At 68.1% G+C, this 43581-nt stretch carries 40 protein-coding genes and 1 pseudogene; 16 read left to right on the top strand and 25 right to left on the bottom strand.

What is annotated here, in order from left to right:
• Positions 1–599 precede the first annotated feature (599 nt).
• The 3 genes from ACWDUA_RS23915 to ACWDUA_RS23905 form a co-directional block, all read right to left on the bottom strand.
• Positions 600–2216 carry a serine/threonine-protein kinase gene (locus ACWDUA_RS23915; protein WP_449753515.1) on the bottom strand — a complete coding sequence of 539 codons (1617 nt, stop codon included), beginning with the start codon at positions 2214–2216 and terminating at the stop codon, positions 600–602.
• 76 nt (positions 2217–2292) lie between these two features.
• The gene (locus tag ACWDUA_RS23910; RefSeq protein ID WP_449753514.1) at positions 2293–2628 is read right to left on the bottom strand and encodes an antibiotic biosynthesis monooxygenase family protein; all 336 of its coding nucleotides are present in this window, start codon (positions 2626–2628) and stop codon (positions 2293–2295) included.
• 107 nt (positions 2629–2735) lie between these two features.
• On the bottom strand, positions 2736–3260 hold the full coding sequence (locus tag ACWDUA_RS23905; protein ID WP_449753513.1) for an Hsp20/alpha crystallin family protein: 525 nt from the start codon (positions 3258–3260) through the stop codon (positions 2736–2738).
• Between the two features lie 170 nt (positions 3261–3430).
• On the opposite strand from ACWDUA_RS23905, the gene ACWDUA_RS23900 reads away from it, so the two are divergent.
• A complete protein-coding gene (locus tag ACWDUA_RS23900; protein WP_449753512.1) occupies positions 3431–3862 on the top strand; it encodes a MarR family winged helix-turn-helix transcriptional regulator in 432 nt (143 codons plus the stop codon).
• 144 nt (positions 3863–4006) lie between these two features.
• Entirely contained in the window at positions 4007–5302 is a 1296-nt protein-coding gene (locus tag ACWDUA_RS23895) for an MFS transporter (protein WP_449753511.1), read from the top strand.
• A 100-nt stretch (positions 5303–5402) separates the two neighbouring features.
• Here ACWDUA_RS23895 and ACWDUA_RS23890 read toward each other — a convergent pair whose 3' ends face one another.
• From ACWDUA_RS23890 to ACWDUA_RS23860, 7 genes and pseudogenes are all read right to left on the bottom strand, one after another.
• Complete coding sequence (locus tag ACWDUA_RS23890) at positions 5403–6575, bottom strand: LLM class flavin-dependent oxidoreductase (RefSeq protein ID WP_449753510.1); 1173 nt, start codon at positions 6573–6575, stop codon at positions 5403–5405.
• A 40-nt stretch (positions 6576–6615) separates the two neighbouring features.
• Positions 6616–7749, bottom strand: a complete 1134-nt coding sequence (locus ACWDUA_RS23885) for an ABC transporter substrate-binding protein (protein ID WP_449753509.1) — start codon at positions 7747–7749, stop codon at positions 6616–6618.
• A gap of 12 nt (positions 7750–7761) precedes the next feature.
• A complete protein-coding gene (locus ACWDUA_RS23880; protein WP_449753508.1) occupies positions 7762–8652 on the bottom strand; it encodes an ABC transporter ATP-binding protein in 891 nt (296 codons plus the stop codon).
• Positions 8653–8674: 22 nt separating this feature from the next.
• Positions 8675–8875: pseudogene (locus ACWDUA_RS23875) on the bottom strand (ATP-binding cassette domain-containing protein); the annotation flags it as partial.
• A complete protein-coding gene (locus tag ACWDUA_RS23870; protein WP_449753507.1) occupies positions 8872–10710 on the bottom strand; it encodes an ABC transporter permease in 1839 nt (612 codons plus the stop codon). The pseudogene ACWDUA_RS23875 and the gene ACWDUA_RS23870, both read right to left, overlap by 4 nt.
• 1 nt (position 10711) lies before the next feature.
• Positions 10712–11416 carry a Clp protease N-terminal domain-containing protein gene (locus tag ACWDUA_RS23865; RefSeq protein ID WP_449753506.1) on the bottom strand — a complete coding sequence of 235 codons (705 nt, stop codon included), beginning with the start codon at positions 11414–11416 and terminating at the stop codon, positions 10712–10714.
• On the bottom strand, positions 11417–12349 hold the full coding sequence (locus ACWDUA_RS23860) for an ABC transporter substrate-binding protein (RefSeq protein ID WP_449753505.1): 933 nt from the start codon (positions 12347–12349) through the stop codon (positions 11417–11419).
• Between the two features lie 287 nt (positions 12350–12636).
• Between ACWDUA_RS23860 and ACWDUA_RS23855 the strand changes: the two genes are divergently transcribed.
• Entirely contained in the window at positions 12637–12852 is a 216-nt protein-coding gene (locus tag ACWDUA_RS23855) for a TOBE domain-containing protein (RefSeq protein WP_449753504.1), read from the top strand.
• Between the two features lie 24 nt (positions 12853–12876).
• Here the strand turns inward: ACWDUA_RS23855 and ACWDUA_RS23850 are convergent, their stop codons facing one another.
• Genes ACWDUA_RS23850 through ACWDUA_RS23835 form a run of 4 tightly spaced genes read right to left on the bottom strand, consistent with a single transcriptional unit; the run spans position 12877 to position 19460 of the window.
• A complete protein-coding gene (locus ACWDUA_RS23850) occupies positions 12877–13656 on the bottom strand; it encodes an SDR family oxidoreductase (RefSeq protein ID WP_449753503.1) in 780 nt (259 codons plus the stop codon).
• On the bottom strand, positions 13646–14566 hold the full coding sequence (locus ACWDUA_RS23845; protein WP_449753502.1) for a 2-keto-4-pentenoate hydratase: 921 nt from the start codon (positions 14564–14566) through the stop codon (positions 13646–13648). Before ACWDUA_RS23845 ends, ACWDUA_RS23850 begins: the two co-directional genes overlap by 11 nt.
• Positions 14560–18060, bottom strand: coding sequence for an indolepyruvate ferredoxin oxidoreductase family protein (locus tag ACWDUA_RS23840; RefSeq protein WP_449753501.1), 3501 nt, complete (start codon positions 18058–18060; stop codon positions 14560–14562). Before ACWDUA_RS23840 ends, ACWDUA_RS23845 begins: the two co-directional genes overlap by 7 nt.
• A gap of 29 nt (positions 18061–18089) precedes the next feature.
• Complete coding sequence (locus tag ACWDUA_RS23835; RefSeq protein WP_449753500.1) at positions 18090–19460, bottom strand: MFS transporter; 1371 nt, start codon at positions 19458–19460, stop codon at positions 18090–18092.
• Between the two features lie 132 nt (positions 19461–19592).
• Between ACWDUA_RS23835 and ACWDUA_RS23830 the strand changes: the two genes are divergently transcribed.
• A complete protein-coding gene (locus tag ACWDUA_RS23830; protein ID WP_449753499.1) occupies positions 19593–20771 on the top strand; it encodes a helix-turn-helix domain-containing protein in 1179 nt (392 codons plus the stop codon).
• A 511-nt stretch (positions 20772–21282) separates the two neighbouring features.
• Here ACWDUA_RS23830 and ACWDUA_RS23825 read toward each other — a convergent pair.
• Genes ACWDUA_RS23825 through ACWDUA_RS23810 form a run of 4 tightly spaced genes read right to left on the bottom strand, consistent with a single transcriptional unit; the run spans position 21283 to position 24909 of the window.
• Positions 21283–21921, bottom strand: a complete 639-nt coding sequence (locus ACWDUA_RS23825) for a GntR family transcriptional regulator (RefSeq protein ID WP_449753498.1) — start codon at positions 21919–21921, stop codon at positions 21283–21285.
• Positions 21918–22760, bottom strand: coding sequence for a sulfurtransferase (locus tag ACWDUA_RS23820; protein WP_449753497.1), 843 nt, complete (start codon positions 22758–22760; stop codon positions 21918–21920). Before ACWDUA_RS23820 ends, ACWDUA_RS23825 begins: the two co-directional genes overlap by 4 nt.
• Complete coding sequence (locus ACWDUA_RS23815) at positions 22757–24109, bottom strand: LLM class flavin-dependent oxidoreductase (RefSeq protein WP_449753496.1); 1353 nt, start codon at positions 24107–24109, stop codon at positions 22757–22759. Before ACWDUA_RS23815 ends, ACWDUA_RS23820 begins: the two co-directional genes overlap by 4 nt.
• An 11-nt stretch (positions 24110–24120) precedes the next feature.
• A complete protein-coding gene (locus ACWDUA_RS23810; RefSeq protein ID WP_449753495.1) occupies positions 24121–24909 on the bottom strand; it encodes a hydroxyethylthiazole kinase in 789 nt (262 codons plus the stop codon).
• Positions 24910–25069: 160 nt separating this feature from the next.
• Between ACWDUA_RS23810 and ACWDUA_RS23805 the strand changes: the two genes are divergently transcribed.
• The 3 genes from ACWDUA_RS23805 (at position 25070) to ACWDUA_RS23795 (ending at position 29222) form a co-directional block, all read left to right on the top strand.
• Complete coding sequence (locus ACWDUA_RS23805; protein ID WP_449753494.1) at positions 25070–26269, top strand: alkaline phosphatase family protein; 1200 nt, start codon at positions 25070–25072, stop codon at positions 26267–26269.
• 214 nt (positions 26270–26483) lie between these two features.
• Entirely contained in the window at positions 26484–28109 is a 1626-nt protein-coding gene (gene groL, locus ACWDUA_RS23800) for a chaperonin GroEL (RefSeq protein WP_449753493.1), read from the top strand.
• A 459-nt stretch (positions 28110–28568) separates the two neighbouring features.
• Complete coding sequence (locus ACWDUA_RS23795; RefSeq protein WP_449753492.1) at positions 28569–29222, top strand: DsbA family oxidoreductase; 654 nt, start codon at positions 28569–28571, stop codon at positions 29220–29222.
• A gap of 79 nt (positions 29223–29301) precedes the next feature.
• On the opposite strand, the gene ACWDUA_RS23790 is transcribed toward ACWDUA_RS23795, so the two are convergent.
• Together ACWDUA_RS23790 and ACWDUA_RS23785 are read right to left on the bottom strand one after the other, a co-directional pair.
• On the bottom strand, positions 29302–30156 hold the full coding sequence (locus ACWDUA_RS23790) for an SDR family oxidoreductase (protein WP_449753491.1): 855 nt from the start codon (positions 30154–30156) through the stop codon (positions 29302–29304).
• 151 nt (positions 30157–30307) lie between these two features.
• Positions 30308–31201 (bottom strand): TetR family transcriptional regulator, encoded by an 894-nt coding sequence (locus ACWDUA_RS23785; RefSeq protein WP_449753490.1) that lies wholly within the window; start codon positions 31199–31201, stop codon positions 30308–30310.
• A 122-nt stretch (positions 31202–31323) separates the two neighbouring features.
• Here ACWDUA_RS23785 and ACWDUA_RS23780 point away from each other — a divergent pair, with 122 nt between their 5' ends.
• Positions 31324–32130 carry a tyrosine-protein phosphatase gene (locus tag ACWDUA_RS23780; protein ID WP_449753489.1) on the top strand — a complete coding sequence of 269 codons (807 nt, stop codon included), beginning with the start codon at positions 31324–31326 and terminating at the stop codon, positions 32128–32130.
• Between the two features lie 18 nt (positions 32131–32148).
• On the opposite strand, the gene ACWDUA_RS23775 is transcribed toward ACWDUA_RS23780, so the two are convergent.
• A complete protein-coding gene (locus tag ACWDUA_RS23775) occupies positions 32149–32628 on the bottom strand; it encodes a PaaI family thioesterase (RefSeq protein ID WP_449753488.1) in 480 nt (159 codons plus the stop codon).
• A gap of 42 nt (positions 32629–32670) precedes the next feature.
• On the opposite strand from ACWDUA_RS23775, the gene ACWDUA_RS23770 reads away from it, so the two are divergent.
• The 7 genes from ACWDUA_RS23770 to ACWDUA_RS23740 all read left to right on the top strand — a co-directional run bounded on the left by ACWDUA_RS23770 (position 32671) and on the right by ACWDUA_RS23740 (position 37975).
• On the top strand, positions 32671–33279 hold the full coding sequence (locus ACWDUA_RS23770) for a TetR/AcrR family transcriptional regulator (RefSeq protein WP_449753487.1): 609 nt from the start codon (positions 32671–32673) through the stop codon (positions 33277–33279).
• Positions 33280–33386: 107 nt separating this feature from the next.
• Positions 33387–34064 carry a DUF4166 domain-containing protein gene (locus tag ACWDUA_RS23765; RefSeq protein ID WP_449753486.1) on the top strand — a complete coding sequence of 226 codons (678 nt, stop codon included), beginning with the start codon at positions 33387–33389 and terminating at the stop codon, positions 34062–34064.
• A gap of 63 nt (positions 34065–34127) precedes the next feature.
• On the top strand, positions 34128–34568 hold the full coding sequence (locus ACWDUA_RS23760; RefSeq protein WP_449753485.1) for an SRPBCC family protein: 441 nt from the start codon (positions 34128–34130) through the stop codon (positions 34566–34568).
• A gap of 201 nt (positions 34569–34769) precedes the next feature.
• The gene (locus ACWDUA_RS23755) at positions 34770–35282 is read left to right on the top strand and encodes a DUF6764 family protein (RefSeq protein ID WP_449753484.1); all 513 of its coding nucleotides are present in this window, start codon (positions 34770–34772) and stop codon (positions 35280–35282) included.
• 117 nt (positions 35283–35399) lie between these two features.
• Positions 35400–36347 carry a polyphosphate kinase 2 gene (gene ppk2, locus ACWDUA_RS23750; protein WP_449753483.1) on the top strand — a complete coding sequence of 316 codons (948 nt, stop codon included), beginning with the start codon at positions 35400–35402 and terminating at the stop codon, positions 36345–36347.
• Positions 36348–36366: 19 nt separating this feature from the next.
• Positions 36367–37185, top strand: a complete 819-nt coding sequence (locus ACWDUA_RS23745) for a hypothetical protein (RefSeq protein ID WP_449753482.1) — start codon at positions 36367–36369, stop codon at positions 37183–37185.
• A gap of 94 nt (positions 37186–37279) precedes the next feature.
• Positions 37280–37975: a rhomboid-like protein gene (locus ACWDUA_RS23740; RefSeq protein WP_449753516.1), complete on the top strand. Its 696-nt coding sequence runs from the start codon at positions 37280–37282 to the stop codon at positions 37973–37975.
• Positions 37976–38102: 127 nt separating this feature from the next.
• On the opposite strand, the gene ACWDUA_RS23735 is transcribed toward ACWDUA_RS23740, so the two are convergent.
• The 4 genes from ACWDUA_RS23735 to ACWDUA_RS23720 form a co-directional block, all read right to left on the bottom strand.
• Entirely contained in the window at positions 38103–38363 is a 261-nt protein-coding gene (locus tag ACWDUA_RS23735) for a hypothetical protein (protein WP_449753481.1), read from the bottom strand.
• Between the two features lie 63 nt (positions 38364–38426).
• Positions 38427–39182, bottom strand: coding sequence for a TerD family protein (locus ACWDUA_RS23730; RefSeq protein ID WP_449753480.1), 756 nt, complete (start codon positions 39180–39182; stop codon positions 38427–38429).
• Between the two features lie 129 nt (positions 39183–39311).
• Positions 39312–40967 carry a hypothetical protein gene (locus ACWDUA_RS23725; RefSeq protein ID WP_449753479.1) on the bottom strand — a complete coding sequence of 552 codons (1656 nt, stop codon included), beginning with the start codon at positions 40965–40967 and terminating at the stop codon, positions 39312–39314.
• 3 nt (positions 40968–40970) lie between these two features.
• Complete coding sequence (locus ACWDUA_RS23720; protein ID WP_449753478.1) at positions 40971–42647, bottom strand: Hsp70 family protein; 1677 nt, start codon at positions 42645–42647, stop codon at positions 40971–40973.
• Positions 42648–42723: 76 nt separating this feature from the next.
• Between ACWDUA_RS23720 and grpE the strand changes: the two genes are divergently transcribed.
• Positions 42724–43203 (top strand): nucleotide exchange factor GrpE, encoded by a 480-nt coding sequence (gene grpE, locus ACWDUA_RS23715; RefSeq protein ID WP_449753477.1) that lies wholly within the window; start codon positions 42724–42726, stop codon positions 43201–43203.
• The last annotated feature ends 378 nt before the right edge of the window (positions 43204–43581 follow it).

Below are 43581 nucleotides of genomic sequence, written 5' to 3'. Positions count from 1 at the left end.
ACCCGTGTCGAAACCTCGGTAGGTCACCGCGGACGGTGACCACCTCTAACATGGGCTGCGTTCCGAGCTCGGCCGGCAGAGGTTTCGACTCGACTCGTCGCTACGCTCCTCGTCGGCTCAACCACCAATGGGTACAACCCCATTCGCTGGTCCACTCGGGTCAACGGTGATGCTCGCGCCGGCGAGTTCGGCCGGCGGGGGGTTTCGACTCGACTTGTCGCTGCGCTCCTCGTCGGCTCAACTATCAACGGGTGCACCCATATTGGGTGGTTGAGTCGGGGTCAACGGTGATGCTCGCGCCGGCGAATTCGGCCGGCGGGGGTTTCGACTTGACTTGTCGCTGCGCTCCTCGTCGGCTCAACCACCAATGGGTACAACCACATTCGGTGGTTGAGCCGGGACCGAGCATCGCGAGGACCCGTGTCGAAGCCCGGTGACCCGACGGTGTCGGCGACCATCGTCAGGGGTGGCTGCGTTCGGAGCCAGGCCGGCGGGGGTTTCGACTCGTCTCGTCGCTGCGCTCCTCGTCGGCTCAACCACCAAGTGGCACATCTTGACTCGAGTTCCTGCGCTCCTCGGGGAATCAACCGTCAACTCGACTAGCCGACCACTTGTTCGTCGGCGACGGTGACGGAGCCGCCGATTTCGGCGGTTCCGAGTACACGGGCTCGTTCTTCGACCCGTGCCCGACCGCTCACCGAGGCCGAACCGGAGACGCGGGCATGTCCGGAGACGTGGGCGTCGTCGGTGATCGTCGCGTGCTCGGACACGATGGCGTAGTCGGTGATCTGTGCGCGTCCGGCCACCCGGGACCCGCCGCAGATCCGGGCGTTGTCGGTGGCTCTCGCCGAGTCGGCGAGGACGGCCTCCTCGTACACCCAGGCGCTACCGGAGACTGTTGCAGAGTCCTTGATCTCGGCCATGCCGGACACTCGGGTGTTGCCGGCGACGTGTGCGTCGCCGAAGACCGACGAATCGCCGTCGACGCGGGCGGTACCGGCCACCCCGGCGCGATCGCCCACGAAGGCGTTCTCCCGGACGGACGCGTTCTCCCTGACCCGCGCATCCCCGACAACCCACGCCTCTTCGCCCACCCACGCCTGATCGGCGAGGTTGGCCTGCGATTCGAGCCATCCGCCGACGTCGCCGGCCTGCACCCGATGCTGTGGGAGATCGCGCCGTGCGCGGATGCGCCGCAGGCGGACGGTGTGTGACCGGCCGTCGACACTGTAGGTGAATTCCTGTGCCTCCCCGACGAAGTCGAAGTGGTCGGGTGCGGGGGTAGGCGGCTGCAGGGTGGCGGGTGCGTGGTGGGCGACGACGGTATCGGCGTTCTGGGCCGAGATGTCCTGCTGTGCAGTCGGTTCGATGATGGTTCCGGTGGCCTGGCCCAGCGTCGCCGACAGCGCGGCCACGAACTCGGTGCATGTGCGGTACCTGTCGTCGCGACGTTTGGCCATGCCGCGGGCGATCACGGCGTCGACGGCCACGGGCAGTCCGGGGCGCATTGCGGAGATGGAGGGTGGGGGATCGGCGAGATGCTGCTTCATCACGGTGGCGGCGGTGGGACCGCGGAACGGTTTGCAGCCGGTGAGCAGGTGTGCGGCCATGCACGCGAGGCTGTACTGGTCGGCGCGACCGTCGAGGTCGTCGTCGGAGAGCTGCTCGGGGGAGCAGTAGTCGAACGTTCCGATGAACGTCCCGGCGGCGGTGAGTCCGTCGTCGGCGCCGATCTGGCGGGCGATCCCGAAGTCGCCGAGCAGGATCTGGTCGACCTCGGTGTCGATCAGGATGTTCGCGGGCTTCACATCACGATGGACGACGCCGCGGCGGTGACCGAAGTCGAGGGCGCGGGCGATGTCGGTGAGGATCTCCATCGCGACCCCGATGTCCATGCCCTGCGGGGCGCGGGCGATGAGTGCCCCGGCCGTGGTACCACGCACTAGTCGCATGCTCAGCCAGAGGTGGCCGTCGTCGTCACCGCAGTCGTAGATGGGGACGATGTGCGGGTGTTCGAGCCCGGCGGCGAGCTGACCTTCACGCTGGAATCGCAGCCGGAACGTCGGGTCGGTGGAGACCGATGCGTTGAGGACCTTGAGTGCCACCATGCGCGGCAGACGGGGATGATGCGCCGCGTAGACGGTGCCCATGCCGCCCTGACCGAGGATCTCGGCGAGCCGGTGTCCGGCGATCTGTCCTCCGCCGAACGATTGCATGTGGCGAACCTAGCACTTCGACGCCGCGTCGGCCTCGTGGCTCCATCGCTGGAATGACACACCGGGACTCCGGATCTCAGCGCGGTCCGGCGGGCCCATACGAGCGGGTCACCGTCGCCACACGGACCTGGTAGTCGGCGTACCAGGTGCTCCGTCCTCGTTGCTGGGCGATCTCGTGCTCGGCGACGTGCTTCCACGCCTGCGCGGCGGCCTCGTCGATCCAGTACGAGACGGTGATGCCGAGCTCCTCGCGGGCCGATTCGATCCCGAGACAGCCGGGCCGCGTACGTGCCAACTCGTCCATCCGGGCCGACATCACGGCGTATCCGTTGTCGCCGGGCGTGCGGATCGACGTGAAGATCACCGCGACGTAGGGCGGAGTCGGGGTGTTCGCGAACGGGTCGTCGACCATGAGCACAGGGTATCGCCGCACGGACCGGGAGAATCCGGTGCCGACACGGCGACGCCGCCCGCGCACGGATGCGGGGCGGCGTCGGCTGGATGGGGCGGTTGTGTCGATCAGCTCTCGGCTGCGCCGTCGGCAGGGGTCTCGGTGGTGTCGGTCGACGCGGCGGTCTCCGTCGAGATCGTGATCTGACGTGCCTGGGCGGGTCCGGCCTTGGGCAGGCCGAGCTTGAGGACACCGTCGGTGAGGGTGGCCTCGACCTTGTCCGCGTCCACCTCGCCCGGGAGCGCGAGACGGTAGTCGAACTTGCCGGTACGGCGCGTCTGGTGTCGTACCTCGCCGGTGCGCTCGACCGCGGTGGTCTCGCCGTGGACGTGCAGGACGTTGTCGTCGAGTTCGACGCTGATGTCCTCGCGCTTGATGCCGGGCAGTTCGGCCTCGACGAGGTAGCTCTGCTCGGTCTCCTCGACGGTGACCGCCGGGGTCCAGGCCGCGGTCGCGATGCGGGCAGGCTCGAGCCCGGCGAACGCGGCGTCGAACAGGTCGAGCAGATGGCGGTTGTCGTCGAACACCCGGAACGGTGCGAAGAAGGGGGCGCCGACGCGGCGGGCGGGAACGAGGCGTCCGGTGGTTGCCATGGTGCGTGTCCTTTCTCAGCGAACGCTTGCTCTGTCGAAGCATTCTTATGTCAAGTTGAGCGCTGGGCAGTCAACTTTTATTCCGGGGTGATCGGTCTCCGGTTCCGTCTCGCGGGCCAGGGCACGGGAAAGTATATGCATAAGGTATATAAATGAGGTATGTTATTTGAGTGTCCTCGTACAGCGATCTCCTCTGCAGCCTCGTCCTCGCAGGCCAACGCCTGACGCGGGTGGCTGTCCGGGAGACCGCCGAGAAGGTCTCGCCGAACGTCTACCTGACGTTGGCGACGCTGACCGATCACGGTCCGCTGCGCACCGGCGAGCTCGCCGTCCACGTTCGGCTCACCCAGCCGGCGATGACGCGGCTACTCGCCACCATGGCCGACGACGGCTGGGTGCGGCGCGTGGCCGATTCGGACGCCCGGGCCGCGCGCTTCGCCATCACCGACGAAGGGACCGCGCTCCAGGCCGACTGGCATCGCCGCATCGGTGAGGCACTGGAACCGTACTTCCGTGATCTGCCCGACGACGATGTCGCGGCGATCGCACGCACGGTGACACTCCTCGACGCCGCACCGCTCGACGGTCCGCCGCCGCGCTGACCCGAGGATCTCATTCACACCAAGCACCGCCACGGTTGACGCCGGCGGTCGCGGGCTGCTGCCTGCGCCGACGCCACCGCGGGGTCGCCTCGTGCTGCCCGGCGCCGGCCGGTAGTACCCGCACGGAAAGGAATTCATCCGCTCATGACCCGAACCCGAGACGCACAGTCCCCGTCGGTCGGCGCCGTCGATCCCGGTGATCACGTCAGCCAGAAGCCGTCACTGCTGAGGCAACCTCCCGCCGTCTGGGCCGTCGCCTTCGCCTCGATGGTCGCCTTCATGGGCATCGGTCTCGTCGGGCCGATCCTCCCCACGATCTCCGAAGACCTCGGCGCCACACCGACACAGACCTCGTTGCTGTTCACCAGCTACCTCGTGATCACCGCGGTGGTCATGTTCTTCACCAGTTGGATCTCGTCGCGCATCGGCACCCGCACCACCATGCTGCTCGGCCTCGCCGTCATCGTCGTCGCCGCCATCGGATGTGCGCTGTCCACCGACATCAACGGCATCATCGCCTTCCGCGCTCTGTGGGGTCTGGGCAATGCGCTGTTCCTGTCCACCGCGCTGGCATCGATCATCTCCGCCTCGGGGGGACCTGCCGGTCACGCGGTGATCCTGTACGAGGCCGCGCTCGGTATCGGGCTCGCCGTCGGGCCGCTGGTCGGTGGCATGCTCGGCGAGTTCTCCTGGTCGGTGCCGTTCTGGGGGACCGCCACCCTGATGGCCGTCGGCTTCGTCGCGATCGTCACCATCGTGCGCACCCCCAAGCCCACCGCGACCCAGAAGGCGTCGACGGTGCACACGCCGATCTCCGCTCCGTTCACGGCACTTCGGATCCGCCCCGTCCTGATCCTGAGCATCGTGGCCTTCTTCTACAACGCCTCGTTCTTCGTCACGCTCGCCTATGCGCCGTACCCGTTGGGTCTGTCGGCCATCGGGATCGGCATGGTCATGACCGGCTTCGGCATCGGCATCGCCTTCATGAGTGTGGTCGTGGCTCCCCGTCTGACACACCGCTTCTCGCCGCTGCGCACGTTGTGGGCGGCACTGATCGTGTTCGCGTTGACGATGGTCGCGACCGCCCTGTCGACGAGCAGTCTTCCCGTCCTGATCGTCTGCACCATCCTGCTCGGCTTCGAGATCGGTCTGCTCAACACCGTTCTGACCGAAGCGGTGATGGAGTCCAGCGTTCTCCCGCGGCCGGTGGCCTCCTCGGCCTACTCCGGTGTGCGGTTCCTCGGTGGTGCCATCGGCGCCCCGGTCGGCACCTCCCTGGCCGGCTACACCGACGGATCTCCCTTCCTGTTCGCAGGAGCAACGGCCTTGGTGGGCGCACTGATCGTGATCGTCTGCCAACGCGTGATCGCCCGCGCCGATCAACCGGTCCACGAGACCCTGATCGACGAGGCCGAGGCGATCACGGTCGCCGACGACTGACGTCCGGCGCGCACAAGGCCCCGGCTCGACGTGAGCGAGTCGGGGCCTTTGTCGTCCTTCGGGGATGGGACGGTGCGAGAGCGTGATCAGATGAGCGGACTCATCCCACCCCGACCGGTGTCGTCTTCTCCCGATCATGTGCATCGGTCAACGACTTGACCTCGCCGATCAACGCCCGCAACAGTTCTCGGTGCTCCGCGTCGACCAGCTCCGGCTCACCCGTGCGCGGCTGCAACTCGCCGGCCCCGCCGATGGTGAGGACCTCGATGCCCAGCTTGTAGTACTCGAGGTAGGCCCGGGCCACCGATTCCGGTGAACCCACCAGTGACGGACCATGATTGGTCAGTGCGCCCAGCCTGCCGTAGAACGCGTCCTCGGGGGAGTCGGTGCGGCTGCGCAGATCCAGCTCGCGATCGGCGTCGTCGACGAGGCCGGTCATCCTCGTCTGGTCCGGTCGGTATCCGGTGCGTTCCTGGTAGTCGAGCACCTCGCGGGTGATGCCCTCGGCCTTCGCCCATGCCTGCTCGACGGTCGGCGCGAGGATCACGTTGAATCCACCCAGCCAGAAGCCGATCTCGCGACCCTTCGCAGCGGCGGCGTCGACGACCCGGCGGATCAGCGCCGGGGTGTCCGACAGCGGGACCGTGGGTAGGGCGTAGATGTCGGAATGCGTCGCCGCGAGCTCGATCCCGGCATCGGATGCCCCGGCCGACGAGATCAGCGGACGCGGTGTGCGGATCGGCAGCGTGGCCGAGCGGGCGCCGGCGATCCGGTAGAACTCGCCCGAGTAGTCGAACGGCTCGGTGGCGGTCAGTTCCTGCTTGAAGACATCGAGGTACTCATGGGACCGGCGGTACCGCTCCTCCTTCGGCAGCCAGTCGCCCTCGCGTTGCATGTCCTCGTCACTGGAACCCTGGATGATGTGGATGGTCGTGCGGCCACCGGACAGCCGGTCGAGCGTGGCGAGCGTACGGGCCGCCACCGTCGGTGACTGCAGTCCCACCCGATGTGCTGCGGCCACGGTGATCGTGTCGGTATGTGCCAGAATCCATCCGGCGGTGGCCCACACATCCGGTCGGTCGGAGAACTGGTTCACCAGGATGCTGGTGAACCCGTCCCGCTCGGCCTCGCGGCCACCACGTTCGACGATGGAGGCATCGGTCTCGGGCGGGGCCGATTCGGCGATGAAGAACGATGCGGGGCCACCGTACGGGGAGTCGGAGGTCTTGCGTTTCCCGTGGAACGAATTGCGGGTTCGGAGGTCGACGGGCATGGACTTCTCCTTCTGGTCGGCAGGGAGGTGCGGGTGGGCGTCAGGACTTGGGCGGGCCGAAGATCGCCTGCCACCGAGCAGCATCCTGGTTCAGCAGCGGGGCGAATTCAGTCGCCGGAACGGTGCGCAGCGTGTAGTCGGCGATGCTCGGGAATCCCTTCGGCGCAGGTGATCCCGGAACCGTTCCGTAGTTGTAGGCGTAGGCGGCGATGGCCTGCTGACCGGGTGCGGTGAACAGCCAGGCCTCGAGCAGTTTGGTGGCATCGAGGGCGTCGGTGTTCTTGACGATCCCGAAACCCGGGCCGTTGAGCACCCGCGCATCGGTCAGGTTGCCCACCGCGATCGGTGCGCCCTTCTCCCGCTGGATCGCGGCCACCTGGCTCGGACCCCAGAAGGCGATCGAATATCGGCCTTGCGCAACGTCGTTGACGGCGTCGACGACACTTGCGTTGCGATCCGACAGCGGGATCTGGGCGTTGATGCGTTGCAGGGTCGCATCCGAGATCGCGTTGTTGTAGGCGAGGGTGCTCAACGCGAAACTCGTCGGTGACGTCCCGACCGGCTGGCCGAAGGTGACCTGGCCCTTGTACTTGTCCGACAACACCTCGTCGAGCGTGGTCGGTGCCTCGCCCTCCTTGATCTTGGTGGTGTTGTAGACCAGGCCGAAGAGACTCTGGAACGGCACCACGTAGCGGTTGTCGGGGTCGCGGAGGTCGGCGGGGACGTCGGCCGCGGTCGGGGGTGCGTAGGGTTCGAGGGCGTTTTTCTCGATGAAGTACCCGACGTCGCTCGGGCCGCTCAGCACGGCGTCGACATCCTGCTTGCCGCTGGCGATCTCGCCGTCGACCCGGGTGAACAGCTGCGCCCCCGAGTACAGCGATTCCTTCACCGTGATCCCGGGGTAGGCCGCCTCGAACTCGCGCAGGACCTTGCCGAACCCTTCGGTGGGGCTCGACGACGCGTACGCGGTGTAGAGCGTGACGGTGGTGTCGCCGGATTTCTTCGCGGCCTGGTACAACTCGTCGAGACTCGCCGTGGCGGCAGGGTCGAGGGCGACCGACGAGGTGGGCGTCCCGTCCGCGCTGTTCGCATCCGAGCTGCATCCGGTGGCCGCGGCCAGGACGGCGGCGCTGAGCAGGGCCAGGCCCAGGGGGCGCCACTTGATGATCTTCACTTGTTCTCCTGTTCAGGGGGTGGTTGCGACGAGTACTGCTGCGTCGGGATCGACTTCGAGCCAGATGTGCTGGCCGACTTCGGGAACGGACTGGTGGCGGGTGGCGGAGACGTCGGCGCGCAGGGTGCGTCCGTTGACCGACACGAGACACTCCAACCGGTCGGCGAGCCGTACGGCGTCGACGACGACGCCGGGCAGCGTCGGACCGTGGGCCAGGTCGGGGCGTGCATGCAATGTCACACTGCTGCTGCGGAATGCGACTGCCGCGACGTCCCCACCCGCGATATCCGAGGTGCCGGAGAGGGCCCGGAACTCGACGGGGTCGGTCGCGGTGTCGTTCAGACGCACGGTGGCGTGACCGTCGTGCACTCGGGACACCGAAGCGGGGACGATGTTGTCGTAGCCGACGAACCCGGCGATCTGCTCGTCCTTGGGTGAGCCGAAGACCTCGGTGGGCGAACCGGTTTGGATCACCGCACCGTCGACCATCACGACGACCCGGTCGGCGAGGGTCTGGGCTTCGATCCGGTCGTGCGTGACGTAGACGGTGGTGCGCGGCACCTCCCGCTGGATCCGACGGAACTCGCTGCGCAGCGTGGTGCGCAGTTCGGCGTCGAGATTGGACAGCGGCTCGTCCAGCAGCAGCGCCGTCGGATTGCTGACCAGGGCGCGGGCCAGGGCGACTCGCTGTTGCTGCCCACCCGAGAGCGACGACACCGAGCGACTCTCGAAGCCACCCAGGCCGACCAGTTCCAGTGCGGCGGAAACCGATGCGCGGATCGTCCGGCGTGGGGCCCGTTGTGAGCGCAGGGGGTAGCCCACGTTGCCGCCCACGCTCATGTGTGGCCACAGCGCGTAACTCTGGAAGACCATGCCGATGTCGCGCCGATGTGCCTGGGACATGAAGCCTGCGGGCCGGGTCGTCGACGGACCGGCCGTCGATGACGACCGTTCCGCTGTCGGGGCTCTCGAGGCCGGCGATCGTCCGCAAGGTGGTGGTCTTGCCACATCCGGACGGTCCCAGCAACGCCACGAACTCGCCCTCGGCGATGGAGATCGTGACCTCGTCGAGCACGGTCTTGCCGTTGAACGCCTTGGTGACGTCGATGATGTCGATGCCGCTCATTCGATGCCGAGACTTTCTGCGGGTGGGGTTGCAGGTGAGGAGAGGGACCGGTCTGCCGACACGATGGCCGGCCGCCGTAACTGCGCGACGGTGATCCGGTGCAGCGCACCGATGACCAGACCGGCAACCAGCAGTCCGGCGATCAGCAGGGTGAGCAACGCCGCCGCCTGACCCTGGTTCTGGTTGCTGAACATCTGATAGGTGAGGGTCGAGAGGGTCTGGGTGTCCTGGTCGGACAGGATCAGCGGTGCATCGAGGTTGCCCGAGATCAGGACCGCCGAGATCAGCCACGAGCCGATCAAGCTGGGCAGGATGAGCGGAAGGGTCACGGTGAGCAGGGTCCGCAGTGGGCCCGCCCCCGACATCCGGGCAGCCTCCTCGAGGTCACCACCGAGCTGGGCGGTGGCCCCCGCGGCGATCTGTACGGTGACCGGTAGCACCGCCACGGTGACGGCGATGACCATCAGCCAGATGGTTCCGTAGAGGGCGCGCAGACCGGGGACCGCGGCATAGGCCCAGCTCACGGCGATCGCGGCGACGATGCCGGGCATGGCGAGCGGGATGATGGTGACTGCACGGAGCCCGTCCGCCGCCCACCGGGAGATCCGGGGGACGAGCGTCGCGATCGTCACCGCGAGAACGGTCGCGACCGCACCACCCACAGCGGAGATGACGATCGTGTTGGTCACCGCGGGCCCGACGTTGGGGTTGTCCCCGAGCAGTTCGTAGTTGCGTAGCGAGAGTCCCTGCCACACACCGGGAAAGGGCTGGAACGAGGTGAGGACGAGGGCCAGGAAGGGCAGCGCCACCGCGAGGATCGCGTAGAGGCCGATCGCGACCCCACCGACACCGCGTGCACCACGCAGGTCCCAGTGTGCGCCCTGGAAGTTCTTTCCGGTCACCGAGACAAAGGTGCGGTGTCGCAGGATCCGGGTCTGGACGGCGGTGAGGGCCAGCAGGGCGACCAGCACGACCACGGCGATCGCCCCGGCCTGCGCGTAGAGCGGCGGGTTGTGGTCGTTGATCAACGACCACATGCGGGTGCCGAGGAAACTCAGGTCGGCGGGTCCGCCCAGGATCAGCGGCCCGTCGAACGACTGCAGGCCCGAGACCAACCCGACGAGTGTGGCCGACAACAGGATCGGGGTGAGCAGCGGGGCGGTGATCGTGCGCAGCGTCCGCCACTGCCCGGCGCCGCTCATCGCGGCCGCCTCCTCGTAGGTGGCGTTGAGTTTGGCGACCGGACCGACGAGAAACAGGTAGACGAACGCCGATGCGTGGAGCGAGTCGACGAGGATGAGTCCGTACCAGGATTCGATGTCGATCACGGGCCCGTGCCCGGTGAGGTCCCTGATCCACACGTTGAGCAGGCCCGTGTAGCCGTTCGCGAGCTGGGAGTAGCCCATCGCGTAGAACATCGCCGAGGTGCTCACCGAGATGAGGACCAGCGGACGGATGAGGACGCGACCCCGGGAGTTGGTGCGTTCGAGCAGCGCCAGACCCAGTGCGAGCCCCACGCCGAGAATCGTGGTGGCGACGGCCAGCGCGATCGAGTTCAGCAGGGCGCCACCGCGTCCGAGGTTCTCGCCGAGGGCGGAGAACCCGCTGAGGGTCCAGCTCGCGGCCTCCAGCGGGGTGCCCGACCGGAATGCGCTGACGAGGAGCATGACCAGCGGCCAGAGGATGCCCAGGAACAGCACGACCCCGAGAATGCCTGCGAGCAGCGGGGTCCCACTTCGGGGCCGGCGGAACCGGCGGACGGTGGACGGCGGGGGTGGGGGCGTGTGTGCGGCGTCGGGGTCGCGCCGGGTGTCGTCGGTGATCAGGGTGGTCATGTCACTGCTCGCTGCGGCTTTCGCGTTCGGGGCTCTCGAGCTTCTTCTCGATGTCGTCGAGGCGCGCACTGATCCGGGCCAGTTCGCGGCTCACGGTGGCGGGGTTCTGTCGGGTGTGGCGGCCGTAGGAATAGCCGATCTCGATCAGTCCGAGGACACGGTGGTCGACGGCGGCGTTGAGTCCCACCGCCTCCAGCACCTCGCGGCTGTCACCGTGTTCGGTGGTCATCAACGCCCACAGGAGGTTTCCGCCGTTGACGATGCCGGTGCGCATGGCCTCGGCATCGGCGCGTGCGATGGCCAGGACGTCGAGTGCCGACGGTCCCAGCGTCGTGGTGTCGGACCCGGGTGGTGTGCCGGTCACAACGATCTTGTCGAGCTGTTCCTGGATGAGTGCGCGGGAGAACCCGAGATGCTCGATTCCCTTGAGCACCAGGCTCTCCTCCTCGTCGAGGAGACCTTGCAGGAGATCCTCGGACGCGACCGCATCCGATCCCCGCCGGGTGGCTGCCGCGTACGACAGGCTGAGCGTGGATGCCACGTGCGGGCTCAGCGGGATCTCTTCTGCGGTGCGGTCCGTCGGTTCCGCGTTGACCTCGTCGAGTGCGGCCCGCAGCGCCCGCTGGCACAGCGCCGAGACGGGCAGTGACGCCTGCTTGATCTCGAGGGCGAGGTCGTCGGGCAGGTACACGTTGATCTTGGGCATTCAGGCCACCACCGGACGCTGGGCGGTGTCGACGCAATCCCGGACGACCTCGGCGAGCAACGGTATGAAATGGTCTCGTGCCGAGGCCTTTCCGCTGAGCAGACCGGCGTCGGCGAACAGCTGGGTGTGCCGGTCCTGCTGGCAGATGAAGGCGTCGTCGATCGGTGCGACCGCCCACGGCATCCGCCGGAAGATCTGCAGCCAGGTGCGGGTGTCGCCTCCCCAGGTCGCGGCGTCGTAGCGGGTTTCGGCGGCGCGCCGACTCGCGGCCTCCTCGGGATGGTCCAGCACCCAGCGGCAGGCCAGTTCCATCGACGTGAGGATCTCGCGCAGCACGGTCTCCCGCTCGGTGGCGAAGCCGCGGGTGGTGGTGAACAGATGACGGTTGCAGACGGCGCTGTCCGTGGGCACCAGTCGGCGGACCAGACCGGTCTCCTCTGCCTGGATCAGGCGCGGGCCGATGATCGTCGCGGCAGAGATATTGCCGGACAACAGATCTACGAGATCCTGGTCCCCACCGGGTTCGACCGCGATCACGTCGTCGAGTCGCAGGCCGCCCTGCGCCAGGGCGCCGGCGACCAGCTGCGCGGTCCATGCCGAGGCGTGGTAGACCACCTTCTCGCCGGCGAGATCGGCCGGTGTGTGGATCGGTCCGTCGGCGCGGACGAGCAAAGCGCCCTGGCGCGGACGATTCGGCGACGACGCGACGTACACCGCATCCACGCCGTCGTCGTGGGCGAACAGCATCGGGGTCTGACCGCATCCGACGAAGTCGAGAGAATCGCCCAGCAGCCACGGTGCCCGCGGTCCCGGTGAGTAGGCGACCCAGTCGACCTCTTCGCCGATCGCGGCGAGACGATCCTCGAGGATGCCCAGTGTCGAGAGCAGGTAGAGCACCGGATCGTGGCCGTTGAGCCCGACGCGGATGGCCATGGAGTGTCCCTTCGGAGTCCGTGAATACAGACGCCACCGCGGTGCACGCGAGGGGTGCACGGTGAAGCGGTGATCGGATAACCCCATGTAACCCCATCGCTCGGTGGAGGTCGACATGTGAAGGATGCGCCGCCGACAACGGTGCAGGTCACGGGTTTAACCCGGGTGCGCCATTAAAGCGCGACGGGTTTCGGCGATGTCGGGCGCCCAGATCGGGCGCCGGCCCCGCACCGGGATCGACGACCTGGTAGGTCTGGAACCGATCACATCCGAATGAAGGAGCCGGCATGAAACTGTCCATCCGCAACCAACTCGCGGGCGAGGTCGTCTCGGTGACCCTCGGCGCCGTCAACGCGACGGTGAAGATCCGCATCGACGGCGGCGAGCAGATCATCACCTCGTCGATCACCAAGGAGGCCGCCGAAGAACTCGGTCTCGCCGAGGGCACGCGCGTCGTCGCACTGGTCAAGGCATCGGAAGTGAGTGTCGGCGTGCCGGAGTAGCGGTCGACCGGCACGCCTGCCCACTCAGATCACCGGCGACAACCCGCCGTCGACATTCACCGCGGTACCCGTCAGATACGACGACCGCGGCGACAGGAAGTACCCGATCGCCTCCGCGACCTCCGACGATGTGCCCGATCGCCCCATCGGGATACCGAGTTCGGCGACCATCCGGCGCTCGTGCTCGGCGACGCTGATGCCCTGCGACTGCGCGGATCGGACCCACTGATCGCTGTCGGCGAATCCGATCAGGACCCCGTTGACCCGCACCGACGTCGACGCGAGTTCCTTCGCCGCACCGTTGGTCATCGCCAGCCCGGCCGCGCGGAAGACCGAGCTCGGCATCGAACCCTCCGGCTGGAAACGGGCGAAGATGCTCAGCACGTTGACGATCGACCCCCCGCCGGCGCGCCCGATCAACGGCGCGGCCAGTCGGATGGCCCGGATCGCTGCCAGCAGCTTCAGCTCGAAATCGGCCTGCCACTGCTCATCGGTGGTCGTCATGAACCGTCCACCGGTGTGCACTCCGGCATTGTTGACCAGGCCGGTGATGCCACCCCAGGCCTCGTCGACGCCACGAATCCAGCCGGACAGCGCCTCGGGATCGGTGACGTCGACCGCGTGTCCGAGCACGGTGGTGCCGTGGGTGCCGAGCTGTCTCACCGCGTCGTCGAGGCGGTCGGGGTCGCGCCCGCAGATCGCCACGGCCGCGCCTCGCGATGCGAGGAGGTCCGCGGTGGCCAGCCCCACCCCGGCCGATCCGCCGGTGATCAGTACCCGCATCCCGTCGTATTCATCGGTCATGATGTGCAGATCCCGTCTCGTCGTGGGTGGCGGTGAAGGTCACCTCGACCTCAGCGAGGCCGGTGAAGGTCGCGCGGTGCGTGCCCGGTCGGGCGCGCAGGGGTGTGGTGAAGGTGCCGGTCGAGATGACCGTACCCACCGCCAGGTCCCGGCCGTGTGCTCGGACCTTGCCGAGCAGCCAGACCACCGCCCGTAGCGGTGAGCCACACACTGCCGTCGCCGATCCGGTGTGCGCGTCCCCGCTCGGTGTGTGGACCGTGACCGTCATCGAGTCGATCTCGGCGGCGGTGCACCGTCGCCAGGTGGTCCCACAGACCACGAACCCGGCGACCGCGTTGTCGGCGATCAGCGAACCGAGCGTGTGCGCGGGAGGTCTCCCTTCCGGCCACCAGCCGCCGAACCGGGACATCGGGATCTCCCATCCGCCTGCGACCTCGACATGATCGGCCAACGCCGACACCGAGATCCCGTCCGGGATGGCGCGTACGACCCTCATCAGCAGTTCTGGTTCGGCGAGGGGGTCGTTGGCGCCGGAGAGGCCGACACGTGCGCCGGAATCGAGCAGGTGCGCCCCGGTGAGGGTGCCGTACACCGGTTCTTGCGCGTGGATCAGGGCCCGGTCGGCCGCTCCGGTACAGCTGATCTTGTATCCGCACACCGAAGTGCCCCAACCGCTGACCATCCGATCGATCACCGCATGCTGCACGCGGTAGGCACGCGCGGGGTCCAGAGCGGTCAGCGCCGGTGGAAGCGGTTGGAGGCCGGTCGCATTCGGCGACCGTCGTCCGGGGCCGGCGGGGACACCCTGGTATGCGTCGACGATCCGCGCGGTGTGGATCTCGTCGGGATGGATCTCGTCGGGATGGATCTCGTCGGTGGGGGTGTCGGGGGTGAGCTCGGTGGTCAGCATCGGTGCACTGCCTTCGCGACGAGGGATACGAGATCCGAATCGGGCAGTGTCGCACCGACTTCGGTCACCAGCAGGGTGCGGTCCTCGAGATACCGGACCAGACCGGCGAGTTTGACCTCCTCGTAGCCACGGACCTGCGACGGCGAGGCGAGGGCCCGGCACACCACATCGTAGCGGTCCGGCGACATCCGTACGACGAGTGCATCGATCAGTGCGAGGTAGTCGGTGACCAGTTCCCGCTCGATCCGACGCATCAGGGTGTAGCCGAACGGATCCAGCTTGGTACCCCGGAGCGACCGGGCCGATGCCAGGCCGGCGAATGCCACCGAGAACCATGGTCCCACTGTGATCTTCCGATTCATACCCAGCGACTTCAGTACCGGCGGGTGCAGCGACCACGACACCTTCGCGCCCTTGCCGAACTCCCGCTCGACGGCCTCCCGCGCCGAGGACAACCGGTGCAGGCGCGCGACCTCGTACTCGTCCTTGTAGGCCATCAACCGGTGCAGCTGTTCGGCGACGGTCGTCGTCAGTTCCCATGAGGTGTTCGGGATCTGCCGATCCCGCTCGGCGATCCGGCCGATCACGCCCAGGTATTCGGTGGCGTACACCCGGCTCTGGTAGTCCGCCAGATCCGTGTACCGGGTGGCCACCGTCGCGGTGAGCGCGGAGGGCAGTCCGAGCCGAGCCACCTCGGGGTGGATCGGTGTGGTCGGCGTCTGCGAACCCGGGGTGGAGTCGACCAGGGAACGGTCGTGCGCGATCGCCCGACCCCACGCGAACGCATCCAGGGTCTGACGTACCGCCACACCCTGGTGTTCGATTGCACTGCACACCGATTCGGGACGCAGTGGCAGCGCGCCGGTCTGGACGGCCACACCGAGGAGAAGGGCATTGCCCGCCATGTGATTTCCGGTCAGTTCCTCGGCAAGTCGCTGCGCATCGAGATAACGGTTGTCGGCCGCCCGGCTGGTGGCGTCCAGGGCCGAGCACAGCGTATCCGACGACGGGTAGCCCACCGCCGGATCGATCGCCATCTGTGCGGTCGGGACGACGCTGGTACTACCCACCACGATGGTCCGATCGGGTGCCATGGTCGCGAGGTTCTCCGGCGTCACCGTGGTCAGGAGGTCGAAGGCCAACACCAGATCGGCGCAGCCGGCATCGATGGCCGCGGTCGGTTCGGGTGTCCCCGCCGGATAGATCTGCACCTGGGTGGTGACCGGTCCGGCCTTGATCGTCGACCCGGTGAGATCCAATGTCCGGGAACGTTTTCCCTCGTGGGTGGCGGCCTGTGCGACGATCGCGCCCACCGAGACCACGCCGGTCCCGCCGATCCCGGTCATGTGCACGGCGAACCTGTCGACGTCGGCCGTCGCGGGTGCCGGGACGGTCGGTGGCCGCCGGCTCTCGAGAGGGGGACGTTCGGCCTTGCTGGTGTCGACCACCAGGAACGACGGACAGTTGCCGTCCAGACAGGAATAGTCGACGTTGCAGGAGGACTGGTGGATCGTCGTCTTGCGTCCGAACTCGGTGTCCTTCGGCTGCACGCTCAGACATTGCGACGTGGCATTACAGTCGCCGCATCCCTCGCAGACCCGGTCGTTGATGGCGACCCGCTTGGTGGTCTGCGCACCCGACTCCTTGAGTCGGCGGCGCTTGTCGGCGGCGCACTGCTGATCGTGGATGAGGACGCTCACCCCGTCGACGGTGGCGAGATGGCGCTGTATCTCGACGATCTCGCGTCGGGGTCGTACCTGCACGCCGCGGGCGAGCCGGATCTTCCGGTACCGGCTCGGATCGTCGGTCGTGATCACGATCGTCTCGACCCCCTCGGACCGCAGGTTCCGCACCAGATCGGGAACACCCATCCCGCCGGACACATCCTGACCCCCGGTCATCCCGACGGTGCCGTTGTAGAGGATCTTGAACGTCATGTGGGCGCCGGATGCCACGGCCCACCGGATCGACAGGCTCGCCGAATGGTGGAAGGTGCCGTCGCCCACGTTCTGGATGAGATGGCCGGTGGACACGAACGGTTCCATCCCGATCCATTGCGCCCCTTCACCTCCCATCTGGGTGTAGCCGTCGATGTCACCGTACTCGTCGCGGTCGACGAGCAGGCCGAGCAGGTGACAGCCGATGCCGGCGCCCACCTTCGCCTCTTCCGGGGCCTTGAGTCCGGTGCTGTGTGGGCATCCGCTGCAGAAGAAGCCCGTACGAGAGGTGCTCAGCGGCAACAGGGTCGGGGTGTGGCTGCGGGGCATGGGGGTGCGCTCGGGGCAGACCACGCCGAGATCGGCGAACACCTGCCGCAGTCCCGAGGCGATCGTCCGGGCGGTCAGTTCGCCGTGTCCGGGGACCACCGCGGCCGCGGTGCCGGACTTCCCGATGATCCGGGGTGCATCGGGCCGACCGTAGAGGGCGTCCTTGAGCGCGGCCTCGAGGAACGGTCGCTTCTCCTCGATGACGATGATCGACTCGAGACCGTCGGCGAACTCGATCCACTCGGCCGGCGAGATCGGATACAGCATGGCGACCTTCTTGACCCGGATGCCCTCGGCACCCAACGCCGCGTCGTCGAGACCCAGCCGGCCGAATGCGCTCCGGAGATCGTGAAATGTCTTGCCGGGAGCCACGATCCCGATCCGGTCTGCTGGCGAGCCGACGACAATCGGGTTCAGCCCGTTGACTCGCGCGTACTCGGCGGCCACGGCATGGCGTGCCGCCATGTCGCGTTCTGCCTCGACCAGGCCGATCCCCGCCTCGTTGCGCCGCAACGTGGGAACGAAGGGGGCGCCGTCGAACTCGACGGTCGGGACCACGGCGTCGTCGGTATCGGAGTCGACGACCACACCGGAACCGTCGGCGACCGCTGTCACCATCTTGAGGCAGGTCCACAGCCCGCTGGCGCGGGAGATCGCATAGGCGTGCAGACCGAGGTCGACGACCTCCTGGGCGGTGCCGGGGAACAGGATGGGCACACCCCAACTCGCCAGCGTCGGGATCGAGTCGCTGGGATACACGGTCGCATTGGGTTTGGGATCGTCACCGGCGACGAGAACCACACCGCCGTGGCGGGACGATCCCCGGATGTTGCCATGGTGCAGGGCATCCGCTGCCCGGTCGACGCCGGGAGCCTTGCCGTACCACAGCGCGAAGACGCCGTCGACCAGTGCGTCGTCGGCCCCGCCCACGGTCTGACTTCCCCATACGGCGGTGGCGGCGAGCTCTTCGTTCAGGCCGGGGCGGTGGTGGATGCCGAGGTCGGCGAGGGTGTCCTTCTTCTTCTCCAGGAGATCGTGCAGTTTGGCGACCGGGGAACCGGGATAGCCGGATGCGAAGCCCCCGGTGCGCAATCCCCGGCGGCGGTCGGCCCGGGACTGCTCGACGAGCACCTGTACGAGGGCTTCCATGCCGGTCAGACGGCGTGGCTCGGCGGAGATGTCGGGGATGGTCGGTGCGGTGGTGGCCCGGTCATCGATCTGGGTCATCGCATGCCTTTCGAAACGTGTGTGGCGGGTCAGCGGGTGACCGAATGGATGTGCGGCGCGGCCGAGCTCGGGTCGGCGGGAACCGGCTCGGCCGGCTCCGGACCGAGATCGTCGTCGCGCACGGTCTCTCGTGCGGTGAGGGTGCACAGCAGGGAGATCACACCGAGGACGACCAGGGTCGCGGCGATCGGCCATGAGCCGTGGCCGGTCTCGAGCAGGAGGACGGCGACCATCGGTGCGGTGCCACCGACGAGTGCGACGCAGATCTGGTAGGCGAGATTGACTCCGGTGCAACGGACCTCGGGCGGGAACAACTCGGCCAGCCATGCGGCCTCGGTCTGGTTGCACAGGTACTGGGAGGTGAGACCGATCAGCAGACCCACGGTCACCAGCGCAGATGTGCCGGTGTCGACCAGCCAGAACATCGGGAAGGCGCCGACGATCAGCAGGACGCAGCCCGCAGTGAACACCCGGCGTCGGCCGAACCGGTCGGCGAGCAGCCCGAAGGTCCATCCGGTGGCCAGGATGATGATGTACGCGACGGCGATACAGCCCATCATCGCGTTGGTGGTCATGTCGAGTTGCAGGACCGCGTACGACAGCATGAAGGTCGCGACGATCTGTGCGACGGCGGCGGTGCCGGCGCGCATGCCGATGATGCGCAGCACGGTGCGCCATTGATCACGCAGGGTGGCCAGCAACGGCAGGTCGGTCGCCACGTCGGCGTCGGCGACCTTCTCGAACACCGACGTCTCGTCCACTCGGGTACGCAGATAGAGGGCGATGCCGACCAGGATGACGCTGGCGATGAACGGTACCCGCCAACCCCAGGCGAGGAATTCCTCCGGGGACAACGCCGAGCGCAGGGCCAGGGTGAACCCGAGGCCGGTGAGGAAGCCGATCCCCGATGCGTAGGCGACGAAGCTGGCGTAGAACGCTCGGCGCCCCTTCGGGGCATGTTCGAGGATGAGGGTGGTGGCGCCCGACCATTCGCCGCCGAGCGCGATTCCCTGCACGATGCGCAGTGCGACAAGCAGGATCGGGGCGGCCGCGCCGACGGTCGCATAGGTGGGCAGCAGGCCGATGAGCAGGGTGGCGGCGCCCATGATCACCATCGATGCGACCAGCATCGGCCGGCGGCCGTGACGGTCACCGAAGTGTCCGAGGATGACCCCGCCGATCGGGCGGGCGAGGAAGCCCGCGGCAAAGGTGCCCAGCGACGCGATCATCGCGGGCATCGGGTCGAGGTTGCTGAAGAACAGTGTGTTGAAGACGGTCGACGCCATCAGGGCGAAGACCATGAAGTCGAACCATTCGATGACCGTGCCGATCATCCCGGTGATGGTCGCGCGTCGGATCATCGCGAGGTCGGGTCGGTCACCTGCCGGGCTCTGGGTCACCACGGGGATACCTCCTGTGCGGGCTGTTGTACAGTGCCGTCCACGGGCACTGTGTGTTGTACCTCACACAGCATTCCAAGAGAATGGGGTATGACGGAATGCCGAAACCCGAGAGAAACGAGTGTGGAGTTCGTGGATTTCACGAAGGACCGGGATCCGGCGGTCACCCGGCTGTGGGAGGACCTCTATGCCGATCTCGACGCCCTGACCGACACCGTGGTGGCGGCGATCCGTCGTGAGGCCCCGTCGTATCAGGCATTTCCGTTCGACCGGCATCGGGCCGACAGTGCCCAGGGCATCCGGATGATCGTCTCCGGGATGCGTGATCGGCGGTCGCCCACCGAGGAAGGGGCTCGCCATGCCGCCGAGCTCGGTCGTGATCGGGCGCGGTTCGGGATATCGCTGCTCGATGCGATCGAGGGCTATCACGTCGTCTATCGCGAACTGTGGAACAGCGTCCTGACCCGCGCGGTCCGGCAGGGGCCCGATGTGACCGCCGCGCTGTCGACCGAGGTGGGTCTGCTGTGGGTCTGGGTGCACCGGGCCAGCTCGTCGTTTGCGGCGGCGCATGCCGCGCAGACCGCGCAGGCGCGAGTGTCTCTGCAGGAGATGCGCACCCGGCTCATCTCGCTGCTGCTCGCCGACGATGCGGGGGAACGCACCGTGAACTCGGTCGCCGAGCAGCTCGGCCTCGTCGTCGACGGCGTGTACGCGGTGGTCTGTGCGGCGTCGGCGACGACCCTCGACGCCGACGCGATCAACGAACGGTTCTCCGGGGACGACGCGGTCGTCGTGCATTGTGCCCTGGATGCCCAGGAACGGGCGATCGTGATCGCGCAGGGAATCGACGCCGTCGAGCTCGCGGGCGTCGTCGGTGAGATCGTCGGCGGGACGGTCGGTGTCGGATCACCAGGGGTGGGTGCGGGCGGCGCCGCACGGGGTGTGCGGACGGCACTGGACGCCCTCGCCGCCGCGAGCACCGCACGTCCCGTCGTGGACTTCGACACGCATTGGCCCGCGGCTCTGCTGCACGTCCAGCGCGATCGCTTCGCCCATGTCATCGCCGAGGGCGTCGGGGTGGCCCGGACCAACCCCCATCTCGCCGAAACGGTGGTGGCCTTTGCCGATTCCCGGTTCTCGGTGTCCGGGGCGGCGGGGAGGCTGCAGGTCCATGCGAACTCCGCGAAGTACCGTCTCGATCGCTGGGCTCGTCTGACCGGGTGGGATGTGTTCACCGCAGACGGGTTGTCGGCGTCGTTGATCGCCATCGATTGCGCACGCGAGGTGGGTGGGCTCCCGCCCGACGAGTGAGGACCGATACGCAGGTTCCGGCTCAATCATCGAGTGGTTGCGGGGATTTCGACTCGGGTCCTCGCGATGCTCGGTCCCGGCTCGATCAGCAACGCCAAGTTGGTGGTTGAGCCGGTGAGGAGCGGAGCGACGAGGCGTGTCGAAACCTCGGGTGGCCGATGTTGCCAGCGTGAGCACCTCTGACGTGGTTACCGCCCGAGCGCGGGCTGCGGGGATTTCGACTCGGGTCCTCGCGATGCTCGGTCCCGGCTCAATCAGCGGTGGGGGCTCGGTCCCGGCTCGATCAGCAACGCCAAGTTGGTGGTTGAGCCGGTGAGGAGCGGAGCGACGAGGCGTGTCGAAACCTCGGGTGGCCGATGTCGCCAGCGTGAGCACCTCTGACGTGGTTATCGCCCGAGCGCGGGCTGCGGGGATTTCGACTCGGGTCCTCGCGATGCTCGGTCCCGGCTCAATCAGCGGTGGGGGCTCGGTCCCGGCTCAATCAGCGGTGGGGGCTCGATCGCCAACGGTATCACCGACGTCCGATGAATCCCTGCCGGATTCGGGCCTGCTGATCATGGGCGAGATGTTCACGCATCAACTTCTGTGCGAGGTCGGGGTTGCGGTCGGCGATCGCGTCGACCACGGCCTCGTGCTCGTCGAGTCGTTCGGTGACCGGCCGGGACTCCACCGACCCGTCGGGCTTCCACGGTGCCCCGAGTTTCACGTGTGCATCCAGCCTGTGCAGCAGGGCGCTGATCGTCGCATTGTGGGCGGCGGCGCGGACCGCGTCGTGCCAGTCGTTGAGCAGGCGGCGCAGATCGGTGACGTCGGTGACCTCACGGCAACGCGTCGACACATCCTGCAGCCGAAGGAGGTCGGCCTCGGTACGACGATCGGCGGCAGCTGCCGCAGCCGACGAGTCGAGGATGGCGCGCACCTCGAAGATCTCGAGCACCCCTTCCTCGGATCGCACCCACGGTACGAATCCGCGGGAGGTGCTGCGCAGCAGGCCGTCGCGTTCCAACAGGCCCAGCGCCTCCCGGACCGGCGTGCGGGACACCTCGAACTCGGTGCTGAGCGTGCCCGGGATGAGCGTGGCGTCGGCGTCGTAGAAACCGGTGGTCAACCGGGTGCGGATGATGTCGTAGACGTCGTCCCGGGAGCTCATGAGGCCGTTTGCGCCAGTGGCCGTTCCAGACTCGCACGCCACTCCGACAGTGACCCGTCGTAGACCCGGACGGCGGTGACACCGATCTCGTGCAGTGCCAGGGCCACACCGGCCGCGTTGACCGCACCGCCGCAGTACAGGATGGGGGCCGGTCCGCCGCCGCCGATCCCGGCCTCGTCGGCGAGGGCCCGGGTGTTCGCTGCGCTGTGCCGCCCGGCGTCGTCCAGGGTCTGCGCATACGGCAGGCTCACCGATCCCGGGATGTGCCCCGACCGCGGGTCGGCGGGGTCGCCGTCGAACTCCTCACGCCGCAACCCGCACACCAGCAGACCGGTCGTCGCGGCCACCTCGTCGAGACGGGCGACCAGATCCGGATGATCCCGCACCGCAGGTGCGGTCACCGGGGAAACCCGCCGGGACGGACCCGACTCGGTGGGCAGCCCGGCGGAGACCCACGCGGTCAATCCGCCGTCGAGGACACGCACATGGATGCCGAACGACCGCAGCACCCACCACAGCCGTGCCGCCCACGCGCCGGTCAGCCGGTCGTACACCACTACTTCGGTTCCATCGGTGATGCCCTGGCGCGCGAGCGCATCGGCGACCCGCGCTGCCGACGGCCGCATGAACGGCAGGGGATCGTGCGGGTCGGAGAAGTCGTCGAACAGATCGGCGAAGCGTGCTCCCGGGATGTGTATGTCCTCGAAATCGGTCCGGCCGGAGGAGAATGCGGGTTCGTCCTCACCGTCGCCGCGTCGAATCGACGCATCCAGGATCACCACCGACGCCGCGTTCTGGGACAACCACGCGACGTCGACCAGGGCGGACGGCGCATTCACGAGCCCACCACCACCGGAGCCGTCGATGCGGCCCGGTTGCGCCACTCACCGCGTTCCGGGCGGCGCAGGCCCAGGCGGTCGCGCAACGTGGGGCCGGCGGGTTCATCGGCCAGCAGACCGCGCGTGCGCAGTTCCGGAACCACCTCAGACGCGAAGTCCTCGAACGCTTCCGGGACGTGTGTCGCCTGCACCATGAAACCGTCGGCCGCACCGGAATCCAGCCAGGTCTCCATGGTGTCGGCGATCTGGGCGGCCGAACCGACCATGTCGCCCTCGGTGCGTGCGCCGTACCAGCGGCCGATCTCCCGGATGGTCAGCTTCTCGCGTTCGGCGAACTCCACGATCTCACGATAGTGGCCCTCCACACCGACTTCCTCCAACGACGGCAGGGGGCCGTCGAGGTCGTAGCGGGTGAGGTCGACGTTGACGTGATAGGCCATGCGCGACAGCCCGGCCTCGGGGGTGACCAGCTCGACGAACGCCTCGTGCTTGGCGCGGGCCTCCGCGGCGTCGGCGCCGACCACCGTGGTTGCCGCCGGGAGTATCTTGACCTGCTGCGGATCCCGGCCGCGTGCGGCGACGCGCTGCTTGATGTCATGGTAGAAGTCGATCGCGGAATCCAGCGATTCGTGGCTGCAGAAGATCACGTCTGCCCAGCGCGCGGCGAAGTCGCGACCGGCGGGGGAGGCACCGGCCTGGATGATGACCGGATAGCCCTGTGGTGGGCGCGGCACGCCGAGCGGTCCCTGGACGGCGAGATGACGGCCCCGGAAGTCCACGGCCTCGACCTCTTCGGGCCGGCCGAACACGCCGGTCGCCTTGTCCGGGACGAGCGCGTCATCGGACCAGCTGTCCCACAACCGGGTGGTGGCCTCGAGGAACTCCTCGGCGCGCTCGTATCGGGTGGCCCGATCGGGGAGCCGTTCTTGCCCAAAGTTCTGGGCCTCGGCGTCCTGGAAACTGGTGACCACGTTCCAACCGGAGCGTCCGTCGGTGAGGTGATCGAGGGTGCCGAAGGTACGTGCCACGTTGTACGGCTCGAGGTAGCCCGTCGACGCGGTGGCCGCGATACCGAGGTGGGTGGTGGCCGCGGCCATGATGGTGGCCACCGGGATCGGGTCCAGACGCGGTGTGCCGGTGCCCCAGCGCACCGCCGGGTCGAAGGAATTGCCCAGGCTGCGCGGCACGGCCAGGGAGTCCGGGATGAACGCGAGGTCGAAGCCGGCCTCCTCCAGGACACGGGCGATCTTCGTGTAGTGGGCGGCGGAGAGGAAGCCGTCGCCGGCGCGTGGGTGGCGCCAGCCGACGGTGCCCTGCGGTCCGGCGTTCAGAAAAGCGGCGAGATGCATCGCGGAGTACCTCAGTTCGCCAGTGCGTACAGTCCGTCGACCAGCGCCACGGCGAACGAGCCGCTGCCCCCGGTGGGTCCGACCTGCGCGGCGGCGAGCTCGGCGGCCCGGGCATAGGCGGCATGCGCGGTGACCGCGGCGAGGAAGGCGTCGTCGATCACCGCGGCGGCGCCGGCGGTGAGGGCGCCCAGGCTGCAGCCCGCGCCGGTGACCTTGGTCAGGCGGGCGTCACCGCCCGGGACGGCGACGGTGCGCGTGCCGTCGGTGACGTAGTCGGTGGCGCCGCTCACCGCCACCACGGCGCCGGAGTCGCGGGCGAGCCGCTCGATGTGCTCGACCGCGTCGTCGGAACCGGCGGTGGTCTCCACGCCCTTGCCGGTGGTGGCGCCCCCGGCCAGCGAGATCAGCTCGCTGGCGTTGCCGCGGATGACCGCCGGCCGCAACTCCACCAGGGACTTCACCACGCCGTCGTACTCGGCGGCGCCGGCGCCGTGGGCGACCGGGTCGAGCACCCACGGGGTGCCGGCCTCGCCGGCCACCGTCGCGACGGTGCGCAGCACCTCGGCCGGATTGCTCATCACCGCGGCGGTGTTGATCCACACACCCGACGCGCCCGCCGGGAACACCGCCGGCCAGTCCGCGCCCGCGCCGATCGCCGGGCCGGCGCCGGCCGCGAGCAGGACGTTGGCGCTCAGGTTGGCGGCGATGTAGTTGGTCAGGCCGTAGACGAACGGCGACTTCTCGCCGATGGCCAGGTATGTCTGCTGGACGAGCGGGTCGTCAAAAGTGATCTCGGACAAGGGTATTGCTCCTCGCGGATGTCGTCCCTCGGATGGGTCCCTTTCTGTATACAGCTGTATGCAGACCGGCGGACGGGTTGTTCTCACGCAGATTTCAACCCTGCACAACAGGTCTCGGTATGGTCTCGGGGTGGCGTCGGAGGATGAGAGGATGGCCCCTATGCCGATCGCCCCCGAGCCGCTCGCCGAACTGTTACCCGCCCAGTGGCCCGGTCGTCCCACCCTCGCCGACGTGCTGCCGTGGACCGCCCGCAGCCTGGGTGAATCCTGGGGTGGAGGTGCCGGGCTGCCGGAGGTGGACGCACGTGACGTGGTGGTGTTCCTGGTCGACGGCCTGGGGGATCGGCTGCTCGAGCGGTACGCCGACGACGCACCCACACTGACCGCGCTGCGGGCGACGACGCTGCGCGCCGGTTTCCCGTCCACGACCGCGGCCAGTATCACCAGCCTGGCCGACGGCGTCCCGTGCGGCATCCACGGCATCATCGGCTACAGCTTCCGTCCCGACGCCGACTCCCGCGTCGAGGGGCCGCCCAGACTGCTCAACGCACTGCGCTGGACCCTCGACCGCTCCGACGGCGAGTCGGCCACGGCGGTCTATCCGCCCGACCGGGTCGCGCCGTTGGTCGGGGCGCTCGGTGACCTGGCCGACGCGGGCGTGGCCGTCACCTACGTGATGCCCGGCGAGTTCCGCGGGACCGGTCTGACGCGGTCGGCGTTTCGCGCTGCCGGCACGCACATCCCGGCCGCCACCGTGGACGAGGTTCGCGTCGGGATCGCCGCCGCCCTGGCCGATCGGTCGGCGGGACGCCGCTTCGTCTACGCCTACTACCCGAAGCTCGACGGCGCCGGACACCTCGACGGCCCGGGGTCGGTGTCGTGGCGCAGGGTGCTGCGCAACATCGACGCGCTGGTCGCCGACATCGCGTCGGATCTGCCGCCGGGCGCGATGCTCGCAGTGACCGGTGATCACGGGATGATCGCCGCGGGCCGTCGGATCGACCTCGACACCGAGCAGGCCCTGACCGACGGGGTCGTCACGATCGGTGGTGAACCCCGGGTGCGCCACCTCTATCTCTCCGACCCCGCCTCGGCTCCCGACCTCGTCGCGGCCTGGCAGGCGCGCGTCGGTGCCGACGCCCGCGTGGCCACCCGCACCCAGACCCTCGACGAACGGTGGTTCGGGCCCGAGGTGGCCCCGGCCGTCGTGCCGCGGATCGGGGATGTGGTGGCCGTCGCCAGGGATCGGACGGTGCTCGTGCGCAGCGTCGGCGAACCGTTCGAGGCGACGATGATCGGACATCACGGCTCGTGGACGGCCGACGAACAGCTGGTGCCCTTGGTGGTCGCGAAGGGGTGAGGCGCCCGCATGGGCGTGGGTCGTGGGACGGACGTCATATCCGACCTTGCACTCGGCATGGTCGAGTGCTAAAACGGACGTTGGCACTCACGCACTGCGAGTGCCAGGTCGGGACGGTGAGATCGGTACCCACATGACACACCGGTCGTCCGTCGCGGGCACCGAGTCCGGCCGTACACCTGGTGTCACCCCTTTACCGGAGGATCACTTACCCATGGCCAAGCAAATCGCGTTCGACGAAGAGGCCCGCCGCGGCCTCGAGCGGGGCCTCAACAGCCTCGCCGACGCCGTCAAGGTGACCTTGGGGCCGAAGGGCCGCAACGTCGTCCTGGAGAAGAAGTGGGGCGCCCCCACCATCACCAACGATGGTGTCTCCATCGCCAAGGAAATCGAGCTCGAGGATCCGTACGAGAAGATCGGCGCCGAGCTCGTCAAGGAAGTTGCCAAGAAGACCGACGACGTTGCTGGCGACGGCACCACCACCGCCACCGTCCTCGCTCAGGCGCTCGTCCGTGAGGGCCTGCGCAACGTTGCTGCCGGCGCCAACCCGCTGGGTCTGAAGCGCGGCATCGAGAAGGCCGTCGAGGCCGTCACCGACTCCCTGCTGAAGAGCGCCAAGGAGGTCGAGACCAAGGAGCAGATCGCTGCCACCGCTGGCATCTCGGCCGGCGACTCATCGATCGGCGAGCTGATCGCCGAGGCGATGGACAAGGTGGGCAAGGAAGGTGTCATCACCGTCGAGGAGTCCAACACCTTCGGGCTGCAGTTGGAGCTCACCGAGGGCATGCGCTTCGACAAGGGCTACATCTCGGGCTACTTCGTGACCGACGCCGATCGTCAGGAAGCCGTCCTCGAGGACCCCTACATCCTGCTGGTCTCGGGCAAGGTCTCGACCGTCAAGGACCTGCTGCCGCTGCTGGAGAAGGTCATCCAGGCCGGCAAGCCGCTGCTGATCATCGCCGAGGACGTCGAGGGCGAGGCCCTGTCGACCCTGGTCGTGAACAAGATCCGCGGCACCTTCAAGTCCGTCGCCGTGAAGGCCCCGGGCTTCGGTGACCGTCGCAAGGCCATGCTGGCCGACATCGCCATCCTCACCGGTGGCGAGGTCATCAGCGAAGAGGTCGGCCTGTCCCTCGAGGGCGCCGGCATCGAGCTGCTCGGCACCGCCCGCAAGATCGTCGTGACCAAGGACGAGACCACCATCGTCGACGGCGCCGGCGATGCCGACGCGATCGCCGGCCGTGTGGCCCAGATCCGCGGCGAGATCGAGAACAGCGACTCCGACTACGACCGTGAGAAGCTGCAGGAGCGCCTGGCCAAGCTGGCCGGCGGCGTGGCCGTCATCAAGGCCGGTGCTGCCACCGAGGTCGAGCTCAAGGAGCGCAAGCACCGCATCGAGGACGCCGTCCGCAACGCGAAGGCTGCCGTCGAAGAGGGCATCGTCGCCGGCGGTGGCGTGGCCCTGCTGCAGTCCGAGCCCGCCATCGACGACCTGTCGCTCGAGGGTGACGAGGCCACCGGCGCCAACATCGTCAAGGTTGCGCTGTCGGCTCCGGCCAAGCAGATCGCCGTCAACGCCGGTCTCGAGCCGGGCGTCGTCGCCGACAAGGTCCTGAACTCGCCGAAGGGCACCGGCCTCAACGCCGCCACCGGCGTGTACGAGGACCTGCTGGCCGCCGGCATCAACGACCCGGTGAAGGTCACCCGCTCGGCGCTGCAGAACGCTGCGTCGATCGCGGCTCTGTTCCTCACCACCGAGGCCGTCGTCGCCGACAAGCCCGAGAAGAACGCCGCTCCGGCCATGCCGGGTGGCGACGAGATGGGCGGCATGGGCTTCTGATCTGATCAGAACCCGACGCGCACTTCGCGTTTCGACGCCAAAGCCGGTCGCCCCACGGGGTGGCCGGCTTTCGGCGTCTGTGGTGTCGGCCGGTTGCCGAGAGCGCGGGGTGGGCGCGTGCGTGTCCGTCGGCCCGCTGGTGACGTGCCGGCGTGCTGGAGTGGCGGCTGCGTGCCGACGTGCTTGCTTCCGGTGTGCGTGCTTGCGTTCCGGTGTGCGTGCTGAAACCAGGGGAAGGTGACTTTCCCCTAGGTGCGTCGCCTTCCCCTGGTTGTAACCCGGGGAGCGTTGTGAAGGTGGGGGAAGGATGACTTTCCCCTGGTTTCGGGGGCCGGGCCGGGAGCAGAGCCGGGGGCCGGGCCGGGAGCAGAGCCGGGGGCCGGGCCGGGAGCAGAGCCGGGGGCAGACCCGGATCGGACCCGACGGAATCCGACGCACCGCCGGGGCGTTGACCCGTCCATGAGTCCGATCTCCGTCGACATCTGGTCCGACATCGCCTGCCCGTGGTGCTACATCGGCAAACGGAAATTCGAGGCGGGGCTCGCCGAATCCGGCCTCGCCGACGACGTCACCGTGACCTATCACAGCTATGAGCTGGCACCGGATACGCCGGTCGACTTCGAGGGCTCGGAGGTGGATTTCCTCGCCGCGCACAAGGGTATGCCGCCGGCGCAGGTCCACCAGATGCTCACCCAGATGACCGGCATCGCCGCAGAGGTGGGCCTCGACTACGACTTCGGCGCGCTGCGTCACACCAAGACCCTCAAGGCCCATGAGTTGCTTCATCACGCCAAGGCGCAGGGTCGTCAGATCGAGATGGCCGAGCGACTGTTCAGGGCCTACTTCACCGAGGGACGCCACGTCGGCCGCGTCGACGACCTCGCGGAGCTGGCCGGCGAGATCGGCCTCGACGCCGACGCCGCGCGGGCGAGCCTGGAGTCGGGGGAGTACGCCGACGCCGTGGAGGCCGATCTCGCGCAGGCACGTGCCTACGGCATCAGTGGCGTGCCGTTCTTCGTCCTCGACGGCCGCTACGGGGTGTCCGGCGCCCAGTCGCCGGAGGTCTTCGCCGGTGCCCTGCGCAAGATCGCCGCGGAGCGCGCCGATGTCTGATCCGGATACGGGTCAGACGACGCCGGGCTTGTCGATGCTGGGTGAGCCGGGCGCCGTCTGCGTCGACGGTGTGTGCGCGCTACCCGCGTCCGTCGCGGACCATCCAGAAGTCGAGCTCGAGGTCGTCGTCGGAGTCGGCCGTCCGGTACTGGGCGAAGTCGGTGACGCCCTCGGCGGTGAGCACCTCGTCGTCGATGAGGGTCTGGCCGGTGATGGTGGCGGGGTCCTTGGACAGCACGGCGAAGGCGGCGTCGGCCATGATCTGCGGACTCCGGCTGCGCGACACCAGTTCTGACCCGAGAACGTTGCGGACGGCGGCGGTGCTGATCATGGTGCGCGGCCACAGCGCATTGGATGCCACACCGTCGGCGGCGAGTTCGCGGGCCAGGCCGAGGGCGACGAGGGTCATCGAGAACTTCGACACCGTGTAGGCGGTGCCGATCGAGTCGAACCAGTGCGGCTCCAGGCTGATCGGCGGCGAGAGGGTCAGTACGTGCGCGTGATCGGACTTGCGCAGGTGCGGGATGGCGGCGCGGGCGAGGGAGAAGGCGCCGCGTGCGTTGATGTCCTGCATGAGGTCGTACTTCTTCATGCTGAGCTGCTCGGTCGGCGAGATGTCCAGGGCGCTGGCGTTGTTGATGACCAGGTCCACTCCGCCGAAGCGCTCGACGGTCTGCGCGACCGCGTCGGCGACGTGGTCGTCGTCGCGCACGTCGCCGACGACCGGCAGGGCCTGCCCGCCCGCCGCCTCGATGGCCTCGGCGGCGGTGTAGATCGTGCCGGGCAGCTTGGGGTGCGGTTCGGTGGTCTTGGCGAGCAGGGTGATGTTCGCGCCGGCCTGTGCCAGCCGTAGCGCGATGGCCTCGCCGATGCCGCGACTTCCGCCGGAGATGATGGCGGTGCGTCCGCGCAACGGATCGGGGGCTGAACTCATGGACACTCCTCAAGCAGAACGATCGATCGGTTCTGTCAGCGTGCCTGGCCGATCCCGCTGTGTCAATGTCCTTGACCGGCAGCCGGGATGGGCGGAGGGCTGCAGACCCGCCGGCCGACATGTTCGGGATATCCGAACAGTTGGTGGTGGGTCACGGTGCCGACGGGTGATAACCGACGAGGCCGAGCGCGTAATCGGTGTACAGGGTGGCGACCTCGTGTGGGGTGTCGGGTCCGGTGGGGTCGAACCACTCGGAGACGCTCATGCACAGGCCGACGACGGCGCGCGCGGCCTCGCGGGGCCGCGGGGTGGTGAACCGCCGATCCGCGCAGCCGTGTTCGATCACCGCGTCGAACTGGCGCTGGAGCGCCACGCGGCGATCGGCGACCCGCCGATGGTCGGGCTCGGCGAGTCCGCGCATCTCCGCATGTCCGCAGAACGCCAGCCCGGGACGGCAACAGTGGTACAGCGCAAGGCTTTCCACCATCAGTGCCAGCTCCCGTGCCGGGTCGGCGGCACCGTCGGCGCGCGCTGCGGTCACCCGGTCGAGCAGCTCGTCCATCGTATGGTCGAACAGCGTCACCAGCATCGCCTGCTTGCTCGGGTAGTGGTGATAGAGCGCGCTCACCGACATCCCGGCCTGTCCGGCGATGTCCCGGATGGTGCAACCGTGGTATCCGCGTTCGACGATGCACCGCAGGGCGGCGGCGAGTACCGGGTCGGTCACGTCGGGGCCCTCGTAGATCCGCCATCGGCCGCCGGGGGACGTCGTCGTCGGGATCGGGGAAGCGGGGCGGCGCGGTCCGGCGGTCGCATGGGTGCCCTCGAGCAGTGCCGTCGGTTCGATGCGGAGTTCGGCGGCGATGGTCTCGAAGCGATCGACGGTGATGCCGGTCTGGCCGTTCTCCATCGCGCTGAGGGTGGCCGGACTGAGACCGAGTCGGCGGGCCAACTCCCGCAACGAGATTCCCGACGACAGTCGTGCTGCCCGGATTCGGTCGCCGGCAGTGGGGCGGGAGGTCGGCGCAGCGGGTGGCTCGAGCATGTGTTCAGGATATCCGAACACGGGCGTGATTCTGTGCCGCGTGACGGTTCGAATCGTGACGCGGCCACCCGGTCGCCCGGGGTCGTTCGGACACCCCGTCCGATCCTGGTGAGAATGGAAGCATGACCTCGACTCCAGGTGCTCCCAGTCCGATCGCGACCCTGCCCAACCTGCGTGACCTCGGTGGCTGGCGGGCCGCCGACGGCAAGTCCGTCCGGCCGGGCGTGTTGTTCCGTTCCACCGACTTCTCGTCGCTCACCGACGCCGACGTCGCCCCGTTCGAGTCGCTCGGCGTCCGCACCATCTACGATCTGCGCTCGAGTGCCGAGCGGGAGGCGCTGCCGGATCCGACGCTGCCCGACGTCACCGACATCCACCTCGACGTGCTCGCCGACGCCGCGACGGCCGTGCCCGCCAACCTCGGCAAGATCCTGGCCGATCCGAAGACGGTCGCGATGGCGACCAAGGAGCTGTCCGGCGGCAAGGCCAGAGAACTGATCGCCGAGACCTACCAGGGCATCGTCTCGCTGCCGAGCGCGCTGCGCTCCTACCAGTCCTTCTACCGCGGTCTGCTCGGCGATCATCCGCACCCGTCGCTGTTCCACTGCACCACCGGCAAGGACCGGACGGGCTGGGCAGCCGCGTCGTTCCTGACCCTGATGGGTGTCGCCGAGGACGACGTCTTCCACGACTACCTGTTGACCAACGATCGTCTGGTCCCGGCGCTGAAGCCGATCTTCGACGAGTTCGCCGGGGCCGGTGGCGATCCCGACGTGCTGCTGCCGGTGCTCGGTGTGGACCGATCCTATCTCGAGACCGCGCTCACCGAGGTCGACAACCGTTACGGCGGTATCGAAGGCTATTTCACCCAGGGGCTCGGCATCGACGAGGGCGCGCAGAACAAGCTGCGCGACCTGTACCTGGTCTGACCGTCGGCCCGGGTCGGGCTACCGGAACACGATGCATGTGGTGGTGCCGTGCGCGACCAGCTTGCCGTCGGCGGAGAACACCTTGCCCTCGGCGGTCGCGGTACGGCCACCCACGTGGATCACCGTGCCGACGCCGGTGAGTTCGTCGGCGTCGAGTGCCACCGGCCGGATGTAGTTCACCTTGAGTTCGAGGGTGGTGTAACCGACGCCGGCGGGCAGGGTCGTGTGCACCGCGCAGCCCATCACCGAGTCGAGCAGGGTCGCGCAGATCCCGCCGTGCACGGTCCCGAGCGGATTGGAGAAGTCGGGCTTCGGGGTCACCACGAAGCGCACCTCGCCCTCGTCGATGCTCGCCGGGCGCATCCCCAGGAGTCGGCCGATGCCGGGCTGGTCGTGGTGGGGATCGGCCTGCCATGCCCGGAGCAGCTCCAGGCCGGACATCGTGGTGGGATCACCGATCGGTTCGGTCGAGGTCGTCATGGTTATGTATGGTTGCATAGACCCGCCCGATTATGAAGGTCGACATAGGAGGTGGCGGCGATGTCCGACGACGATTCCGGCGATATCGGCACGTCCCGCGTGGGGGAAGACGGTCCGCGCGAACGGATGATCGTGCACGCCGCCGACCTGATCGGTCGCGACGGCGTGGCGGCCACCTCGATCGGCGACGTCATCTCCGCCAGCGGGGCGCCCCGCGGTTCCATCTACCATCATTTCCCGGGGGGGAAGACGCAGCTGGTCACCGAGGCCGTGCGGTATGCCGGCGACTTCATCACCCGACGCATCGGTCGTCAGCACCCCGGCTCGCCATCGGAGGCGGTCTTCGGGATCGGTGACGTCTGGCGTCGCATGCTGGTCAACACCGACTATCAGTTCGGGTGCCCCGTGCTCGCCGGTGGACTGGCCCGGCGCGCCGAGCCCGAGGTCGCCGACGAATCGCAGCGCATCTTCGACGACTGGTTACGACTGATCGCGACCCGTCTGATCGCCGAGGGGGTCGACCCCGACCGCGCCGACTCGCTGGCCAACCTCACGGTCTCGGCGATCGAGGGGGCGGTGGGGATGTGCCAGACCCGGCGAAGTGTCGACCCGCTCGATCGCGTCATCGCCGAGCTCGCGCGGCTGTGTGACGAGGCCGCCCGGGTCTGAGATCCGCCCGACCGGGCGCCCGGCGCCCGGAACGGGTCGCTTCGGGTATGTCACTGTGAGCCGGAACATAGTAGGTTCGTCCGGAACAGTGACGAGCGAGGTGATCAATGACGCCGGTATACCGACAGATGCTCGGGTCGGACTTCGATCGGCTCCACCCCAACGTGGCCTGGCGGTACAGCATCGACTCGACGTCGAATGTGGCCCAGATGGGCACCGGCATGCTCGAGTCGGTCTACATCAGTTCGGCTCTGCCGCCCCCGTTCTTCTGGTACTACGGCAAACGCAACGCGCTGCCGTCCAAGACCAGCAGGATGGTCCCGTTCACGCAGGGGCACTACTGCTACCGCGACGAGATCGGCCGCGAATGCCTGGCGGTGCTGCGCTCGTTCGACTACACCACCGGTCCGCGCAAGCTGAACTCCGTCCTCGTCTCCGGACGGAGCGGGCTGGTCGACTACTTCGGTGACGGCCCGGAACTGCTCTACCCGATCGAGCCGTCGGTGACCCCGGCCGGCGAGTTGCTGCTCGAGAGCGGTCCGCTGAGGTGGCTCGGCCGGGGACCGAAGATAGGGATGAAGGGTCCGTTCGCCACCCAGATGAAGTACATCGAGGGATGGGACGAGGAACACGACCGGTTCCGCTGCGACGCGACGGTACGCAATCCGATGGTCGGTGAGATCCTGCATTTCCGAGGCTGGTTCACCGTCGCCGACGTCGCCTGTGAACTGCGCGACATCCCCGACGAGGCGTGGCCGCTAAACCTCGTCGACCGGGAGGCCTGAGACGCCTCGCGCACTCGCGTGGTTCGTCGCCTGCCGGTGATGGGCAAAGGGTAGGTTGCTCGCATGGCTGTCACTGCGAAAACCGAATTCGATGTCGCCGCGCCCCCGTCGGTCGTGATGGAGGTGCTGATGGATGTGGAGTCCCTGCCGGACTGGTCGTCGGCCCACAAGGCTGCGAAGATCGTCTCCGAGCACGAGGACGGCACGCCCGACCGGGTTTCGATGACCGTCTCGGCGGTCGGCGTCAACGACGACCAGACCGTCTCCTACGTCTGGACCGACAACACCTGTACCTGGGACCTGGTGGAGTCCAAGATGCTCGCCTCGCAGCACGGGGTCTACACCGTCACCCCCGACGGCGACGGATCGCACGTGGTCTTCGAGCTGGAGCTCGATCTGAAGGTGAAGCTCCCCGGCCTGCTGGTCAAGCGTGGCCAGAAGATGGCCGTGGAGACCGCCAAGAAGGGACTCACCGCGGAGAGTGAGCGTCGCGCCGAGCTGTGATCATGTTTCGCTGAATCCGTAACGGGGACTATTGATTTCACTGTCGATGGTCCCCGTCGGCGGTTCCGGTGGCAAACGTTGTGGATCCGTGACCTCGCCTGCCTCCCGACGGCGGATTCGTCGGATTCCACAGGAGTACGCTGTGCCGGGTACCTCTCGGTAACCCACTCTCTCTTCCATCCGCCAAGGAGGCCGACCACATTGCGAAACCACAGGTTTGCGGTACGAGCACTGGTGCTCGCGATCGGCGGCGCCGGTGCGGCATGGGGTCTGGGGCTCGGCGCCGCCGATGCCCAGGCGAACACCTGCACCGCCTCGAACGGTCATGAGGTGCAACGGATTCAGGGACTGAGTGGTTGTGGGGCACGCGCCGGTGCGGGGAGTACGGCGAGGGCGGAGGAGACCGGCGGCGGGACCGCCGTGGCGGTCTCGGACAAGGGTGGCCACGCGAATGCGATCAACCAGCAGCCCGGTTCGTCGGCGCTCTCGGGTGCCACGACCGGCGGTACCTCGTACGCCATCACCACCGGCCCCAAGTCGCTCGCAGTCGCGCAGGCGCGGGCCGGCGGGTACTCGGTGTCGGTGGGCGGCTGGGGCGGCCAGGCCTACTCCGGTGGTCCCGGTGTCCGGTGCGCGGGCGGGTTCGCCGCGGCGGCCGACACCACCACCGGCAAGGCATGCCTGAAGTACGGATCGATCAACCTGGGGAACTGATCGTCGGGTTCCGTCGCCTCACCGTCGCCGCGAGAACCGGCGAAGATCACCAAACGGTCACACTCCGGTTCACCGAGGGGCCACGCGGCGTTCGCGCGCACGGCATATCGTGGGAGCGTGACCGAGTTACATGATCTCGAAACCCTGGGGCCCGACTTCAGCAAGCTGAACGGTCGTGAGGCCCTGCAACACCTCGTCGATCTGCACGACACCACCCAGTTCGAGGTGAATGACGACGATGACGACGATCCCGTCCTGCTGACGCTGCCCGAGCGCAACGTCGTCGACACCTGGCGGGAGGACTACCCGTACGACGAGCGGATGAGTCGCCGCGAGTACGAGGTGACCAAGCGTCGCCTGCAGATCGAGCTGCTCAAGTTGCAGAAGTGGTCCAAGCAGACCGGTCAGCGGCATCTTCTGGTGTTCGAGGGACGCGATGCGGCCGGTAAGGGTGGCACGATCAAGCGCTTCAACGAGCACCTCAATCCCCGCGGTGCCCGCGTCGTCGCCTTGGAGAAGCCGTCCGAGCGCGAGGCCACCGAGTGGTACTTCCAGCGCTACGTGCAGCATCTCCCGGCAGCAGGCGAGATGGTCTTCTTCGACCGATCCTGGTACAACCGTGCCGGCGTCGAGCGGGTGATGGGATTCTGCACCCCCGATCAGTACGACCAGTTCATGGTGCAGGTGCCCGCCTTCGAGAAGATGCTCGTCGACGACGGCATCAACCTGGTGAAGTTCTGGTTCTCGGTGAGCCCGCTCGAGCAGCGCACCCGCTTTGCGATCCGCCAGATCGACCCGGTGCGGCAGTGGAAGCTCTCGCCGATGGACCTCGCCTCGCTGGACAAGTGGGACTCCTACGGTGCGGCCAAGGAGGCGATGTTCGCCAACACCGACACCGACATCGCACCGTGGACCGTGGTGAAGTCCAACGACAAGAAGCGGGCCCGGCTCAACGCGATGCGGCACGTCCTGTCCCTGTTCGACTACAAGGGCAAGAACGAGGACTTCGTCGGCGCCCCCGACCCGCTGATCCTGGGACGTGCCCGCGACGTCGTCGGTGAGTGATCGCCGGTAGCCTCGTCGCGTGCGGACGTTTCTGAGTGCCATCCTGACCCTGGTCGCGATGGGCGCGATCATCGTTGCCCTCCCGTCGATGTGGGTCACCCAACGGGTCACCGACACCGAGGGATTCGTGTCGGTGATCGCGCCGCTCGCCCACGACGGGCAGGTCCAGGACTTCATCGCCGACGAGATCACCGAGGAGGTGGCGGCCCGGACCGAGTTCCCCGGTGCGGGTGCCGTCGTCCGGCCGCTGGCGGTGGGCTACGTCCAGGGTGATTCGTTCCCGGCCGACTTCCGCGATCTCGTCGGGCAGCAGCACGCATGGCTGTTCGACGAGGCTCCGGCGGGCAGCTCCGCCCAGACGATGGAGCTCGACATCACCCCGATGATCAACCGGGCGCTGGCGAATCAGAACCTGCCGTTCGCGCTCACCGTCAGCGGTCCGGTCCTGGTCCCGATGTCCGAGCACGGGAATCTCGAGGCCGGCCGATACCACAAGGTGAGCGGGCAGATCGAGACCATCGCCTACAGCGCATCGGTGATCGCGGCGGCCACCGCGATCCTCGCGCTGCTGTTCGCGCACTGGCGTGGCACCGTGCTCGCCTGGATCGGGATCGGTGGCCTGCTCGCGGCCGGACTGTGCTGGGTGGTGGCCCTCAACGCCACCACGATCATCGATCGGCAGGTCTCCACCGAGGGCTCGGGCCATACCGTGACGAACCTGGCGATCGACGCGATGGCCGACGACCTCACCCGGTGGGCGATGATCGCCGCGGTGGCCGGTGCGGTCGTCACCGTGGTCGGAATCGCCACGCGGTTGATCGGCGGTCGGAGCCGGTAAGAGACCCCGGTCGACGACAACTCGGGCAGTTCGAACACTTCGGACGCGAACCCGACCACGAAACCTCAACTCGGGGCACACTTTCGGTGTGGGAATGAAGTCTCGGTTCCGGTGGGTGAGGGCGGCGGGCGAAGCAGTGTGGCGATATGTCCGCAGTGCACCGTTCACGTTCGCGTGGCTGGCGGTGCTGTTCGTCACCACCGCGATCCAGCGGTCACTGACCCCTGCCGAACTGGACGACGCGCTCGGTCAACGCTCCACCAACATCGCCAACCTCACCCACGACCCCTTCCGGGTGCTGGTCACCAGCCTGTTCTGGATCGACGGCGAGGTGTGGCTGCCGTACCTCGTCCTGTTCTGCATCTTCCACGTTCCGGCCGAGCGCTGGCTGGGACCGGTGCGCTGGTTCGTCGTCGGGTTCAGCGCGCACGTCATCGCCACGTATCTGAGCCAAGGAGCGCTCGAATACGCGATCCGGCAGGGCGTGACCAGCCCCTCGATGGTCGACGTCCGCGACATCGGGGTCAGCTACTTCCTCGCCGCGATCGGTGGCGTACTGACCTATCACATCGCCCGCCCGTGGCGCTGGCCCTATCTGGCCGGGGTGGTCGTGGTCTTCGGGGTACCGCTCCTCACGCAGGTCACCTTCACCGGGATCGGACATGCGCTGTCGGCGTTGATCGGCCTGGCGTGGTACCCGATAACCCGTGGTTGTCCTGCACCGCAATGGAATCCGTCAGAGATACCCGGCCGGCTGCGGACCCGGCTCCGGCGGGTGGGACGCGCGTGACCCACGGCGTTTCCCGGTCCTCATCCAGCAACCACGCCATTCCTGGCGGTCACGGTTCGCCCGGATTCCGGGACCATGATCGGGGCCGGTTCTATGAAGCGGCAGGTGCGCACGGCCACGACAACGCTCACCCGATCACCCATGCGTGTGTTGCCGCGGAGACCGAGGTGGGGCGGTCGCCATCGATCCCGCAGAGTTCGGTGAGCTTCCCGATCTGACGCGGTTCGATGCGGGGGTGATCGCGCATGACCATTTCGATCATGCCGACGTGGAGGCGATCGGTCAGGCGGTGCGCCGTGGCCCCGTCCTGCTCGTCATCTGGCCGTCCGGGGGCGATCCCCCTTTCCATATTCCCGGCGTCCACGGCGCCGACGGACGCATCCTGCACCCGGACGCCGGCGCAACCTCCCTCGCCCTCGTGGCGGAGAAGCCGTCGTCCTCTGCCCCCCGGCTACTTACGTCCGGCGCGCCAGTTCAGGCCCCAGCCGTAGGCCTCGTCGACCTTGGACTGCGAGCCGCGGATGTATCGGACCTCCCGGTTGACGACGAGCTCACCACCGCGGTTCTCGATCGTGGCGATGGCACACGAGATGGCGCCCTGGTCGTGCTCGTCGAGACGGACCTCGATCTCCGGGCCGTTCGCCGGGAACAGTGTGACCACGCCGTTGGCACTCGCCCAGTTGGGGGTTCCCTCGTAGATGTAGGCGAAGATCAGGATGCGGCGGATCATCGCCGACGCCGACAGGTCGATGTACATGTTCTCGCCGCCGGTGTTGGAGCCGGAGCGGTCGTCGCCGTCGAGGTAGATGATCGGTCGGCCCTCGTACGGTGCCTGGAACGAATTTCCCAGGGCCTGCACGATCCCCTTGTCGCCGTTGCTGAACTCCCACAGGCACGCGAGATCGAGGTCGACTCCCGACGACCGGCGGAAGAGGCCGCCCTTGGCGCCGGAGGTCCAGTTGAGATTCACCCGGATCTGGCCGGTGGCCGATCCCTGCTTGGTCAGCGACACGCTGGGTGCCGATTTGGTGAGCGTGACCTTGGACAACGACACCGGCGCGGCCGGCGACTGCTGTGGCTGGGCCGGGTACCCCGGGGTGGGCTGGGCCGGATATCCCGGGGTGGGCTGGGCCGGATATCCCGGGGCGGGCTGGGCGGATGGCGGCGTGGGCTGTGCCTTCGGACGCTTGGTGTAGTCGATTCCCATGATGTCGCGTTCTCTGCCTTCGTCGTCGGGGGTCAGGGTTCTGGAGTATCTGGGTGTCGGGATTGCGAAGTTCTTCGCACGGATCACGACCAGCCTAGCCATGGCGGCGGCGCGGGCGGGACCACCGCTTCAGAGGTGTGCATATGCCTCTGGGCCGAATTCGCCGGCCACCTCGAGCCGGCCCCGGGAGTCGCGCCGGCAGGACGCCACCGCGACGTGCCCCTGACGTGCGGCGGAGTCGGGGATCGGCACGCCGCCGTCGATCTCGTAGCGTGTGTTGGTCACCTTGGTGGAGGTGGCGTGCGGGTCGGCGGGATGCTCCGGTCTGGCATCCGAACGAATGACGACGACCGCCTCGGTGATACCGGCCGGCCAGTCGAACAGCAGGCGGTCACCGCTGACCGCGACCCCGGTGATCGGTGGCAGATCGGGGCCGGGCGACGACGGCGGGGTGGGTGCCTGTCGAGTCGGTGCCTGTCGAGGGGATGCCGCTGACGTGACCGCGGCGGGTGTCGATGCGGGTTCGGATGTGGCCGGTGCCGGTGCCGGCACCGGTGTCGGTGTCGATGTCGATGTGGCGCTGCGGCGATCCACTTCGTCGGCGACGGCATCGATCTGGCGTCGCGCGGCGGGGTCGTCCCCGGCCGCCGCACGTGCGCGTGCGCAGTGGTCGCGGGCGGCGTCGACGCGATCGGATCGCAACGCCTTACGCGCGGACCGCAGCGCGGCCTGCCACTCTCCGGGTGTCTCCGCGGTGTGCGGTGGTGCCGGTGCAGGCGGTGGTGCTGGTGGATTCTGCACGGTCGCACCGTATTCCGCGGCGATCCGGGTGATCAGCGCCCGGGCGTCGCGCGTGCTGAGGTCGCGATCGCGGGCCTGCTCGAGGAGGTACTGGTGGTCGGCCGGATGCAGTCGGTCCTCCACGAGCACGGCCGCCCGGATCTGCGGTCGCAGGGCGGCGTCGACGCCGTCGAGGATCGATCGGAGGTAGGCGCCGGCGTTCGGCGGCGGACCGAGCAGGAGGTTCTCGACGTGGATCAGCAACTCGTCCACGAGCGCTCGCATCCGACCCGCAGGCAATGCCCGCGCCTGCTCACGGAGTATCCCCGCGGACCGTGTGATGGTGTCGCGATCGGTGATCGCGTCGGTGTCCAGACGGAGGAACCCGAGCAGTGTGTACACCGGTGGGGCATCACGTCGTCGGCTGAACTCGGCGAGCAACTCGGCGACCTGGGTCAGTCGCTGATCACTCAGAGTCGTTGTGGGCGATGTGGTCTCGGCCTTCGGCTCGACGACGTCGGCGTCGTCGATGATCCGGTAGCGACGCAACCGCACCGTCACCTCGTCGGTGGTCAGGCCGCCCATCGCCCCGATCTCGTCGAGGCCCGCACGTTTGCTTGCCGGGATGCCGCTGTAGCGGTCCATCAGGCGCTCGATCGCGTTGTCCAGCAACTCGTATCGGTCACGGTCCCGTTGCTGCCGGGTGGCGACCACGGCCCTGGCCTCCGCGGCCCGCGAATCGTGCTGCCGCAGTGGGGCACTGCGGTTCGGATGCTCGGCGACGAGCCGTTCAACGAGCACCCGGTACTTGGGATGATCCCGGTGGCGTTGCCAGAACCCCCACACCTCGTCGATCCGGGCGTTCACCTCGTCGTCGGTGAGGTGGTCGGACTCCTCGAGTGGGATGTCGTAGAGCTCGAAGGAATCCGAGGAGTCGGCGCCACCGCGGCGCTCGATGGCGGCGAGTACACGCTTGCGATAGTCGTTCGGGCTGAAGGGCAGCATGCCTCACCCGTCCCGACGGCGGTTGCGCTGCACTTGTTCGAGTTCACGGGCCACCTCCGACTGGGACAGCGTGGCACCGGTTTTGGCGGTCAGCGTCAGCGGCAGGCCGGCAGCCACATGGAAGGCGGTGACATGCAAGACGCCGTCGAAGCCCATCTCGAAACTGATCTGGACCTCGCTGTTCTCGTCGAATCCGGGTGGGATGCCGTCGATCGCCCCCTCGATCAGCACCTTGGTGTCCTCCGGCCGCGGTGACAGATCCTGCCCGGCCTGTTCGACGACGGTCAGCTCGATGCGTTCCTGGTCGGCGCGCATGGTGCCGAAGGATCGGCGCACCTTGATCGGTAGGGGCTGATTGCGCTCCACCAGCCAACTCACCTGCAGTGCAGCGGTCTGGGGGCTGACCGCGAGGATGCCGAAGCCCCGCGACACCACGGTGTCGACCCGGATCTCGAGCATTCGGCGCACACCGGACACGGGCAGACCGAAGGCCTCGGCGACGCGTCCGCAGGCTGCATGGAGGTCGCCCGGGTCGGCGTCGAGCAGCCCACCGATGCCGGGCAACCGGCCGCGGGACTGCAGGTCGGCGTGTACGAGACGCTCGATCTCCAGCTTGTCGCCGTAGATCGCTGCGCCGCGGGCCACGGCGAGGTCGGGATCGTCGAGTTCGGGGACCAGTGCGAACCGTGCGGTGAGTTCCCTTGCGACGGCGGGCATGCGGGAGGAACCGCCGACGAGGAGTATCCGATCCACCTGGTGCACGCCGCGTTCGGCGGCGTCGGCCAGACACGATGCGGTGAGATCGAGGGTGCGGGTGAGCAATCCGGCGGTGAGGTCCTCGAGTTCGGCCCGGGTCACCGTGATCACCGAGCGCTGTCCGTCGTGGGTCACGATCACCGACGCGGACTCGGCTTCGGACAGTTCGTGTTTGATGCGCTCGGCGGCCAGGATCAGCGACTGTGCTCCGGCGGAGTCGTCGAGCGGGTCCTCGGCGTCGGGGTGTTCGGTGCAGAACGTGCGGGACAGATGCAGCGCGAGCCGTTCGTCCCAGTCGGCACCACCGAGCTGATGATCGCCGTCGACGGCGAGTACGGAGATGCGGCGGTCGGCGAGTTCGATGACCGTCGCGTCGAAGGTACCGCCGCCGAGGTCGTAGACCAGCACGGTCTCGTCCGGGGTGGCCGTGGCGAGGGGGTCGGTGAGGCGGCTGAATCCGTACGAGAGTGCCGCCGCGATCGGCTCGGAGAGAACCCCGGCGACGTCGAGACCGGCGTAGGTGCCGGCCTGGATCGTGGCGCGGCGTTCCTCGTCGCCGAAGTACGCGGGAACGGTGATCACCGCTCGCTCGACCTTCTCCCCGGCGAATTCGGCGTCGGACATCAGTGACTTGAGGATGAGCGCCGAGACCGCCGGTGCCGACCAGCTTCGCCCGTGGGCGACGTAGCGCCAGTCGACCTCGCCCATGCGGCGTTTGACCAGCGTGCACACATGATCTGGGTCGAGCCGAGCCTGACGTCGCGCACCCTCGCCGACGACGTGGTCGTGCGCCGAGGGGAACAGCACCACCGACGGAGTGGTCGGCGCACCACTCCAGTCCTTGATCACCTCGGGCCTTCCGTCGCGGTCGATCGCGGCGATGGCCGAGTTGGTCGTGCCCAGGTCGATCCCGTAAACACCCACGGTTCGCGAGAATAACGTGAAATCGTCGACGACCGGTGTCGCCGGGCTTGTCGGCCGGTCGGTTTACGCTACCGAGATGACCGAGACCGGGAAGTCCGCCGACGCCGATCCGATCGACCGCCTCGAGGAACGGATCGGCGATCTGGGCCGCATCCTGGCCCGGCAGACACTGTCGCTGGACCGGCTGGTCGACGCCGACCGCCAGCGGGAGGCCGCCGCACGCGCCGGTGCCGACCTTCCGCTGCTCGTCGAGTTGTCGGAGCTCTACGCCGACGCATCCGCGTGTGCGTCGACCGCGGCCACCGAGGCCGACCGTGCGGCATTCGCCGCGCTCCGCGACGGACTGGACCGCCTCATCGCCGGGCGCGGTGGGTCGGTGATCGACCCGCACCCCGGAGCGGGCTTCGACGTCGCGACGATGGACGCCGTCGACGTCATTCCCTTGACCGACGACGACGACGCCGCGGTCGGTCGCACCGTGGTCCGTGTGGTCCGCCCAGGCCTGCAGGTCGGCGATCGCGCCGTCCGCCCGGCGTTGGTGGTCGTGTACTCGTGAGCGGTGGCATCTGTGTGCGGCCAGGCCGGTTGTGCCGGGACCGGGTAGTGCGAGGACCCGCGTGTCCGTTGGTAGTTGAGCCGGGACCGGGTATCGCGTGCACCCGTGTGCCCGTTGATGGTTGAGCCGGGACCGAGCATCGCGACGACCCCCCGAACGCTGATTGAGCCGGGACCGAGCGAAGCGAGGACCCCCGAACGCTGATTGAGCCGGGACCGAGCGAAGCGAGGACCCCCGAACGATGATCGAGCCGGGACCGAGCGAAGCGATGCCCCCCGAACGATGATTGAGCCGGGACCGAGCGAAGCGAGGACCCGTGTCGAAATCTCCGCAGCCTACGTCGGATGCGTGACCACCTGCGAAGTGGTCACGCCGGCG

The organism is Gordonia sp. NPDC003376, from assembly GCF_053589235.1.
Note: the sequence above shows the minus strand (reverse complement) of the source record. Positions and strands in the feature narration are given on the sequence as shown.

Bases quoted from the DNA above. Each gene is read 5' to 3' on its own strand.
- ACWDUA_RS23915 (WP_449753515.1), bottom strand. From the start codon at position 2,216: ATGCAATCGTTCGGCGGAGGACAGATCGCCGGACACCGGCTCGCCGAG.
- ACWDUA_RS23910 (WP_449753514.1), bottom strand. From the start codon at position 2,628: ATGGTCGACGACCCGTTCGCGAACACCCCGACTCCGCCCTACGTCGCG.
- ACWDUA_RS23905 (WP_449753513.1), bottom strand. From the start codon at position 3,260: ATGGCAACCACCGGACGCCTCGTTCCCGCCCGCCGCGTCGGCGCCCCC.
- ACWDUA_RS23895 (WP_449753511.1), top strand. From the start codon at position 4,007: ATGACCCGAACCCGAGACGCACAGTCCCCGTCGGTCGGCGCCGTCGAT.
- ACWDUA_RS23890 (WP_449753510.1), bottom strand. From the start codon at position 6,575: ATGCCCGTCGACCTCCGAACCCGCAATTCGTTCCACGGGAAACGCAAG.
- ACWDUA_RS23880 (WP_449753508.1), bottom strand. From the start codon at position 8,652: ATGTCCCAGGCACATCGGCGCGACATCGGCATGGTCTTCCAGAGTTAC.
- ACWDUA_RS23870 (WP_449753507.1), bottom strand. From the start codon at position 10,710: ATGACCACCCTGATCACCGACGACACCCGGCGCGACCCCGACGCCGCA.
- ACWDUA_RS23865 (WP_449753506.1), bottom strand. From the start codon at position 11,416: ATGCCCAAGATCAACGTGTACCTGCCCGACGACCTCGCCCTCGAGATC.
- ACWDUA_RS23860 (WP_449753505.1), bottom strand. From the start codon at position 12,349: ATGGCCATCCGCGTCGGGCTCAACGGCCACGATCCGGTGCTCTACCTG.
- ACWDUA_RS23855 (WP_449753504.1), top strand. From the start codon at position 12,637: ATGAAACTGTCCATCCGCAACCAACTCGCGGGCGAGGTCGTCTCGGTG.
- ACWDUA_RS23850 (WP_449753503.1), bottom strand. From the start codon at position 13,656: ATGACCGATGAATACGACGGGATGCGGGTACTGATCACCGGCGGATCG.
- ACWDUA_RS23845 (WP_449753502.1), bottom strand. From the start codon at position 14,566: ATGCTGACCACCGAGCTCACCCCCGACACCCCCACCGACGAGATCCAT.
- ACWDUA_RS23840 (WP_449753501.1), bottom strand. From the start codon at position 18,060: ATGACCCAGATCGATGACCGGGCCACCACCGCACCGACCATCCCCGAC.
- ACWDUA_RS23825 (WP_449753498.1), bottom strand. From the start codon at position 21,921: ATGAGCTCCCGGGACGACGTCTACGACATCATCCGCACCCGGTTGACC.
- ACWDUA_RS23815 (WP_449753496.1), bottom strand. From the start codon at position 24,109: ATGCATCTCGCCGCTTTTCTGAACGCCGGACCGCAGGGCACCGTCGGC.
- ACWDUA_RS23805 (WP_449753494.1), top strand. From the start codon at position 25,070: ATGCCGATCGCCCCCGAGCCGCTCGCCGAACTGTTACCCGCCCAGTGG.
- groL (WP_449753493.1), top strand. From the start codon at position 26,484: ATGGCCAAGCAAATCGCGTTCGACGAAGAGGCCCGCCGCGGCCTCGAG.
- ACWDUA_RS23795 (WP_449753492.1), top strand. From the start codon at position 28,569: ATGAGTCCGATCTCCGTCGACATCTGGTCCGACATCGCCTGCCCGTGG.
- ACWDUA_RS23790 (WP_449753491.1), bottom strand. From the start codon at position 30,156: ATGAGTTCAGCCCCCGATCCGTTGCGCGGACGCACCGCCATCATCTCC.
- ACWDUA_RS23785 (WP_449753490.1), bottom strand. From the start codon at position 31,201: ATGCTCGAGCCACCCGCTGCGCCGACCTCCCGCCCCACTGCCGGCGAC.
- ACWDUA_RS23780 (WP_449753489.1), top strand. From the start codon at position 31,324: ATGACCTCGACTCCAGGTGCTCCCAGTCCGATCGCGACCCTGCCCAAC.
- ACWDUA_RS23775 (WP_449753488.1), bottom strand. From the start codon at position 32,628: ATGCAACCATACATAACCATGACGACCTCGACCGAACCGATCGGTGAT.
- ACWDUA_RS23770 (WP_449753487.1), top strand. From the start codon at position 32,671: ATGTCCGACGACGATTCCGGCGATATCGGCACGTCCCGCGTGGGGGAA.
- ACWDUA_RS23765 (WP_449753486.1), top strand. From the start codon at position 33,387: ATGACGCCGGTATACCGACAGATGCTCGGGTCGGACTTCGATCGGCTC.
- ACWDUA_RS23760 (WP_449753485.1), top strand. From the start codon at position 34,128: ATGGCTGTCACTGCGAAAACCGAATTCGATGTCGCCGCGCCCCCGTCG.
- ACWDUA_RS23740 (WP_449753516.1), top strand. From the start codon at position 37,280: ATGAAGTCTCGGTTCCGGTGGGTGAGGGCGGCGGGCGAAGCAGTGTGG.
- ACWDUA_RS23730 (WP_449753480.1), bottom strand. From the start codon at position 39,182: ATGGGAATCGACTACACCAAGCGTCCGAAGGCACAGCCCACGCCGCCA.
- ACWDUA_RS23725 (WP_449753479.1), bottom strand. From the start codon at position 40,967: ATGCTGCCCTTCAGCCCGAACGACTATCGCAAGCGTGTACTCGCCGCC.
- grpE (WP_449753477.1), top strand. From the start codon at position 42,724: ATGACCGAGACCGGGAAGTCCGCCGACGCCGATCCGATCGACCGCCTC.